General features: G+C 72.3%; 51 protein-coding genes and 5 pseudogenes (1 of these 56 only partly in view). 38 read left to right on the forward strand and 18 right to left on the reverse strand.

The annotated features are described in order from the left end of the window. Positions 1 to 142: 142 nt before the first annotated feature. The 10 genes from sufD (at position 143) to dapD (ending at position 8,680) form a co-directional block, all read left to right on the forward strand. The gene (sufD, locus tag ORI94_RS03570; protein WP_266072285.1) at positions 143 to 1,360 is read left to right on the forward strand and encodes a Fe-S cluster assembly protein SufD; all 1,218 of its coding nucleotides are present in this window, start codon (positions 143 to 145) and stop codon (positions 1,358 to 1,360) included. Beyond that, complete coding sequence (locus ORI94_RS03575) at positions 1,357 to 1,674, forward strand: non-heme iron oxygenase ferredoxin subunit (protein ID WP_042166271.1); 318 nt, start codon at positions 1,357 to 1,359, stop codon at positions 1,672 to 1,674. Before sufD ends, ORI94_RS03575 begins: the two co-directional genes overlap by 4 nt. A 7-nt stretch (positions 1,675 to 1,681) precedes the next feature. Further along, positions 1,682 to 2,446, forward strand: a complete 765-nt coding sequence (sufC, locus tag ORI94_RS03580) for a Fe-S cluster assembly ATPase SufC (RefSeq protein WP_266072288.1) — start codon at positions 1,682 to 1,684, stop codon at positions 2,444 to 2,446. Continuing rightward, positions 2,443 to 3,714 carry a cysteine desulfurase gene (locus ORI94_RS03585; RefSeq protein ID WP_266072290.1) on the forward strand — a complete coding sequence of 424 codons (1,272 nt, stop codon included), beginning with the start codon at positions 2,443 to 2,445 and terminating at the stop codon, positions 3,712 to 3,714. Before sufC ends, ORI94_RS03585 begins: the two co-directional genes overlap by 4 nt. A 10-nt stretch (positions 3,715 to 3,724) precedes the next feature. After that, the gene (gene sufU / locus ORI94_RS03590; protein WP_042166278.1) at positions 3,725 to 4,189 is read left to right on the forward strand and encodes a Fe-S cluster assembly sulfur transfer protein SufU; all 465 of its coding nucleotides are present in this window, start codon (positions 3,725 to 3,727) and stop codon (positions 4,187 to 4,189) included. Beyond that, entirely contained in the window at positions 4,186 to 4,518 is a 333-nt protein-coding gene (locus ORI94_RS03595; RefSeq protein WP_266072292.1) for a metal-sulfur cluster assembly factor, read from the forward strand. Before sufU ends, ORI94_RS03595 begins: the two co-directional genes overlap by 4 nt. 129 nt (positions 4,519 to 4,647) lie before the next feature. Next, a complete protein-coding gene (locus ORI94_RS03600; protein ID WP_266072295.1) occupies positions 4,648 to 4,968 on the forward strand; it encodes a DMT family transporter in 321 nt (106 codons plus the stop codon). Then, a complete protein-coding gene (locus ORI94_RS03605) occupies positions 4,968 to 5,510 on the forward strand; it encodes a TetR/AcrR family transcriptional regulator (protein ID WP_266072297.1) in 543 nt (180 codons plus the stop codon). Before ORI94_RS03600 ends, ORI94_RS03605 begins: the two co-directional genes overlap by 1 nt. A gap of 283 nt (positions 5,511 to 5,793) precedes the next feature. Further along, positions 5,794 to 7,605 carry an acyl-CoA dehydrogenase gene (locus ORI94_RS03610; protein WP_416237763.1) on the forward strand — a complete coding sequence of 604 codons (1,812 nt, stop codon included), beginning with the start codon at positions 5,794 to 5,796 and terminating at the stop codon, positions 7,603 to 7,605. A gap of 85 nt (positions 7,606 to 7,690) precedes the next feature. Next, on the forward strand, positions 7,691 to 8,680 hold the full coding sequence (gene dapD, locus ORI94_RS03615) for a 2,3,4,5-tetrahydropyridine-2,6-dicarboxylate N-succinyltransferase (protein WP_042166287.1): 990 nt from the start codon (positions 7,691 to 7,693) through the stop codon (positions 8,678 to 8,680). A 211-nt stretch (positions 8,681 to 8,891) separates the two neighbouring features. Here the strand turns inward: dapD and ORI94_RS03620 are convergent. Continuing rightward, positions 8,892 to 9,705 (reverse strand): annotated as a pseudogene (locus ORI94_RS03620) (CocE/NonD family hydrolase); the annotation flags it as partial. A 76-nt stretch (positions 9,706 to 9,781) separates the two neighbouring features. Further along, on the reverse strand, positions 9,782 to 10,714 hold the full coding sequence (locus tag ORI94_RS03625; RefSeq protein WP_266072300.1) for an RNA polymerase sigma-70 factor: 933 nt from the start codon (positions 10,712 to 10,714) through the stop codon (positions 9,782 to 9,784). Between the two features lie 177 nt (positions 10,715 to 10,891). On the opposite strand from ORI94_RS03625, the gene ORI94_RS03630 reads away from it, so the two are divergent. After that, positions 10,892 to 11,380: a carboxymuconolactone decarboxylase family protein gene (locus ORI94_RS03630; protein WP_266072556.1), complete on the forward strand. Its 489-nt coding sequence runs from the start codon at positions 10,892 to 10,894 to the stop codon at positions 11,378 to 11,380. A gap of 5 nt (positions 11,381 to 11,385) precedes the next feature. On the opposite strand, the pseudogene ORI94_RS03635 reads toward ORI94_RS03630, so the two are convergent. Next, positions 11,386 to 11,532 (reverse strand): annotated as a pseudogene (locus tag ORI94_RS03635) (4-hydroxy-tetrahydrodipicolinate synthase); the annotation flags it as partial. Positions 11,533 to 11,654: 122 nt separating this feature from the next. On the opposite strand from ORI94_RS03635, the gene ORI94_RS03640 reads away from it, so the two are divergent. Both ORI94_RS03640 and ORI94_RS03645 read left to right on the forward strand, forming a co-directional pair. After that, on the forward strand, positions 11,655 to 12,143 hold the full coding sequence (locus ORI94_RS03640) for a phage holin family protein (RefSeq protein ID WP_416237764.1): 489 nt from the start codon (positions 11,655 to 11,657) through the stop codon (positions 12,141 to 12,143). Next, on the forward strand, positions 12,140 to 12,523 hold the full coding sequence (locus ORI94_RS03645) for a DUF3618 domain-containing protein (RefSeq protein WP_416237765.1): 384 nt from the start codon (positions 12,140 to 12,142) through the stop codon (positions 12,521 to 12,523). The genes ORI94_RS03640 and ORI94_RS03645 overlap by 4 nt, the downstream gene beginning before the upstream one ends. A gap of 100 nt (positions 12,524 to 12,623) precedes the next feature. Here the strand turns inward: ORI94_RS03645 and ORI94_RS03650 are convergent, their stop codons facing one another. Next, a complete protein-coding gene (locus ORI94_RS03650) occupies positions 12,624 to 14,450 on the reverse strand; it encodes an endonuclease/exonuclease/phosphatase family protein (RefSeq protein ID WP_266072302.1) in 1,827 nt (608 codons plus the stop codon). A 418-nt stretch (positions 14,451 to 14,868) separates the two neighbouring features. Here ORI94_RS03650 and ORI94_RS03655 point away from each other — a divergent pair, with 418 nt between their 5' ends. From ORI94_RS03655 to ORI94_RS03665, 3 genes are all read left to right on the forward strand, one after another. After that, complete coding sequence (locus ORI94_RS03655) at positions 14,869 to 16,302, forward strand: hypothetical protein (RefSeq protein WP_266072304.1); 1,434 nt, start codon at positions 14,869 to 14,871, stop codon at positions 16,300 to 16,302. Positions 16,303 to 16,591: 289 nt separating this feature from the next. Then, positions 16,592 to 18,049: an alkaline phosphatase PhoX gene (locus tag ORI94_RS03660; protein ID WP_266072306.1), complete on the forward strand. Its 1,458-nt coding sequence runs from the start codon at positions 16,592 to 16,594 to the stop codon at positions 18,047 to 18,049. A 119-nt stretch (positions 18,050 to 18,168) separates the two neighbouring features. After that, positions 18,169 to 18,771: a TetR/AcrR family transcriptional regulator gene (locus ORI94_RS03665; protein WP_266072308.1), complete on the forward strand. Its 603-nt coding sequence runs from the start codon at positions 18,169 to 18,171 to the stop codon at positions 18,769 to 18,771. Between the two features lie 62 nt (positions 18,772 to 18,833). On the opposite strand, the gene ORI94_RS03670 is transcribed toward ORI94_RS03665, so the two are convergent. From ORI94_RS03670 to ORI94_RS03705, 8 genes are all read right to left on the reverse strand, one after another. Beyond that, on the reverse strand, positions 18,834 to 20,048 hold the full coding sequence (locus ORI94_RS03670; RefSeq protein ID WP_266072560.1) for a TerD family protein: 1,215 nt from the start codon (positions 20,046 to 20,048) through the stop codon (positions 18,834 to 18,836). A 44-nt stretch (positions 20,049 to 20,092) separates the two neighbouring features. Next, positions 20,093 to 20,368 carry a hypothetical protein gene (locus tag ORI94_RS03675; protein ID WP_266072311.1) on the reverse strand — a complete coding sequence of 92 codons (276 nt, stop codon included), beginning with the start codon at positions 20,366 to 20,368 and terminating at the stop codon, positions 20,093 to 20,095. Between the two features lie 102 nt (positions 20,369 to 20,470). Continuing rightward, entirely contained in the window at positions 20,471 to 21,460 is a 990-nt protein-coding gene (locus ORI94_RS03680; RefSeq protein WP_266072313.1) for a zinc-dependent alcohol dehydrogenase family protein, read from the reverse strand. Then, complete coding sequence (locus tag ORI94_RS03685; RefSeq protein WP_266072315.1) at positions 21,457 to 22,320, reverse strand: carbohydrate ABC transporter permease; 864 nt, start codon at positions 22,318 to 22,320, stop codon at positions 21,457 to 21,459. The genes ORI94_RS03680 and ORI94_RS03685 overlap by 4 nt, the downstream gene beginning before the upstream one ends. Then, positions 22,317 to 23,258 carry a carbohydrate ABC transporter permease gene (locus tag ORI94_RS03690; RefSeq protein WP_266072317.1) on the reverse strand — a complete coding sequence of 314 codons (942 nt, stop codon included), beginning with the start codon at positions 23,256 to 23,258 and terminating at the stop codon, positions 22,317 to 22,319. The genes ORI94_RS03685 and ORI94_RS03690 overlap by 4 nt, the downstream gene beginning before the upstream one ends. Further along, complete coding sequence (locus tag ORI94_RS03695) at positions 23,255 to 24,628, reverse strand: ABC transporter substrate-binding protein (RefSeq protein WP_266072320.1); 1,374 nt, start codon at positions 24,626 to 24,628, stop codon at positions 23,255 to 23,257. Before ORI94_RS03695 ends, ORI94_RS03690 begins: the two co-directional genes overlap by 4 nt. A 141-nt stretch (positions 24,629 to 24,769) precedes the next feature. Then, complete coding sequence (locus ORI94_RS03700; protein ID WP_266072322.1) at positions 24,770 to 25,540, reverse strand: DeoR/GlpR family DNA-binding transcription regulator; 771 nt, start codon at positions 25,538 to 25,540, stop codon at positions 24,770 to 24,772. 377 nt (positions 25,541 to 25,917) lie between these two features. After that, on the reverse strand, positions 25,918 to 26,727 hold the full coding sequence (locus ORI94_RS03705; RefSeq protein ID WP_266072324.1) for an NAD-dependent epimerase/dehydratase family protein: 810 nt from the start codon (positions 26,725 to 26,727) through the stop codon (positions 25,918 to 25,920). A 213-nt stretch (positions 26,728 to 26,940) separates the two neighbouring features. On the opposite strand from ORI94_RS03705, the gene ORI94_RS03710 reads away from it, so the two are divergent. From ORI94_RS03710 to ORI94_RS03785, 16 genes are all read left to right on the forward strand, one after another. Continuing rightward, positions 26,941 to 27,912, forward strand: a complete 972-nt coding sequence (locus tag ORI94_RS03710; protein WP_266072326.1) for a 5-dehydro-4-deoxyglucarate dehydratase — start codon at positions 26,941 to 26,943, stop codon at positions 27,910 to 27,912. Next, a complete protein-coding gene (locus ORI94_RS03715) occupies positions 27,909 to 29,117 on the forward strand; it encodes a hypothetical protein (RefSeq protein ID WP_266072328.1) in 1,209 nt (402 codons plus the stop codon). Before ORI94_RS03710 ends, ORI94_RS03715 begins: the two co-directional genes overlap by 4 nt. Before the next feature lie 115 nt (positions 29,118 to 29,232). Continuing rightward, positions 29,233 to 29,871: a TIGR03086 family metal-binding protein gene (locus ORI94_RS03720; RefSeq protein WP_266072330.1), complete on the forward strand. Its 639-nt coding sequence runs from the start codon at positions 29,233 to 29,235 to the stop codon at positions 29,869 to 29,871. A gap of 208 nt (positions 29,872 to 30,079) precedes the next feature. Further along, positions 30,080 to 30,838, forward strand: a complete 759-nt coding sequence (locus ORI94_RS03725; RefSeq protein WP_266072332.1) for a GntR family transcriptional regulator — start codon at positions 30,080 to 30,082, stop codon at positions 30,836 to 30,838. Then, positions 30,835 to 31,743 carry a dihydrodipicolinate synthase family protein gene (locus tag ORI94_RS03730; RefSeq protein WP_266072334.1) on the forward strand — a complete coding sequence of 303 codons (909 nt, stop codon included), beginning with the start codon at positions 30,835 to 30,837 and terminating at the stop codon, positions 31,741 to 31,743. The genes ORI94_RS03725 and ORI94_RS03730 overlap by 4 nt, the downstream gene beginning before the upstream one ends. After that, positions 31,740 to 33,485, forward strand: a complete 1,746-nt coding sequence (gene araD, locus ORI94_RS03735; RefSeq protein ID WP_266072335.1) for an L-arabinonate dehydratase — start codon at positions 31,740 to 31,742, stop codon at positions 33,483 to 33,485. Before ORI94_RS03730 ends, araD begins: the two co-directional genes overlap by 4 nt. A gap of 125 nt (positions 33,486 to 33,610) precedes the next feature. Next, positions 33,611 to 34,546 (forward strand): carbohydrate ABC transporter permease, encoded by a 936-nt coding sequence (locus ORI94_RS03740; RefSeq protein WP_042166330.1) that lies wholly within the window; start codon positions 33,611 to 33,613, stop codon positions 34,544 to 34,546. Beyond that, a complete protein-coding gene (locus ORI94_RS03745; RefSeq protein ID WP_266072339.1) occupies positions 34,543 to 35,445 on the forward strand; it encodes a carbohydrate ABC transporter permease in 903 nt (300 codons plus the stop codon). The genes ORI94_RS03740 and ORI94_RS03745 overlap by 4 nt, the downstream gene beginning before the upstream one ends. Further along, positions 35,442 to 36,737, forward strand: coding sequence for a Gfo/Idh/MocA family protein (locus ORI94_RS03750; RefSeq protein ID WP_266072341.1), 1,296 nt, complete (start codon positions 35,442 to 35,444; stop codon positions 36,735 to 36,737). Before ORI94_RS03745 ends, ORI94_RS03750 begins: the two co-directional genes overlap by 4 nt. Further along, positions 36,734 to 37,579, forward strand: coding sequence for a PmoA family protein (locus tag ORI94_RS03755; protein WP_266072343.1), 846 nt, complete (start codon positions 36,734 to 36,736; stop codon positions 37,577 to 37,579). The genes ORI94_RS03750 and ORI94_RS03755 overlap by 4 nt, the downstream gene beginning before the upstream one ends. Then, positions 37,576 to 39,141: a glycoside hydrolase 43 family protein gene (locus ORI94_RS03760; protein ID WP_266072345.1), complete on the forward strand. Its 1,566-nt coding sequence runs from the start codon at positions 37,576 to 37,578 to the stop codon at positions 39,139 to 39,141. Before ORI94_RS03755 ends, ORI94_RS03760 begins: the two co-directional genes overlap by 4 nt. A 102-nt stretch (positions 39,142 to 39,243) precedes the next feature. Next, positions 39,244 to 40,608, forward strand: coding sequence for an ABC transporter substrate-binding protein (locus ORI94_RS03765; protein WP_266072347.1), 1,365 nt, complete (start codon positions 39,244 to 39,246; stop codon positions 40,606 to 40,608). Between the two features lie 213 nt (positions 40,609 to 40,821). After that, positions 40,822 to 41,628 carry a rhamnogalacturonan acetylesterase gene (locus ORI94_RS03770; protein WP_266072350.1) on the forward strand — a complete coding sequence of 269 codons (807 nt, stop codon included), beginning with the start codon at positions 40,822 to 40,824 and terminating at the stop codon, positions 41,626 to 41,628. A 32-nt stretch (positions 41,629 to 41,660) separates the two neighbouring features. Then, a complete protein-coding gene (locus tag ORI94_RS03775; RefSeq protein ID WP_266072352.1) occupies positions 41,661 to 43,010 on the forward strand; it encodes a pectate lyase family protein in 1,350 nt (449 codons plus the stop codon). Positions 43,011 to 43,145: 135 nt separating this feature from the next. Next, positions 43,146 to 44,330: a pectinesterase family protein gene (locus ORI94_RS03780; protein ID WP_266072354.1), complete on the forward strand. Its 1,185-nt coding sequence runs from the start codon at positions 43,146 to 43,148 to the stop codon at positions 44,328 to 44,330. Further along, entirely contained in the window at positions 44,327 to 45,427 is a 1,101-nt protein-coding gene (locus ORI94_RS03785) for a dienelactone hydrolase family protein (RefSeq protein ID WP_266072356.1), read from the forward strand. The genes ORI94_RS03780 and ORI94_RS03785 overlap by 4 nt, the downstream gene beginning before the upstream one ends. A 22-nt stretch (positions 45,428 to 45,449) precedes the next feature. On the opposite strand, the pseudogene ORI94_RS03790 reads toward ORI94_RS03785, so the two are convergent. From ORI94_RS03790 to ORI94_RS03805, 4 genes and pseudogenes are all read right to left on the reverse strand, one after another. Beyond that, positions 45,450 to 46,541, reverse strand: a pseudogene (locus ORI94_RS03790) (glycoside hydrolase family 43 protein); the annotation flags it as partial. A gap of 198 nt (positions 46,542 to 46,739) precedes the next feature. Beyond that, entirely contained in the window at positions 46,740 to 47,570 is an 831-nt protein-coding gene (locus ORI94_RS03795) for a pectate lyase (RefSeq protein WP_266072358.1), read from the reverse strand. A gap of 140 nt (positions 47,571 to 47,710) precedes the next feature. After that, positions 47,711 to 48,568, reverse strand: a complete 858-nt coding sequence (locus ORI94_RS03800; protein WP_266072360.1) for a hypothetical protein — start codon at positions 48,566 to 48,568, stop codon at positions 47,711 to 47,713. Next, the gene (locus tag ORI94_RS03805; RefSeq protein WP_042166356.1) at positions 48,565 to 49,143 is read right to left on the reverse strand and encodes a SigE family RNA polymerase sigma factor; all 579 of its coding nucleotides are present in this window, start codon (positions 49,141 to 49,143) and stop codon (positions 48,565 to 48,567) included. Before ORI94_RS03805 ends, ORI94_RS03800 begins: the two co-directional genes overlap by 4 nt. A 197-nt stretch (positions 49,144 to 49,340) precedes the next feature. On the opposite strand from ORI94_RS03805, the pseudogene ORI94_RS03810 reads away from it, so the two are divergent. Then, positions 49,341 to 49,620, forward strand: a pseudogene (locus ORI94_RS03810) (NCS2 family permease); the annotation flags it as partial. Between the two features lie 180 nt (positions 49,621 to 49,800). Here ORI94_RS03810 and ORI94_RS03815 read toward each other — a convergent pair. Both ORI94_RS03815 and ORI94_RS03820 read right to left on the reverse strand, forming a co-directional pair. Further along, positions 49,801 to 50,296: pseudogene (locus ORI94_RS03815) on the reverse strand (GNAT family N-acetyltransferase). Then, positions 50,293 to 51,066 (reverse strand): IclR family transcriptional regulator, encoded by a 774-nt coding sequence (locus ORI94_RS03820; protein WP_266072362.1) that lies wholly within the window; start codon positions 51,064 to 51,066, stop codon positions 50,293 to 50,295. Before ORI94_RS03820 ends, ORI94_RS03815 begins: the two are co-directional and overlap by 4 nt. A 150-nt stretch (positions 51,067 to 51,216) precedes the next feature. Between ORI94_RS03820 and ORI94_RS03825 the strand changes: the two genes are divergently transcribed. From ORI94_RS03825 to ORI94_RS03845, 5 genes are all read left to right on the forward strand, one after another. Next, a complete protein-coding gene (locus ORI94_RS03825) occupies positions 51,217 to 52,746 on the forward strand; it encodes an aldehyde dehydrogenase (NADP(+)) (RefSeq protein ID WP_266072364.1) in 1,530 nt (509 codons plus the stop codon). Positions 52,747 to 53,019: 273 nt separating this feature from the next. Next, positions 53,020 to 53,628, forward strand: a complete 609-nt coding sequence (locus tag ORI94_RS03830) for a DUF1349 domain-containing protein (RefSeq protein WP_266072365.1) — start codon at positions 53,020 to 53,022, stop codon at positions 53,626 to 53,628. Positions 53,629 to 53,686: 58 nt separating this feature from the next. After that, positions 53,687 to 54,205 carry a GNAT family N-acetyltransferase gene (locus tag ORI94_RS03835; protein WP_266072367.1) on the forward strand — a complete coding sequence of 173 codons (519 nt, stop codon included), beginning with the start codon at positions 53,687 to 53,689 and terminating at the stop codon, positions 54,203 to 54,205. Between the two features lie 74 nt (positions 54,206 to 54,279). Further along, on the forward strand, positions 54,280 to 54,990 hold the full coding sequence (locus ORI94_RS03840) for a DsbA family oxidoreductase (protein ID WP_266072369.1): 711 nt from the start codon (positions 54,280 to 54,282) through the stop codon (positions 54,988 to 54,990). Positions 54,991 to 55,162: 172 nt separating this feature from the next. Then, positions 55,163 to 56,167 carry the 5' portion of an aminotransferase class V-fold PLP-dependent enzyme gene (locus tag ORI94_RS03845; RefSeq protein WP_266072371.1) on the forward strand. Its footprint extends 48 nt past the window's final position, so the window shows 1,005 of its 1,053 coding nt (coding positions 1–1,005); its start codon is at positions 55,163 to 55,165; its stop codon lies beyond the right edge, outside the window.

The following is a 56,167-nucleotide window of genomic DNA, read 5'->3' on the forward strand; positions in this document are numbered from 1 at the left end:
GCGGCGGGGGGGGGGGGGGGGCGGCCCCCCCCCCCCCCCCCCCCGGGGGGCCCCCCCCCCGGGCCCGCGGGGGGGGGGCCCGGCTCGGCCCGCCCCGTCGGACAGCACACGCCTTACTCAGAAAGAGAGCACTACGACAGCCATGGCTGAGGCTCAGAATTCCCCCACCTCCGGCTTCGCTGCGGCGGGGGGACCCCTACCGGTGGGCTCCACCACCGCCGGCTCGATCGCGGTGGCCGCGGAGTCGACCGTCGCCACCCGTATGAGCGCGCCCCCGTCCTTCGACGTGGCGTCCTTCCCGGTCCCGCACGGCCGTGAGGAGGAATGGCGCTTCACCCCGCTGGAGCGTCTGCGCGGCCTGCACGACGGCACCGCCGTCGCCACCGCGGGCGTCAAGACCGTCGTCGAGGCGCCCGAGGGCGTCCGCGTCGAGGCCGTCGGCCGTGAGGACGCGCGGCTCGGCCGGGCGGGCAAGCCGGTGGACCGCGTCGCCGCGCAGGCGTACAGCGCCTTCGAGCAGGCCTCGGTCGTGACCGTGCCGAAGGAGACCGTGCTCACCGAGCCGATCCGCATCGCGGTGCACGGCGACGGTGGCACCGCCTACGGCCACCAGGTGATCGAGCTCGGCGCCTTCGCCGAGGCGGTCGTCGTCATCGACCACACCGGTGACGCGGTGTTCGCCGCCAACGTCGAGTTCGTCCTCGGCGACGGTGCCAAGCTCACCGTCGTCTCCGTCCAGGACTGGGACGACAAGGCCGTGCACGTCGCCCAGCACAACGCCCTCGTCGGCCGCGACGCCTCCTTCAAGTCCGTCGTCGTCACCTTCGGCGGCGACCTGGTCCGGCTGCACCCGCGGGTCGCCTACGCCGGCACCGGCGGCGAGGCCGAGCTGTTCGGCCTGTACTTCACCGACGCCGGCCAGCACCAGGAGCACCGCCTCCTGGTCGACCACAACGTCCCGCACTGCAAGTCCAACGTCGTCTACAAGGGCGCGCTGCAGGGCGACGACGCGCACGCCGTGTGGATCGGCGACGTGCTCATCGAGGCCCGGGCCGAGGGCACCGACACCTACGAGATGAACCGCAACCTCGTCCTCACCGACGGCGCCCGTGTCGACTCCGTGCCCAACCTGGAGATCGAGACCGGCGAGATCGTCGGCGCCGGCCACGCCTCCGCGACCGGCCGCTTCGACGACGAGCAGCTCTTCTACCTGATGGCCCGCGGCATCGCCGAGCAGGACGCCCGCCGTCTGGTCGTCCGCGGCTTCTTCGCCGAACTCGTCCAGCAGATCGGCGTCCCGGACATCGAGGAGCGTCTGATCGCCAAGATCGAGGAGGAGCTGGAGGCGTCGGTCGCATGACCTTCCAACGTGCCTGCGGGCTGAGCGAGCTGGAGGAGGACACCCCGAAGCGGGTGGAACTCGACGGCACGCCGGTCTCCCTCGTACACACCGGGGGCGAGGTGTTCGCGATCAACGACATCTGTTCGCACGCGAACGTCTCCCTCTCGGAGGGCGAGGTCGACGACTGCCACATCGAGTGCTGGCTGCACGGCTCGCGCTTCGACCTGCGCTCGGGCAAGCCCGACAGTCTTCCGGCCACGCGCCCCGTCCCCGTATACCCCGTAAAGATCGAAGGGGACGACGTGCTCGTCTCCCTCACCCAGGAGTCCTGAGGCACCCATGGCAACGCTTGAAATCCGAGACCTGCACGTCACCGTCGAGGCCGACAACGCCACGAAGGAAATCCTCAAGGGCGTCGACCTCACCGTGAAGCAGGGCGAGACGCACGCCATCATGGGCCCCAACGGCTCCGGCAAGTCGACCCTCGCCTACGCCCTGGCCGGTCACCCCAAGTACACCGTCTCCGGCGGCAGCGTCACCCTTGACGGCGAGGACGTCCTGGAGATGTCCGTCGACGAGCGCGCCCGCGCCGGCCTGTTCCTCGCCATGCAGTACCCGGTCGAGGTCCCCGGCGTCTCCGTCTCCAACTTCCTGCGCACCTCCGCCACCGCCATCCGCGGCGAGGCCCCCAAGCTGCGCACCTGGGTGAAGGAGGTCAAGGAGACCATGGAGCGCCTCCACATGGACCCCGCCTTCGCCGAGCGCAACGTCAACGAGGGCTTCTCCGGCGGTGAGAAGAAGCGCCACGAGATCCTCCAGCTGGAGCTCCTCAAGCCGAAGATCGCGGTCCTCGACGAGACCGACTCCGGCCTGGACGTCGACGCGCTGCGCATCGTCTCCGAGGGTGTCAACCGCGTCCGCGAGTCCGGCGAGGTCGGCACCCTGCTGATCACGCACTACACGCGCATCCTGCGCTACATCAAGCCCGACCACGTCCACGTGTTCGCCGAGGGGCGGATCGCCGAGTCCGGCGGCGCCGAGCTCGCCGACAAGCTGGAGAACGAGGGCTACGAGGCATACGTGAAGGGTGGCGCATCCGAGTGACACAGCTGCCGGGCCTCCTCACCGAGCCCAGGCTCCTTGGCGAGGCGATCCGCAAGGACTTCCCCATCCTGGACCGCCAGGTCCACGACGGCCGGAAGCTCGTCTACCTGGACAACGCGGCGACCAGCCAGAAGCCGCGCCAGGTGCTGGACGCGCTCAGCGAGTACTACGAGCGCTACAACGCCAACGTCCACCGCGGTGTGCATGTGCTCGCCGAGGAGGCCACGGCGCTGTACGAGGGTGCGCGCGACAAGGTCGCGGAGTTCGTCAACGCGCCCTCGCGCGACGAGGTGATCTTCACGAAGAACGCCTCGGAGTCGCTCAACCTCGTGGCGAACATGCTCGGCTGGGCCGACGAGCCCTACCGGGTGGACCACGAGACCGAGATCGTCATCACGGAGATGGAGCACCACTCCAACATCGTGCCGTGGCAGCTGCTCGCGCAGCGCACCGGCGCCAAGCTGAAGTGGTTCGGCCTCACCGACGACGGCCGCCTCGACCTGTCCAACATCGACGAGGTCATCACCGAGAAGACGAAGATCGTCTCCTTCGTGCTGGTCTCCAACATCCTGGGCACGGTCAACCCGGTCGAGGCGATCGTGCGCCGCGCCCAGGAGGTCGGCGCCCTGGTGTGCATCGACGCCTCCCAGGCCGCCCCGCACATGCCGGTGGACGTACAGGCCCTCCAGGCCGACTTCGTGGCCTTCACCGGCCACAAGATGTGCGGCCCGACCGGCATAGGCGTCCTGTGGGGCCGCCAGGAGCTGCTCGAGGACCTGCCGCCGTTCCTCGGCGGCGGCGAGATGATCGAGACCGTGTCGATGAGCTCGTCGACCTACGCGCCGGCGCCGCACAAGTTCGAGGCGGGCACCCCGCCGATCGCCCAGGCGGTCGGTCTCGGTGCAGCGATCGACTACCTGTCGGCCATCGGCATGGACAAGATCCTCGCCCACGAGCACGCGCTCACCGAGTACGCCGTCAAGCGGCTGGCCGAGGTACCGGACCTGCGCATCATCGGCCCCGACACGGCCGAGGACCGCGGCGCCGCGATCTCGTTCGCGCTGGGTGACATCCACCCGCACGACGTGGGCCAGGTCCTCGACGAGCAGGGCATCGCGGTCCGGGTCGGCCACCACTGCGCGCGGCCGGTCTGCCTGCGGTACGGAATTCCCGCGACCACGCGAGCGTCGTTCTACCTGTACTCCACACCGGCCGAGATCGACGCACTGGTCGACGGCCTGGAGCACGTACGGAACTTCTTCGGCTGAGGGGCTGGGCGTGAAGCTTGATTCGATGTACCAGGAAGTCATCCTGGACCACTACAAGAACCCGCACGGACGGGGCCTGCGGGACGGCGACGCCGAGGTGCACCACGTCAACCCGACGTGCGGCGACGAGATCACGCTGCGGGTGAAGTACGACGGCACGACGGTCAGCGACGTCTCCTACGAGGGGCAGGGCTGCTCCATCAGCCAGGCCTCCGCCTCCGTGCTGAACGACCTGCTGGTCGGCAAGGACCTCGCCACGGCGCAGCGGATCCAGGAGACCTTCCTGGAGCTGATGCAGTCCAAGGGCAAGATCGAGCCGGACGACGCGATGGAGGAGACCCTGGAGGACGCGGTCGCGTTCGCCGGGGTGTCCAAGTACCCCGCCCGCGTCAAGTGCGCCCTCCTGAGCTGGATGGCGTGGAAGGACGCGACAGCCCAGGCCCTGGGCTCCGACGCCGAAAGGACAACGGCATGAGCGAGACCGTGGAGATGAAGCCGGCCTCGGAGGAGGAGCTCCGTGAGGCCCTGATGGACGTCGTCGACCCCGAACTGGGCATCGACGTCGTCAACCTCGGCCTGATCTACGGCGTGCACGTCGACGACTCCAATGTGGCGACCGTCGACATGACCCTGACGTCCGCGGCCTGTCCGCTGACCGACGTCATCGAGGACCAGGCCAAGTCCGCCACCGAAGGCCTGGTCAGCGAGCTGCGCATCAACTGGGTCTGGATGCCGCCGTGGGGCCCCGACAAGATCACGGACGACGGCCGCGAACAGCTGAGGGCACTCGGCTTCAACGTCTGAGACGTTTGCCCGGCACCGGTTTTCCCGCAGAACGGCGACACCCGACACGGGTGTCGCCGTTCTGTGCACGCGGGATGTCGCATACGCGTTCCGCACCCGGCCGCCGGGCCGTTGTGTACGCTCGTACACATGGGATACCTGCTGCTCGCCGGGGCGATCGCCGCGGAGGTGGGCGCCACCACCGCCATGAAGTACAGCGAGGGCTTCAGCAGGCTCTGGCCCTCGCTGCTGACCCTGCTCGGCTACGTGGTCTCCTTCACCCTGCTCGCGCAGACGCTGCGCACCCTCTCCATCGGCACCGCGTACGCCATCTGGGCGGGGGTGGGCACGGCCGCCATCGCCGCGATCGGCGTCATGTTCATGGGGGAGGGCCTCACCGTCGTCAAGGCCACCGGGATCGCGCTGATCATCGTCGGCGTGGTCGTGCTCAACCTCGGCGGCGCGCACTGATGGCCCGGCGGTACGACCCCGAGCGGCGCCGGCGGATCATCGACGCGGCGATCCGCGTCGTCGGCAGGAGCGGCATCGCGGGGCTCAGCCACCGCAGCGTCGCCGCCGAGGCCGACGTGCCGCTCGGCTCCACGACGTACCACTTCAAGACCCTCGACGAGCTGCTGGTGGCCGCGCTGCGCCAGGCGAGCGAGGGCTTCGCCCGGGCCGTCGCCTCGCGCGGCGGCCTGGGGGACCCGGGTACCGACCTGGCGGCCGAACTCGCCGGTCTGCTCGGTGAGTGGCTCGCGGGCGATCGCACCGGCGTCGAGCTGGAGTACGAGCTGTATCTGGCCGCCCTGCGGCGCCCCGCCCTGCGCCCCGTCGCCGCCGAGTGGTGCGAGGGCGTCACCGGTCTGCTGTCCCGCCGCACCGACCCGGTCACCGCCCGCGCCCTGGTCGCCCTGATGGACGGCCTCAGCCTCCAGACCCTGCTGACCGGAACGCCGTACGACGAGGAGTGCGCGCGGGAGATGTTCGGCCGGATCCTGCCCGGGGAGTGAGGGGGCGTCGGTCCGCTGCCCTGCCCGGGCCCTCTCCCCGCAGGAGGCCGGACCACCGCACGCGGGGGCCGGGCCGGCCGCGGTGTCAGTGCCATGGCCTACGGTGACACGTGGCCGGCGAGAACATCTCCTGGTGGGGGCGCGGCACTTCACCCGGCGCACGTCCGTTCCGTCTCCATGTATCGCGGTGCCGGAGGAAGGGTAGATTCCACCTCCCGCGCCCTTCCAATCGTGTCGATGATCATGATGCGACGATGTGACCACAGCAGTAACTTGTGCCCCTGTGATTGACACTCAGCTCTCTCGCCAGCAGGACGTGTCCGACGAACTCGCCACCGCACTGTTCGGTACCCGTGCCGCGAGTCTCCACCACCCCTGGAAGCGGCTGTTCAGCTCTGCACCGTTCTCCTACCAGGAGGGTCTCAGTCACGAAGAACGCATCCGGCTGTCGTACGAGCGTCTGCGTCTGGTCAACGACGCCATCGACCACCCGTCGGTCTTCGCGGCCGACCCCGCCGCGCTGAGCGCGATGCACGAGTGGGCCGGCGTCGCCGACGCCGGCATGGCGACCTGTGCCAGCATCCACTACAACCTCTTCCTCGGCAGCCTCCTCGATCACGACCACGACCAGCGGGACCTGACGGAGTATCTGCGGATGGCCCGCGTCGGAACGTTTCTGTGCACCGAACTCACGCACGGCAACGATGCCGCCCAGATGGAAACCACCTGCACCTTCGACCGGGCCACCGGCGGCTTCGTCCTCCACACCCCCCGCCCCGAGGCCTGCAAGTGGATGCCCAACACCAGCCCCGTGGGCGGGCCCAAGGACGCCGTGGTCGCCGCCCGCCTCCTCGTCGACGGCCGGGACCTGGGCGTCTTCCTGTTCCTGACCCCGCTGCACGACGCCCAGGGCACACCGATGCCCGGCATCGAAATACGCCGCCTGCCCCGGACGGCCAGCAGCCCGGTCGACCACTGCGCCACCACCTTCGACCGGGTCGACCTGCCCTACACCGCACTGCTCCAGGGCGACCACGGCCGCCTCACCCCCGACGGTCGCTTCACCAGCAGTCTCGGCAACCCCCGCAAACGCTTCCTCCGCTCCATCGGACGCGTCACCATGGGCAAACTCTGCATGAGCGGCTACAGCCTCGGCACCACCCGCCACGCCCTGACCGTCGCCACCCACCACGCCCACAACCGCCACACCTCCGGCATGACCAGCGGCCACAGGGTGCCGCTGTTCGCGCACCGCAGCCACCACGCCCCGCTGCTGGAGGCCACCGCCACCGCCTACGCCGCCACCCTCCTGCAACGCGGCGTCACCCAGCAGTGGGCACAGGCGACGGACGACGACCTGCAGGACTGCGAACGGCTCATCGCCGTCACCAAGGGATGGATCACCTGGCAGGCCCGCGCCATCATGACCGAATGCCGCGAACGCTGCGGCGCCCAGGGCCTGATCCTCGCCAACGGCATCGCCGGCCAGCTCGCCGCGAACGAGGGCACCATCACCGCCGAAGGCGACAACAAGGTCATCTGGGTCAAGGCCGCAGGCGAAATGCTCCTCGGCGGCTTCGCCCCGAAACCGGCCAGTGAGATCCCCCCGGGGCAGCGTGGGCTGGAGGACCCGCACCACCTGCAGGACCTCCTGACGGACATCGAGCGGATATGGCACGAACGGGCCCGCACCCGGCTGCGCGGCGGCCGGCCCCCCTCCCCCCTGGCCCGGTGGAACGCCACCGTCACCCCCGCCCTCCAGCTCGTCGACGCGCACGCCCACCGCCTGGCCGGCGACGCCCTCCTCGACGCGGCCACCCGGGCCGGCACCGCGGCGGCCCGGCAGGTCCTCACCGACCTGCACCGGCTGTTCACCCTGCGCCGCGTCGCCGCACACAGCGGTGACCTGCTGGCTCAGGGGCGGCTCACCACCGACCAGGTGCAGCAGCTGCCCGACGCCGTCGAGCATGTCGTCGCCGCCCTGGAGCCCCACGCGCTGACGCTGGTCGGAGGGTTCGACGTGCCGGAGGAACTGCTCCACAGCCACCCCGTGCTGCACGCCGACACCCCGGAAGTCCTCGTCCCGGCACAGTGACCGCCGGCAGGGAGGCCCCGCCCGGCACCCGAGACGGCGCGGCACCGGTTCGCATCGCCGGGGCCGCGCCGGTTAGGTTGCCCTCATGACCGACTCGACTGCTCAGAGCACCACCGGCGCGGTGGCCGCCGGCCTCGCCACCCTCACCGCCGACGGAACCGTCCTCGACACCTGGTTCCCCGCCCCCGAACTCGCCGCCGCGCCCGGCCCGTCCGGCACCGAGCGGCTCTCCGCCGAGCGCGCCGCCGAACTCCTCGGCGCCGGCGCGAGCGCGGCGATCGGACCGGACGCGCGCCGGGGCGTCGAAGTGGTCGCGGTCCGTACGGTCATCTCCTCGCTCGACGAGAAGCCGACCGACGCGCACGACGTCTACCTGCGTCTCCACCTGCTCTCGCACCGTCTGGTCAAGCCGCACGGCCAGAACCTGGAGGGCATGTTCGGCTTCCTCGCGAACGTCGCCTGGACCTCGCTCGGCCCCGTCGCCGTCGACGACGTCGAGAAGGCGCGGCTGAACGCCCGCGCCGAGGGCCTGCACCTGGCCGTCACGTCCATCGACAAGTTCCCCCGGATGACGGACTACGTCGTCCCCAAGGGCGTCCGCATCGCCGACGCGGACCGGGTCCGCCTGGGCGCCCACCTCGCCGCGGGCACCACGGTCATGCACGAGGGCTTCGTCAACTTCAACGCGGGCACCCTCGGCACCTCCATGGTCGAGGGCCGCATCTCCGCGGGCGTCGTCGTCGGCGACGGCTCGGACATCGGCGGCGGTGCCTCCACCATGGGCACGCTGTCCGGCGGCGGCAGTGTGATCATCGCCATCGGCGAGCGCTGCCTGGTCGGCGCCGAGGCGGGCGTCGGCATCGCGCTCGGCGACGAGTGCGTCGTCGAGGCCGGTCTCTACGTCACCGCCGGCACCCGCGTGACCATGCCCGACGGCGAGGTCGTCAAGGCCCGCGCGCTGTCCGGCGCCTCCCACATCCTCTTCCGCCGCAACTCGATCACCGGCACGGTCGAGGCCCGCCCGAACAACGCGGTCTGGGGCGGCCTGAACGACGTCCTGCACAGCCACAACTGATCACCGGTGTCCGCCTGCCGTGCGGCGGCCCCGGCGGCCGACGCCACTCCCGTCGAGCTGTCCACGGCTGTCGGCACCGGCCGACGTCGAGCGCCCTTCCCGCCTCCGGACCGGCCGGGGAGGGCGCTCGCGCGTGAGCACCGCATGAGGCTTTTCCGGTCCGGCAGGATCACCTCTCCGGACATCGAGCCGGACTGCCGGCTCCGGCGCGTCAGCCGTTCTCCGCAGGGCCGAGCCGGGAACCGCGGGCCTGCACCGCAAGCGTCAGCGCCGGGACCGGGTGGAGCGTGAGGTGCACCGGCGCGCAGGCGGTGGCGTCCACCGGCGACTCCCCGTTGCCGGGATTCCGGGCGTAGCGGGGGCGGGCGCCTCCGCTGATCCGCCGGCGCATGCGGTGACCGACGGCGAAGCGGTGGGCGGCAGGACCCATCGGCACGGTGATCCGCACGGTGATCCGGGACGGCTCCTGCCCGGCCGTCCCCAGCCGGGCCGGTCCGTCACAGACGTTGACGGAGCGGCCCTGCGCGTCCACGTCGCACGGACGGGTGAAGACGTCGGCATGACCGGTGTCCGTCGGGACACCCAACCGCGCTGAGACGGACCCGAGGACGTCCAAAGGCCCGGTCAGCGGCGGACCGGTGAACGTCGGTACGTCGGGCCCCGGGCCTCCGGGGCGCCGTTGTCGCGAGGACGTTCTCCAGGCGTAGCGCACCGTGCGTGTGGAACAGGGCGTAGGGATCGCGCGGCCCCACCTGCACCACCATTGCCCTCAGCTCCGGCGGCGGATCCAGGGCAAGGGCCCATTGCCCGCAGCCCGGGGCCGGCGGCCCCCGGTGTCCCGTCGAACCAGGGCTGCCCGCACAGCCAGGACACCGTGGCCCGGCCGTCGGCGGCCTCGTTGCGCCACAGGTCGAACGCGCCCCCCGGACCGCCGGTGCCGCGACAGCCCTGCAGGACCACGTGAGAGCCCTGTCCGGCGAAGAGCGGACCGTCCATGGGGACCACGGCAGCCCCCTGCCGTACGGGCCGTCGCCGTGGCCGTCGGACTGCTGTCCGTCGTCCTGCCGGGCCGGTGGCTGATGAGGACCCCGGAGCGCGGCCTCAGCGGCTCAGGGCCGTCTCCCGGCGCATGTGGGAGAGCTTCTCCGGGTTGCGTACGGCGTAGAGGCCGGTGACGAGGCCGCCCTCGACGCGGACCGTCAGGACGGTGTCGAGTTCGCCGTCGACCCGCAGGAGCAGTGCCGGGCGGCCGTTGACCTGGGCCGACAGGAACGACGCACCGTCGGGGATCCTGCCCAGGCCCGCGGCCAGCAGACGGGCCACCTTGTCGGCCCCGACGACGGGCCGCAGGACGGCCTGCCTGACACCGCCGCCGTCGCCCAGCAGGACGACGTCCGGTGCCAGGATGTCGAGCAGGTCCCGGAGGTCTCCCGTCTCGACCGCCCGGCGGAACGCGTCGAGCGCCTTCCGGGAGTCCGCCGACGACACGTGTGCGCGCGGCCGGCGGGCCGCCACGTGGGCGCGTGCGCGGTGTGCGATCTGGCGGACCGCCGCCGGTTTCCGGTCGACGGCCTCCGCGATCTCGTCGTACTCCAGGGCGAACACCTCGCGCAGCACGAACACCGCCCGCTCCGTCGGCGTGAGCGTCTCCAGCACCAGCATCATCGCCGTCGAGACGCTGTCGGCCAGTTCCACGTCCTCCGCCACGTCGGGCGTGGTGAGCAGCGGCTCGGGCAGCCACGAGCCCACGTAGGACTCCTTGCGGCGGCCGAGCGTACGCAGCCGGTTCAGCGCCTGGCGCGTGGTGATCCGGACCAGGTACGCCCGCCGGTCCCGCACCGTGCCGAGATCGACCCCCGCCCACCGCAGCCAGGTCTCCTGCAGCACGTCCTCCGCGTCGGCGGCCGAGCCCAGCATCTCGTAGGCGACCGTGAACAGGAGACTGCGGTGGCCGACGAACGCCTCGGTGGCGGCATCCGGTCCGGCGCCGCCCGCGGGGCGCCCGGCCGTGGGCTCGCTTCGTTCGCTCTTCACCAGACGCTCCTTCGCTCGCGACCACGTCGTGCGCACAGGACACCGGCCCCCGCGGTCCTGTGACACCTGCCCGTCATGGCTCGTGTCACAGCACGGTTCCGTCACACGAGGCCGGCGGCCGGCATCCCGTGTTCGTCCGGTACGACACCACGGGTGAGCACGAGTGAGGACGACACCATGGATGCCCGATTCGACCTGTCCGCCGACGAACTCGGCCTCACGTTCGCCGAGCGGTTCGCCGGCGCCGGCCTGCTGATCCAGCAGTCGCCGCTGCCCCGGTCCGCACAGGAGCTGGTGTCGCTGCGCGCCAGACAGATCAACGGCTGCGGCCACTGCGCCGACCTGTACACCGAGGAGGTCGCTGCCGCCGGTGAGAGCGCGGTCCGGCTCGACCTGGTGACCGCCTGGCGCGAGTCCACCGTGTTCACCGAGGCCGAGCAGGCCGCGCCGGCCCCCGCCGAGGAGGGCACCCGGCTCGGCGACGCCCACCACGGCGTGTCCGACGAGACCTGGGCCCGGGTGCGCAAGCACGACGACGACGACGACCGGACCGCGGCCCTGGCCGCCCTGGTCACCCTGGTCAACGCGGCCGACCGGCTCGCCGTGATCGTCCACCGGAAGGGAGGGGCGTACGGGCCGGGCATGCTCGCCCACGCTCTCGACTGAGGGGGGCGCGCGGCGCCGTCCGGGTCCGGGGCGCCGGCGGGGGTGAAGGGCGTGACCATGGCGCAGAGGGCACGGCCGAAGGGGGACGGGGACGCGGATGGGGGCGAAGAGGGGAACGGGGCGGTCGCGGGGATGGTCCCGGTGTGGTCCATGCGCAGCTCTGCTTATGTCTGCTACCTGCTTTTGGTAAGCATGGCTAATCGGTAGCGGCTCGGGATAAGAGCGGCACCGTCCGGGTACCCGGACTGTCCCGACCGAGAGGAGGCGGAACGCCGTGACCGCAACCATCGAGCAACGTCCGGCCCGCGACGCACACAGCCGTGACCGGCAGAGCCGCGAGTACAGCGGTGACGCACGCGTACGCGATGGCCACAGCCATGACGAGCACAGCGTGGGTGAACTCGTCGGACAGGCCACCGAGCAGGTCTCCCGGCTGGTACGGCAGGAAGTGGCCCTGGCCAAGGTGGAACTGGCCGAGAAGGGCCGCCGGGCCGGAATCGGCGGCGGCATGCTGGGCGGCGCGGGTGCCTTCGCCTACGCGGGCCTGCTCGCGGCGGCTTTCACCGGGGGTGCCGTTCTCTCTCTCGTCCTGCCGGTGTGGGCGGCGGCGCTGATCGTCACGGCCGTGCTGTTCGTGATCGCCGGCGTGCTGGCCCTGGTCGGTCGGGGGCAGTTGCGGAAGGCCACCCCGGCGACGCCGGAGCGGGCCCTGGACAGCGTGAAGGCCGACGTGGAGGAGATCAAGGGAAGGGCACACCGATGACGCGGGACGTGAACGGCGTGAACGCGCCTGCGAAGACGGTGGGTTCCGGTTCCGGGGCCCACATCGAGGCCGAGGTCGAGCAGGGTGCCGCCCGCGGGGCCAAGGGGCCGGACGAACTGCGGCGGGAGATCGAGCGGACGCGACACGAACTCGGTGACACGGTCGAGCAGTTGGCCGGGAAGATGGATGTCAGGGGGAACGCGATGGCCCGCGTGGAGGACCTGCGCGACAGGGCCGGGGCGATGACCGTGCAGCTGCGGAGCAACGCCTCGCAGGTCCGGCTGGCCGGGACGCGCAAGCCGTGGCCGGCGGTGGTCGCCGGCGGGACGGTGGCCGGACTGGCGGCGACGGCGGTGCTGCGGCGGCGCGGCGCGCACTGACGGCGGACCGGGTCGGGCGGGCACGGCCGGGGGCCGGCCGGGCGGGAACGCCCGGGCGGCCCCCGGCCGGTACGGGTGTACGGCGGCAGGCATGTACGCCCTACGGGCGGAAGCGCAGGATCTGCGGGTCGTGGTCGCTGATCTGGTCGTGGAACTCGCTGTTGATGTGCACGCTGTCGTACGTGAACGCCCCGCCGCGGCGGATCGACGGGCTGATCAGGATCTGGTCCAGAACCTGGCTGTTGCCCTGGTAGACGTACGAGTAACGCTCGCTCCTCGGCAGGGACCTGACCGCCGACCAGAGAGTGCCCCGGCCCTCGAGGATCCTCGTCGTCGCGGAGAACTCGAAGTCGTTGATGTCGCCGAGGACGACGACGTCCGCGTTCTTCTGGACGGCGAGGATCTCCGCGGTGAAGTCGTGGACCTCCTTCGCCTGGAGGTGGCGCTGCGTCTCCGAACCGCGCGACGGCGGCTGGTACTGCGACGTCAGGGCCTGGTCGCCGCCCTTGGAGGCGAAGTGGTTGGCGACCACGACGACGGTGCGGCCGCGGAAGGCGAACTCGCCGGCCAGGGGCTTGCGGCTGTCCTCGAACGCCTCGGACCGCGGGGCGACGCGGCCGGGGGAGACCGTCAGGGCCGCCTTGCCGCGCACCTCGGTGACGCCGGTGGCCGTCGTGGCGTCGCCGCCCGCGCGGTCGGTGAAGGAGACCCGCTCCGGGTTGAAGAGGAACACCTGGCGGATGTTGCCGCCCGGCTGGCCGCCGTCGGTCCTGTCGGCCGGGTCGATCCCGCGCCAGTCGTAGCGCGGGCCGCCCGCCGCCTCGACCGCGTCGATCAGCTTCGTCACCGTCAGGTCGGCGGCGACCGTGCCGTCGTCGGTGGCGCCGTTGTTGTCCTGGATCTCCTCCAGGGACACGATGTCGGGCGACCTCAGGTTGCCCACGATCGCCTCGGCGTGCGCGGCGAACGTGCCGTCGGACGGGTCGAGGTTCTCCACGTTGTACGTGGCGACCGCCAGTTCGCCGGGGCGCTGCGCGCGGGTCGACTCGCGCCGCAGGTTCCCGCTCTCGAGCGTGCCGAGTTCGCCGGCCACCAGCGTGTAGCCGCCGTACTGGTTGAAGTCCAGCGGCCCCGTGGTGGTGCCGGCGAGGGTGTCGCCGACGTCGGCGTCGGGGAAGTCCGCGGCCCGGCCCAGGGACTGGATCTGCAGACGCCCGGTGTTCTGGGCTCCGTAGGAGCCGTAGACCGTGCCGCCGCGGTGGTTGCGGTTCTCCCACGGCTTCACCGTGACCCAGAGCTCGGTGTACGGGTCGGTGGCACCGACCACGCGGGTGTCGGAGACCTGGACGTTCATGCCCTCGAGGGACTCGTAGAAGTCCAGGGCGTAGCGGCCCGGACGCAGCGGCAGGGCGTTGACCGAGCCGTTCGCCGCGCTGTCCCCGGCCGGGGTGTAGGCGGCGGGGACGGACCCGGCGTCGATCCTGGTGGCGGCCGGGACCGGGTTGCCGCCGGAGACGACGGTGAACGTGGCGCGGGTGATCTCCGTCAGCGCCTGGTTGCCGGAGGACGTGCCGCCGGGGACGTACTCCGTGACCGTGCCGGAGACCGTGACGGCATCGCCGACGGCGACCCCCTGGGGGGTCGAGCCCGTGTGGACGAAGACGCCCTCACTGGTGGCCGGATCGGCGTCCGGAGCCGGATCCTGGATCCAGAATCCGCGGGACGAGCCGTAGGTGCGGACGCCGGTGACGATTCCGGCCACATCGGTGACCTGCTGTCCGACGTAAGGAGACATCCGGGTGGTGCCCTGGATGTCGTGGATGCGTACGGACTCCGCGTGCGCGGGCGAGGTGAGGACGATCGTGGACGCCGCGCACACGGCGGCGACGGTGAGCGCGGCGAGACGCGCGGACGACTTGCTCGGCAACGGATTCCCTCCGGGAACGTGATGAGTGCCGGGACGAGGGTGGAAGAACGTGCGACGTGCTGGGACGGCGGGAGCGGTTCGGACCGGTGGGACTGGTGGGACCGAGGGGACGTGTGGGGCGGGCCGGACAGGTGTGACGCGCGTAGAGGGCGCGGCCCCGTGAGCCCCGCGGCTACCCCCAGGATGCCTCCGCGAAAGGCGTCCGTGGGTGGATTCCGCTCCGGCGAACAACTGTCCGCCGACTTCTACGCGCGTCAATCTCCAGCCTGGCCGGGCCACTTGTCAAGGTTTCGGCCATGTGCAGAGGCGGGGGCAGAGGTGAAGCGGGCGGACCGGGTGGAAATCCGTCTAGGCTGAGCGGCTGAGTCGTAGAAGGCGCCGAGGTCAGGACCTGGGTCTTTCCGGAGGAGAACAGCCGATGTCAGACAGCTCCATGCCGCCGGCGCGGCTGCACCCCGAAGCGGAGCTGGCGCGCGAAGCACTGTCCACGCCGTTGCTGTCCCGGGCCGCCCGGCTCGCCCGCTGGGCCGGGCCCGGAACGCGGGTCGACGCCGGCGCCGGACTCGTCGACGAGCAGCTGCCCGCGGCGGCCGAGGCGCTCGGGCTGAGCGGCGAGGACGCCACCGCCGACGCCAGTGCCGCATGGCGCGTCGCCGTGGACGCCGGGCTCGTCGACGTCGTCGACGAGGAGGAGGGCACCGTCACCGCGGGCGCCGACCTGGCGCTGCTCACCGGCGGCTCGCCGCAGGACGTCCTCGCCGTGTGGCTCGCCGCTCTGGAGACGGTGCTCGCCGACGCGAGCGTGCCCGACCTGGACGGGCTCGTCGACGCCCTCGCCGCCGGGGACGGCTCCGGCGAACTCGACCTCTCCTCGGTCGACTGGGATCCGGACGCCGAGGCGGAGTTCCTCGACGAGGTCCTCGGCAACCTGTATCTCCTGACCGCCGGCGAGGCGGAGCCCGTCGGCCCGCCGGTGCCGCTGCCCGCGCTGGCCGCCTCCGTGATCGTCCCCGACGACATGCCGGAGCCCACCAACGCCATGCTCCAGCAGGTCTCCGACGCGATGATGCGGCTGGACGACCAGTTCCGCCTGCTGGAACCGGCCGGACTCGTGGAGTACCAGCCGGTCGACGAGGCGCTGCTGGCCGAGGGCGACGAGGAGCCCGCGCCGCCCCAGGACGACACCGACGTCACCCGCTACGGCGTGGTGCGGCTGACCCCGCTCGGCCTGTACGGGCTGCGCGCCCGCCTGCTGGAGGCCGGGTTCGACGCCCCGGCGGTCGGGGACCTCACGGACAAGGGCGCCGACGCGCTGCTCGACGGCACCTCCGTGTTCCCGGCGGCGGCGGCCCACGCGGAGACCGAGCAGTGGCTCGCCCGCCGCGAACCCCTCGCCGCGGCCCGGGAACTGCTGGCCGCCGCGCGCGGCACCGACGGGAACGCGCCGCTGCGGCGGCTGCAGTGCCAGCAGGCGCTGTCGCTGGTCGGCCCCTCGGCGGAGCCCGCCCTGCGCGAGGTGCTCGACGACGCGGAACTCGGCGGGCTGGCCCGGGTGTGGCTGACCGAGCACGGGGCGACGGACGTACCGCCGCCCTCCGAGGCCATGGTCTTCTGGCTGACCGTCGACACGGTGGCCGCACAGCTCTCGGCCGAGGGCAACTCCGAGGAACTGCAGGCCCTGGTGGAGGGCCTGGCCCGCCAGCACAGCGGCTTCTTCGACACTGCCTGGCGGGTGGAGCACCCGGCCACGGCGGACGTGCTGGAGGCGATGGGACGGCTGCACCCGGACAAGGCGATCGCCAAGGCCGCACGCAAGGCCGCCTTCAAGGCGCGCTCGCAGCAGGGGAGCTGACGCGCGACAGGGGAGCCGACGCGCGGCACGGGGAGCCGATCGGACGGGCGGGTGCCGCACACCGGTCGGCGGGCAGGGCGGGCAGCCGTGCGCGGCCACCGAAGTGACCGCGTGCGGCCCACCGGCGTGTTCGCGCGAGTGCACCGACGTGGCCGCGCGCGGTTCACCGAAGCGGCCGCCGGGGAGCCCCGCGGAGTTCAACCGGCGTTCAGGCACGGGCGGAAGCGTGACGGTGAACGAGGCCCGACCCGTCACCCCCTCACGGCATTCCACCGTCACAGGAGGCTTCATGTCGCTCACCCGCAGGGACTTCGCCAGGACATCCGCGGTCGCCGGTGCCGGTGTCGCACTGGTGGGCAGCGTAGGCGCCCTCGCCTCCGCCCCGGGCGCCCTCGCGTCCCACGACGCCGAGAGCGCGGGTGAGGAGCGGGAGGCGGCCCGGCCGCCCCACCCCACGGTCGGCTACGGCCCCCTGGTCCCGGACCCGGCCGGCATCCTCGCCCTGCCGGCCGGCTTCACCTACCGCACCCTCACGCACACCGGGAAGACCCGGCTGGAGTCCGGCGAGTACACCCCCTCCGACCACGACGGCACCGCCGCCTTCGACGGCCCCCGCGGCACCACCCTGCTGGTCAACAACCACGAGATCGACGGCCCGCGCGACGAGGCGGAGCACCCGGTCCCCCTCGCCGAGGGCCTCGTCTACGACCCGGGCGCGCCCGGCGGCTGCACGGTCGTCGAGGTGCGCCCCGACGGCAGCGTCGCCGAGTGGGTCGGCATCGCCGGCACCGCCAACAACTGCGCGGGCGGCAGCACTCCCTGGGGCACCTGGCTCACCTGCGAGGAGAACTCCGACCGGGCCGGCGAGAACGGCATGACCAAGGACCACGGCTACGTCTTCGAGGTCGACCCCGCCGACCGGCGCGCCAACCGCGACCCCAAGCCCCTGAAGTTCTTCGGCCGGTACGACCACGAGGCCGTCGTCATCGACCCCAGGCGCGGCCACGCCTACCTCACCGAGGACGCCGACGAGCCCAACGGCCTGTTCTTCCGCTGGACCCCGCCGAAGGACTTCCGCCACGGCCCCGGCAGGTTCCGCACCCTCGCGGACGACGCGGGCGTCCTCCAGGCGCCCAAGTGCTACGACTCCGGCGGCCGGTTCGTCGACGACCTCTCCCGCGCCACCCGGACCGGCACGGTGTACGGCGTCGACTGGGTGGACGTGCCCGACCGCGACGCGCGGACCCTCTCCGTGCGCGAGCAGTTCGGGGCCGGCGAGGTCACCCGCGGCCGCAAGCTGGAGGGCATGTGGTGGGGCGACGGCGGGGCGTACTTCGTCTCCTCGTACGCCCGTGAGGAGAGCCCCGGCCGCCACGACGGGCAGGTCTGGTTCTACGACCCGCGCCGCCGCACCATGACCCTCAAGGTCCTGCTCGGCGTGAACCCGGACCCTTCCCGGGACGGTGCCTTCGACGGCCCCGACAACATCACCGTCTCCCCGTACGGCGGCCTGGTCATCGCCGAGGACGGTGACGGCGTGCAGCACCTGTTCGGCGCCACCGACAGCGGACGCACCTACCCCATCGCCCGCAACGAGCTGAACATCGGAACCGAACAGGAGCCGGAGTTCAGCGAGTTCACCGGCGTCACCTTCTCGCCCGACGGGAAGACCCTGTACGCCAACATCCAGGAACCGGGCATCATGCTCGCCATCACGGGCCCCTGGAAGCGCCAGAGGCGCGGCTGAGGACCGCGGTCGGCGAGTAGGGGCGTACGCGGCTCGGACAGCGCTCTGTTCTGGCCGCCCCGAGCCCTCGGTAGGGTACCGGAGAGGGTTGCCGGGGTCGGGGGAAGGGCTGAGGGCTGATGGTACGGGCCAGGGCCATGCGGGCGGACGCCAGGCGCAATCACGCGCGGCTGCTGGAAGTGGCCGTCGAGGCGTTCGCCACGTACGGCGAGGGTGCCTCGCTCGACGACATAGCCAAGCGGGCAGGGGTCGGCTCCGGCACGCTCTACCGGCACTTCCCCACCCGCCGGGCCCTGCTGGAGGCCGCCTACGTCGACCGCATCGACGCGATCGCCGGGCGCGCCGGCGAACTCGCCGAACGGCTGCCGCCCGGCGAGGCGCTGACCGAGTGGCTGTACGAACTCGGCACCGGGATGATCCGGATCCGAGGTCTGCGGGCCCTGCTGGGACCCGCCGTCGGCGGCGACGGAGACGGGGGCGGCGACGACGGCGGTCCGGCCGGCGACACCACCGACTGCTGCGAGCCCTTGAAGGGCGCGGTGGCGCGGCTGGTCGGCGCGGCCCAGGCGGCGGGGACCCTGCGCCGGGACATCGAGCCGGTCGACGTGCTGCGCCTGGCACACGGGGTCGCCACGGCCTCCGAACTGGCCGACGGGGAGGGGAAGCACATCCGCCGGTACCTGGGGCTGCTGACGGAGGGCTTGCTGCCGCGGCAGCCGTAGCGGTCACGGCAGGCGGGTCCGGGTGCGCCCTTGCCCTCGGGCGCACCCGGACCGGGAACGCCTTACAGCGCCTGGGCGGCCGGCTTGACCATGCCCCTGACCGTGCGGGACTTCACGAAGTCGCCCATCGCGGTCATCTCCCACTCGCCGGAGAACTGGCGGATCAGCTTCGCCATCATGACGCCCGTCTGCGGCTCGGCGGCGGTGAGGTCGAAGCGCACCAGTTCCTCGCCGGTGGCGGCGTCCAGGAGGCGGCAGTACGCCTTGGCGACCTCGGTGAACTTCTGACCGGAGAACGAGTTGACCGTGAAGACCAGCCCGGAGACGTCCTGCGGGAGCCGGCCGAGGTCGACCGTGATCGTCTCGTCGTCCCCGCCGCCCTCGCCCGTGAGGTTGTCGCCGGAGTGCCGGATCGCGCCGTTCACGATCTGCAGCTTGCCGAAGTAGCAGCTGTCGATGTGGTTGCGCTGAGGGCCGTACGCGATGACCGAGGCGTCGAGGTCGATGTCCTTGCCCCGGTAGGCGGGCTCCCAGCCGAGGCCCATCCGGACCTGCGAGAGCAGCGGCCGGCCGCCCTTCATCAGGGAGACGGTCTGGTTCTTCTGGAGGCTGACCCGGCCCTTGTCCAGGTTGATCTTCCCGGTGCCCGGCGCGGGGGCGGGGGGCGCCGGGGGCGCGGCGGGGGCGGGCGGAGCCTGCGGGGCGGCCGTCGGCGGGGCCGGGGGCACCGGCGCCGGAGGGGCGGCCGGCTGGGCCGGAGCGGCGGGCCGGGCGGGCGCGGCCGGTTCCTCGACCGTGACGCCGAAGTCGGTCGCGATGCCGGCCAGGCCGTTGGAGTAGCCCTGGCCGACCGCACGGGCCTTCCAGACGCCGTTGCGCAGATAGACCTCGACGATCACCAGGGCGGTCTCGTCGCCGAGGCGCGGGGGAGTGAAGGTGGCCAGGACCGCGTTGTCGTCCGCGCTCCGGAGGGTGGCCGTCGGTTCGATGCCCCGGAACGTCTGGCCCTGGGCGTCGGGGCTCGCGGTGACGACGATCTTCTCGATGCCGGGCGGAACGGCCGCGGTGTCGATCGTGATGGCGTCCGGAGCGCCGCCGCCACCGGAGCGGTAGGACACGCCGGGGCCCGCGGGCTGGTTGTAGAAGATGAAGTCGTCGTCGGAGCGCACCTTGCCGTCGGCGGTGAGCAGCAGGCCCGATACGTCGAGCCGCACCGGGGCGGCGACGTCCACCGTCACGCGGGCGGTGGGGAGAGGGATGTTCGAGCCGGGGGTCATAGCTGTCATGCCGGGTGAACGAGCGAGGGGGTTTTACCGTTCCCTTACCTGTGCCCCGTTCGGCGCAGTCGGTTTCCGGCCGTGCGGCGGCCCGGTCGGCGCCGGTTGCGGGGGTGGTCGCGGGCGGTGCGTTCGTGGCCGTGCTTGTAGGCGCCGGTCCAGCGGGCCATGACGAGCTGGGGGTCGCCGCCGGCGGTGACCTCTCCGGGGAAACGGGCGGCCCGGTCGCCGTTCAGGGCGGTCGCGGGACGGTTGTGGCGGGCGATGCGCACGCTGCCGTTGGTGTGCGCCCGGTAGGCGAAGCCGTGGGTTCGGGGCATGCGGGGACGGTACGGCGGTGAGGGCGGGGCGTCCCAGGGGTTTTCGCCCTCCCCGCCCCTGCCCTCCGCCGGGCCCGGGGCGGAGCCCCGGACCCGTTCTCCCTACGGAACCACCACGATCTTCCTGCCGACCCCCGCCGCGAACTGCTCCAGCGCCTGCGGGTACTGGTCCAGCGGCAGGCGGTCGCTGATGAAGACGTCCGGGTCCAGGACGCCCGTCGCGAAGAGTTCCGCGGCCCGCTCGTAGCTGTGCAGCACCGCCATCGACCCCGTGATCGTGATCTCCTGGTTGTAGATGCGGTACGGGTCGATCGTCACGCGGGTCGCGTAGTCCGCGACGCCGAACTGCAGGAAGGTGCCCGCCTTGGACACGCGGTCCAGGCCGTCCTGGATCGCCGCCGCGTTGCCCGTGGCGTCGATGACGAGGTCCCAGCCCTGGGGGCGGTCCAGTTCGTCCGGGTTCGCCGCCGAGGCGGAGACGCCCAGCCGCCGGGCGGTCTCCAGACGGGCCGGGTTCAGGTCCACCATGTCCACGCTCGCCGCGCCGGTCCGCTTGGCCAGCTCCAGCATCATCAGGCCCATGGTCCCGGAGCCGTAGATGAGGACGTGCGCGCCGAGACGGGACTGCAGGACGTCGTAGCCGCGCACCGCGCAGGAGAGCGGCTCGATCAGGGCCGCGTCCTGGGTGCGGACGTGCTCGGGCAGCTTGACGCAGTTGGCCACCGGGGCCACCGCGTACTGGGCCGCCCCGCCCGCCGTGGTGACACCGATCGCCGCCCAGCGCTCGCACAGGTTGTTGTGGCCGGTACGGCAGTAGCGGCACTCGTAGCAGTACAGGGAGGGGTCCACGGCGACCTGGTCGCCGAGCGACACCTCGGTGACCTGGGAGCCGACGCCGACCACCTCGCCGGCGAACTCGTGTCCCGGCACGATCGGCAGTGTGGGAGCGAACTCGCCCTGCAGGATGTGCAGGTCCGTGCCGCACAGCCCGCAGGCCGCGACCTCGACGACCACTTCGCGGGGCCCTGGCGTCGGGTCCGGGACCTCGGCGACGACGGCCTTGCCCACGGACTCGATGACGGCGGCCTTCATTTCACGGCTCCCAACGACAGGCCCTGGACGAGTTTGTCCTGGGCGGCGAACCCCGCGGCGAGCACCGGCAGGGAGATGACGAGCGACGCGGCGCACACCTTGGCCAGGAACAGACCCTGGCTGGTGATGAAACCGGTCAGGAAGACGGGGGCGGTCTCGGCGACCACGCCCGTCAGGACCCGGGCGAAAAGCAGTTCGTTCCAGCTGAAGATGAAGCAGATCAGTGCCGTCGCCGCGATGCCGGGCAGCGCCATCGGGGCGATGATGCGGGTCAGCACCGTCGGCAGCCGGGCGCCGTCGATCTGGGCGGCCTCGATCACCGCGACCGGTATCTCCGAGAGGAACGAGTGCATCATCCACACGGCGATCGGCAGGTTCATGGAGGTGTAGAGCAGGACGAGCAGCCAGATGTTGTCGAGCATCCCGGCGTTCTTGGCGAACAGGTAGATCGGCAGGAGGCCCGCCACGACCGGCAGCATCTTGGTGGAGAGGAAGAAGAACAGGACGTCCGTCCACCGCTTCACCGGCCGGATGGACAGGGCGTACGCCGCCGGGAGCGCGAGCAGCAGGACCAGGATCATCGAGGCCACGGACGCCACCATCGAGTTGATCAGCGACGGCCAGGGGCTCGCGCCGCCGCCCGCGCCGAAGAACTCCCGGTAGCCGTCCAGGGTGAGGGCGGCGGTGAACGACGGCGGGTTGGTGGCCGCGTCCTCCTCGGAGTGGAAGGACGTCAGCGCCATCCAGGCGATCGGCAGGAAGAAGACGATGCCGGTCAGCCAGGCCAGCAGGCCGAGCCCCGCTCCCTTGCGGAGCCGGGTCCGCGGCCGGCCGCGTTCGGGTGCAGCGATGGTGCTCATGCGCGGGACGCCTCCTCGCGGAACAGGGACGACACGACGCGCAGGGCGAAGGTCGCGATGATGATCGAGCCGATGACCACCAGGACACCGGCGGCCGAGGCCAGACCGTTCTCGTGGGCCTGGTAGAAGGTCTGGTACACGGTGTACGGGAGGTTGGCGGTGCCCAGGCCGCCGGACGTGATCGTGAAGACCGCGTCGAAGTTCTGCACGATGTAGATCGATCCGAGCAGGGCGCCCAGTTCGAGGTAGCGGCGCAGGTGGGGCAGGGTCAGATGGCGGAAGATCTGCCAGTCGCCGGCTCCGTCCACCCGGGCCGCCTCGATCTGTTCCTGGTCCCGGCTCTGCAGGCCCGCGAGCAGGATCAGCATCATGAACGGCGTCCACTGCCACACCAGCGCGGCCTCCACCGCGAGCAGCGGCATGTCGGAGATCCAGTCGGGCTGCGGGCCGCCGACGTAGTGCAGCAGGCCGTTGAACAGGCCGTACTCGGGGTTGTAGAGGACGTGTTTCCACAGCAGGGCCGCCGCCACCGGCACCACCAGGAACGGGGCGATGAGCAGGGTGCGGACGATGCCCCGGCCGCGGAACTTCCGGTCGAGCAGCAGGGCGAGGAGCAGTCCGAGGACCAGGCTGGCGAGGACGACCGCCACCGTCAGCAGGATCGTCGTCCACACCGACTGGCGCAGGTCGGAATCGCCGAGGACCTCCCCGTAGTTCGCGAAGCCGGCGAACTCCCGGGCGTCGGGGTAGAGGGAGTTCCAGTCGAAGAAGGAGATCACCAGCGTCGCCACGAAGGGCAGCTGGGTCACCGCGATCATGAAGATCAGGGCGGGCAGCAGCGGGGCCCTGGTGGCCCAGCCGCGCAGTCGGTCGGAGCGCCGTCCGCCGCTGGGGCGGAGGTCGGGGGCGGCCACGGGGGCCGTCGTCGTGGCGGTCATCGGCCCTCGTACTCCTCTGAGATCTCTTCGGCGAGCTGCTGGGACTTCTTCAGGGCCGACTCGACGGACTGGCGTCCGGCGATGGCCGCGCTGATCTCCTGGGAGACCTGGGTGCCGAGGTCCGTGAACTCGGGGATGCCGACGAACTGGATGCCGGGCGCCGGCCGCGGCTGCACCCCCGGGTCGTCCGGACGGGCCTGTTCGATGGCCTTCCTGGTCATCTCCTGGAAGGCGCCGGCCTCCGCGCGGTAGTCCGGGTTCTCGTAGGTGGAGGCGCGCTTGCCGGCCGGGATGTTGGACCAGCCGATCTCGTCGCCCACCAGCTGCTCGTACTCCTTGCTGGAGGCCCACGAGACGAACTTCCAGGCGTTGTCCGGGTTCCGGGAGGCGTTCTGGATGCCCCAGGCCCAGGTGTAGAGCCAGCCGGCCGACTCCGTCTTCTCCACGGGGGCGGGGGCGTAGCCCATCTTGCCCTTGACGGGGGAGTTGGCGGACTCCAGGGAACCCGCCGCGGAGGTGGCGTCGTACCACATCGCGGTCTTGCCCTGGGTGGTGTTGTTCAGGCACTCGGCGAAGCCGGACTGGGCGGCGCCGGCCTGGCCGTGCTCGCGCACCAGGTCGACGTAGAACTTCACCGCCTTCTGCCACTCCGGGGAGTCCAGGCGGGCGTTCCAGTCCTCGTCGAACCAGGTGCCGCCGAAGGTGTTCACCACGGTCGTCAGCGGTGCCATGACCTCGCCCCAGCCGGGCAGGCCGCGCAGGCAGATGCCCTTCATGCCGGGCTCGGCCCCGTCGAGCTTCGCCGCGATCTCGCCCACCTCCTGCCAGGTGGGGTTGGCGGGCATCGTCAGGCCCTCCTGCTCGAGGAGGTCCTTGCGGTACATCAGGAACGAGGACTCGCCGTAGAAGGGCTGGCCGTAGAGCTTGTCGTCGTCCCCGGTGAGGGACTGGCGCATCGGCTCGAGGACGTCCTGCTGGTCGTAGTCGGGGTCCTCGTCGACGTAGGAGTCCATCTCCTTGAGCCAGCCGTTGCGGGCGTAGATCGGGATCTCGTAGTTGGACAGGGTGGCGACGTCGTACTGGCCGGCCTGGTTGGCGAAGTCCTGGCTGATCTTGTCGCGGACGTCGTTCTCCGGCAGCACCGTGAAGTTCACCTTGATGCCGGTGTCCTTGGTGAAGTGCGCGGCGGTGAGCTTCTGCAGCTCCACCATCTGGGGGTTGTTGACCATCAGGACGTTGATGGCATCACCGCCTGATCCGGCCCCGCCTGCTCCGACCCAGCAGCCGGAGAGCAGCGGGGCGAGTAGCGTCCCTGCGGCGACCGCGGCGAGTGTGGCTCGCGGCGGCCTCCGTCGGCTCTGGGTTCGCATGGATCGCTCCTGGACGTAGAGGGAGGTACCGGGCGTCGCCTGGGGCGGCTCTGCCCGCGGGGAGGTAAAACCTTCTGCTGTGAACTGCTGAATCGATGAACTGGTGAATCGGTGCGGTGGGAGCCGTCGGGTCGTCGTCGGTCAGACGCGGACGACCTGGGGGCCCAGCAGGGAGTAGCGGTGGGCCTCGGCCGCCGGGAGCAGCGTGCTCGTGACGATCGTCTCCAGCGCGCCGACGTCGGCGAACCGGCAGAAGCTGACCGCCCCGAACTTGCTGTGGACGCCCGCGAACACCACCCGGCGCGAGGCCTGCAGCGCCTGCGCCTTGACCTCGCTGACCGCCGGGTCGGGCGTGGTCAGGCCGTGTTCGCGCGAGATGCCGTTGGCGCCGATGAACGCCAGGTCGATGACGAAACCGGAGAGCATCCTCGTCGTCCAGTGGTCGACGGTGGCGAGGGTGCCGGAGCGGACCCGGCCACCGAGCAGCAGGACGGACACGGTGCCGGTCTCGGCGAGCGCGCCCGCGACCGGCAGGGAGGCGGTGACCACGGTCAGTGCCCGGTCCCGGGGCAGTGCCTCGGCGATGAGCTGCGGGGTGAACCCCTCGTCGATGAACACCGTCTCCGCGTCGCCGAGCAGCTCGGCCGCCGCGTTCGCGACCCGCCGCTTCTCGGCCACATGGCTGGTGGCACGGAAGGCGAGCGTGGTCTCGAAGGCGGCACTCTCCACGGGGTAGGCGCCGCCGTGGGTGCGGCGCACCAGGCCGTGCTCCTCCAGGGCGCGCAGATCCCGCCGTACGGTCTCCTTGGCCACGCCCAGATCGGCGGCGAGCGTCGTCACGTCGACCGAGCCGGTGGCGCGTGCCACCCGCACGATCTCGCGCTGGCGCTCCTCGGCCGTTCTGTCGCTCATGGCCGCACACCTGCTTCCTGCGTCGGTTGCCCGTTCGGGCTCCTTGAGGGCCTGCAGGAAGTTCTACAGCGGGTGCGCGGAGCTGACCAGGCCTGTTGAGTGACCGGTCCTGCCCGTTTGTGCCCGTTCGGCTCGGGAGGGGGCGGCCCCGGACCTGGGCGGGGGGCGGACGGGGACGGGGAAGCGGGCATCGCGGATGCCCGAATGCGGCGGGGGGGGGGGGGGGGGGGGGGGGGGGGCGGCGGGGCGGGGGGGGGGGGGGGGGGGGGGGGGGCCCGCCCGGGGGGGGGGGGGGGGGGGGCGGGTGGGGCCCCCCCCCGCCGCTGTGGACGTCGATTTTCCGCCGCCGTACCCCCGGCGCCGTGCCGCAGATGTCGTCAGTACGGCCAGATCGGCGGGTCGGTGACGAAGTGTCCGCCGAGGCGTGCCTGTGCCGGGTCGGCCGGGTCCAGTTCGCCCTGCTCGGCGACGAGCTTCGCGGCGAACGGCTCGGAGTCGTCCTGCGGGTCGTAGCCGAGGGCGCGCGCGGAGGTGAGGTCCCACCACAGCCGGGTGTTGGCGGACGAGCCGTGGACGACCGTGTGGCCGACGTCCTCGGCGGTCAGGGCCGCGTGGAAGAGGCGGGCGCCGTCGGCGGGGCTCATCCACACCGAGAGCATCCGCACGCTGGTCGGCTCGGGGAAGCAGGAGCCGATGCGTACGGAGACGGTCTCCAGGCCGTGCTTGTCCCAGTACAGCTGGGCGAGGTCCTCGCCGAAGCACTTGGACAGCCCGTAGAAGGTGTCCGGGCGGTGCGGGGTGTCGACGGGGATCAGGGGGTCGTCGCCCCGGGGGCGCGGGGTGTATCCGACGGCGTGGTTGGAGGAGGCGAAGACGATGCGCCCCACGCCCTCCTCGCGCGCGGCCTCGTACAGGTGGTAGGTGCCCTCGATGTTCGCCGCGAGGATCTTCCCGAACGGGGCTTCCAGGGAGATGCCCGCGAGATGGATGATCGCGTCGACCCCGCGGACCGCCTCACGCACGGCCTCCCGGTCGGCCAGGTCCGCGACGACCGCGTCCGGCTCGCCCTCGACCGGCCGCAGGTCGAGCAGGCGCAGTTCGTAGCCGTAGTCCGGGAGCAGGCCCCGCATCAGGGTGCCGAGGCCGCCGGCGGCGCCGGTGAGCAGGACGGTGCGGGGAGGGGGCATCGGGATCTCCTTGCGTCACCGGCCGTGCATGTGCGCGCACGGCATTCATATGCGTGGACACGGTAAGGAGGTGTTCCGTCGCCCGTCAAGTATCCCCCATCCTTTCGTGGACTGGGGAAATCGGTCGGCGCGTGACGGGTCGGCGCGCTTGACCGGTGTCCCGGGGGCGCCCTAGCGTGACATTGTTCAGAAATATAGACATCAGTCAAGAATATGGACCTGGGAGAGCTTGTGACGCCAGCCCCTCTCGCCGCCCCCCTCGCCGCCCGACTCGGCATCCCCAGCGGACCGCTGTTCTTCCCGGTCACCGCCTACGGACCCGACGGCTCCGTCGACCTCGAGACCTACCGGCTCCATGTGCGCGGCGGGGTCGAGGCCGGGGCCGCCGCCGTCTTCGCCTGCTGTGGCACCGGGGAGTTCCACGCCCTGACACCCGAGGAGTTCGAAGCGTGCGTGCGGGTCGCCGTCGAGACGGCCGACGGACGCGTCCCGGTCGTCGCGGGCGCCGGGTACGGCACCGGCCTCGCGGTGCGCTGGGCCGGGCTCGCCGAGCGGGCCGGGGCGGACGGGCTGCTCGCCATGCCGCCCTACCTGGTGCGGGCCGGCCAGGCGGGACTGGTCCGGCACTACCGCGCACTCGCCGCGGCAACCGCCCTCCCGGTGATCGTCTACCAGCGCGACAACGCCCTGTTCACGCCCGAGGGCGTCGTCGACCTGGCCCGCACCGAGGGGATCATCGGCCTCAAGGACGGCCACGGCGACCTCGACCACATGCAGCGGATCGTCAGCGCCGTGCGCACCGAGGTCCCGGGCGAATTCCTGTACTTCAACGGCCTGCCCACCGCCGAACAGACCCAGCTCGCCTACCGCGCCCTCGGCGTCGCCCTCTACTCGTCCGCGGTGTTCTGCTTCGTCCCCGAGATCGCCCTCGCCTGCCACCGGGCCCTGCACACCGGCGACCGGGCCACGGTGGACCGCCTGCTCGACGGCTTCTACCGGCCCTTCGTCGAACTACGGGACCAGGGCCACGGCTACGCCGTCTCCCTGGTCAAGGCAGGGGTGCGGCTGCGCGGCCTGGACGTGGGCGAGGTCCGGCCGCCACTCGACGAGCCGACCGGGGATCATGTCAGGCGACTCGCTCGGCTGATCGAGCGGGGACTCGCACTGATCGAGGAGGCCAAGTGAGGGCATCGGCGTTCGTCTACCCCTGGGACGTCAACGGGGATCCGGAGGCCCCCGCACGGATCGCCGGGCTCGGCGTGGCGCAGGTGACGCTCGCCTCCGCCTACCACTCCACGCGCGCGCTGACTCCCCGTCACCCGCGCCACCGCATCGTCACCGCCGAGCACGCGGCCGTGCTCTACCCGCCCGGCGCCCGCTGGGCCGGCCGCACCCCGCGCCCGTACCCGTCCGGCGACTGGGCGCCCGGCGACGCCTTCGGCGAGGCCGCCGACGCGCTCGCGGCCGCCGGCCTCCAGGTGAACACCTGGGTCGTGCTCGCGCACAACTCCCGCCTCGGCGCCGACCATCCGGACACCTCGGTCGTCAACGCCTACGGCGACCGCTATCCCTGGGCCCCCTGCGTCGCGCAGCCCGCCACGCGCGCCTACCTCACCGCCCTGGCCGCGGAGGCCGCGGTACGGCCCGGGGCGAGCGGCACCGAACTGGAGTCCCTCGGCTGGTACGGCCTCGCCCACCTGCACGCCCACGACAAGACCGCCGGCGTCGGCCTGGGCGACGCCGGGCAGTACCTGATGTCCCTGTGCTTCTGTCCGTCCTGCCGCGAGGGCTACGGGGCCCAGGGCCTGGACGCCGGTGAACTGGCCGCGACCGTACGGGCCGCCCTGGAGCCGGTGTGGCGGGGGGCACCCTCCGGCGGAGGCTGGGCGGGAGTGGGCGAACTCCTCGGCGAGGACGCGGCGGCCGCCACGCGCGTGTGGCGCGACGCGACGGCCCGCACGCTCCAGGAGGCGGCGGTCCGTGCGGTACGCGACGCGGCCCCCGAGGGCTTCCAGGTCCTGCTGCACGCGGACCCGGTCTCCTACCACTGCGGCGCCAACGCCGGTGTCGACCCCGCGCACATCCTCTCCGTCGCCGACGGCGTGGTCGTCCCCTGCACGGGAAGCCCCGCCTCGCTGACCCCGTTCGCGCGGGAGGTACGGGAGGTGCGGGAGGCACGGGGGACAGGACAGGCGCAGGCGAACCGTCCGGGCACGGTCCTCGCCGCCAACCTCACCGTCGTCTCCGGCATGGGCGGCAGCCCCGCCACCCTCGCCGCGGACGCGACCGAGGCCCGCCGCCTCGGCGCGACGGAACTGCGGCTGTATCACGCGGGACTGGCCTCGGACGGTGATCTGGAGCAGGTGCGGGAGGCCCTCGCCACCCTCTGAGGCGATGAGTTCCGGGGCCGGGGCCGGTCCACCCTCCAGGAACCGAACCGCCGACGGCGCCGTGCCCGGATCCGGGCACGGCGCCGCGAGGGGAAACGCCAGGAGTGAGCACCCCATGACCGACCCGACCCCGACCCCGACCCCGCCTGCGCCTGCGCCTGCGCCTGCGATCCTCGACCTCGGACCGCAGGTGCGGATCGTGGCGCGTCTCGCCCGGGACGTCACCGACGAGCAGCTGACGGACGGGACACCTTGTCCGGAGTACGAGGTGCGCCACCTGCTGGGCCACCTCGCCGGACTGTGCGTCGCCTTCCGTGACGCAGGGCGCAGGAATTTCGGCGCCACCACCGACACCAGCCCCGACGCCGCCCTGCCGGACCTCGACCCCGGCTGGCGCGAGGACCTGCCCGTGGTGCTCGGCGAACTCGCCGAGGCGTGGCGGGACCCCGGGGCCTGGACCGGTACGACCAGGGCCGGGGGTGTCGACCTGCCCGGCGAGGTGGCCGGGGCCGTGGCGGCCGACGAACTGGTGATCCACGGCTGGGACCTGGCCCGCGCCACCGGCCGGGACTACGCCCCCGACCTCGCCGCACTGGAGGCCGTGCACGCCTTTCTCCTCGCCGCGGCGGCGGAACCCGGCCGGGACGGCGAGGGCGTCTTCGGCCCCGTCGTGCCCGTACCGTCCGACGCCCCGCTGCTGGACCGGGCGGTGGGGCTGAGCGGCCGCGATCCGGGGTGGACGCCCCGGGGCTGACCCGGGGAGGCCTCCCGAGCGGTCGGGTACCCGGGCGGGACGGGTGCCCGGCCGCCGCGTGCGCCCGGCCACCGCGTGTGCGCCGCGACGAAACCCGAACTTCCTTTGTCGGAAGCATTGACGAAACTCCGGGCCGCTCTTAGTTTCATCGCGTCGTACTTCGTACGTCATATATGAGACGCGATATGCGAGATCCCGAGAGGCGCGCATGACCTCTGTGCCCATGCCGATCCCCTCCCGCACGCAGTACGTGCTGGAAGAGATCAAACGACGCATCCTCACCGGCCGGCTCACGCCGGGCCAGGCTCTGGTCGAGACCGAACTCGCCGCGCAGTTCGGGGTGTCCAAGACCCCGGTGCGGGAGGCGCTCAAGACCCTGGCCGGCACCGGACTGGTCGTGATGAGCCAGTACAAGGGCGTCACGGTGCGCATGGTCGACGCGGACATGGCACGCGAGGTCTACGACGTGCGGCTGCTCCTCGAACCCGAGGCGCTGCGGCGCGCCGTCCGCCGGGGCGCCTCCCTGGACGCCGCCCGCGACGCGCTGGCGCGGGCCGACGAGGCCACCGACACCGCCGAACGCTCCCTGACCAACCGCGAGTTCCACCGCGCCCTGTACCTGCCGTGCGGCAACCCGCTGCTCAGCCGGATGCTCGACGAGGTCCGCGACCAGGCCGCACTCGTCTCCGCCGTCGCCTGGGCCGCCGACCCCTCCTGGGAGCGGGAGGCGAGCGAGCACCGCGAGATCCTGCGGCTCGCCCTGGCCGGCGACGCGGGCGGCGCGGCGCGCGCCCTGCACGCGCACATCGCCTCCTTCGTACTACGGGCCTTCCCCGGTGCGGAACTCGGAGCCGAGGAAGGCCTGGGAGGCCTGGGAGTCCGGGAAGCCCAGGAGATCCTCGAAGCCACGGACACCCCCGAAGCCACGGCCGCCCCGGCAGCCCAGAAAGAGGACGGTCAGGCATGACGACGACGTTCGAGACCCAGCGGGCGGCCCTGGCCGACGTGGTGGCGATCCCGGTGACCCCGTTCGCCGAGGACGGCTCCGTCGACCCGGCCGGCTACCGGGCCCTGCTGCGCCGCCTCCTCGACGCCGGCATCACCACCCTGACGCCCAACGGCAACACCGGCGAGTTCTACGCCCTCACCCCCGAGGAGCGGCGCACGGTCACCGGGCTGACCCTCGAGGAGACCGGCGACGGCTCGTCCGTCCTGGTCGGCGTGGGACACGACGTGCCGACCGCCGTCGCCTCCGCACGGCACGCCCGTGACCTCGGCGCGCGGATGGTGATGGTGCACCAGCCCGTCCACCCCTACGTCTCCCAGAGGGGCTGGGTCGACTACCACCGCGCCATCGCCGAGGCCGTGCCCGACCTGGGCGTCGTCCCCTACATCCGCAACCCCCAGCTCACCGGCGCCCGCCTCGCCGAACTCGCCGACTCCTGCCCCAACGTCATCGGCGTGAAGTACGCCGTGCCGGACGCGGCGAAGTTCGCCGCCTTCGCGCGGGACGCCGGCATCGAGCGGTTCGTGTGGGTCGCCGGGCTCGCCGAGCCGTACGCCCCCTCCTACTTCTCCGCGGGCGCCACCGGCTTCACCTCCGGTCTGGTCAACGTCGCCCCGTCGGTGTCGCTCGACATGATCGGGGCGCTCAGATCGGGTGACTACGCGACCGCGATGAAGGTCTGGGAGCAGATCCGCCGCTTCGAGGAACTGCGCGCCGCCAACGGTTCCGCCAACAACGTCACCGTCGTCAAGGAGGCCCTCGCCTCGCTCGGCCTGTGCCGCCGCGAGGTCCGCCCGCCGAGCAGGCCGCTGCCCGAGGACGAGCGGGCCGAGGTCGCCGCGATAGCCGCGGGGTGGTCCGTGTGAACACACCGGCGAGCACACCGAGGAAGCGGCCCGAGGAACTGCGCAGCCACCAGTGGTACGGCACGGACGGGCTGCGCTCCTTCAGCCACCGCGCCCGCACCCGCCAGCTCGGCTACCTGCCCGAGGAGCACCTGGGCAAGCCCGTCGTCGCGATCCTCAACACCTGGTCCGACATCAACCCCTGCCACGTCCACCTGCGCGACCGCGCGCAGGCCGTGAAGCGCGGGGTGTGGCAGGCGGGCGGCTTCCCGCTCGAGTTCCCGGTCTCCACGCTCAGCGAGACCTTCCAGAAGCCGACCCCGATGCTCTACCGCAACCTCCTCGCCATGGAGACCGAGGAACTGCTGCGCTCCTACCCGGTCGACGGAGCCGTGCTGATGGGCGGCTGCGACAAGTCCACGCCCGCCCTGCTCATGGGTGCGGCCAGCGTCGACCTGCCGACGGTGTTCGTGCCGGCCGGCCCCATGCTGCCGGGGCACTGGCGGGGCGAGGTGCTCGGCTCGGGCACCGACATGTGGAAGTACTGGGACGACAAGCGGGCCGGCGTCATCGGCGACTGCGAGATGCAGGAGCTGGAGAGCGGCCTGGCCCGCTCGCCCGGCCACTGCATGACCATGGGCACGGCGTCCACACTGACCGCCGCCGCCGAGGTCCTCGGCGTCACGATTCCGGGCGCCTCCAGCATCCCGGCCGTCGACTCCGGGCACGACCGGATGGCCGCCGCGGCCGGGCTGCGCATCGTCGAACTGGTCCACCGGGACCGGAAGCTGAGCGACATCCTCACCGCGGACGCCTTCGAGGACGCGGTGACGACCGTCCTGGGCCTCGGCGGCTCCACGAACGCCGTGATCCACCTGATCGCCATGGCCGGCCGGGCGGGTGTCTCCCTGACCCTCGACGACTTCGACCGCATCGCCCGCACCGTCCCGGTGCTCGCCAACGTACGGCCCGGCGGACAGACCTACCTGATGGAGGACTTCCACTTCGCGGGAGGCCTGCCCGGGTTCCTCTCCCGGATCGAGGACCTGCTCCACCTGGAGAGGCCCACCGTCTCCCACGACACCCTGCGCGAGCAGATCGCCGGCGCGCAGGTGCACCACGACGACGTCATCCGGCCCCGGGACAGGCCCGTCGCCGACGAGGGCGGGGTCGCCGTCCTGCGCGGCAACCTCTGCCCCGACGGCGCCGTCATCAAGCACATCGCGGCCGAACCGCACCTGCTCAGGCACACCGGCCCGGCCGTCGTCTTCGACGACTACCGGACCATGCAGCGCACCATCAACGACCCGGACCTGGGCATCACCGCCGACCACGTGCTGGTGCTGCGCAACTCCGGCCCCAAGGGGGGACCCGGAATGCCCGAGTACGGCATGCTGCCGCTCCCCGACCACCTGCTCAGGCAGGGGGTACGGGACATGGTGCGGATCTCCGACGCCCGGATGAGCGGCACGAGCTACGGCGCCTGCGTGCTGCACATCGCCCCCGAGTCGTACGTCGGCGGACCGCTGGCCCTCGTACGCACCGGGGACCTGATCACCCTCGACGTCGAACGCCGGCTGCTCCGGCTCGAGATCGACGACGAGGAGCTGGACCGGCGCAGGGCCGCGTGGACGCCCCCGCCCGCACGGTACGAGCGCGGATACGGCGCGCTCTACAACGAGCAGATCACCCAGGCCGACACCGGCTGCGACTTCGAGTTCCTCGCCCGGCCGGGCACGGTGCAGGACCCCTACGCGGGCTGACCGCGAGCACCACCCCCGCACAGCGGGCTCCGGCCCCGGACCGCGTGGACACCCGCACATCCGAGGAGAAAGCGCTTCACCTCCGCACCGCACGCACGACGTACACCGAGAAACGGAGAACAGTCATGGCCCAAGCCGCAGCCGTGGCGAAACCGCCCACGCCACCGAGGCGGCGCCGTGCCTCCGCCACGCCGCGCAGACTTCCCTACCTGCTGATCGCCCCGGCAGGCCTGCTCATGCTGGGCTTCATCGCCTACCCGGTCATCAGCGTCTTCTACTACAGCCTGCAGGAGTACAACCCCACCAAGCCGTGGCGGAACGGCTTCGCGGGCTTCGACAACTTCGTCCACCTCTTCACCGAGGACCCGCTGTTCTGGGACACCCTGGTCTTCAGCGCCAAGTGGGTCGTCGTCGAGGTCGGCCTCCAGCTGATGTTCGGGCTCGCACTGGCGCTCATCGTCAACCAGACCTTCATCGGCCGGGGCATCGGCCGCGCGCTGGTCTTCTCCCCGTGGGCCGTCTCCGGCGTGCTGACCTCGGCGATCTGGGTGCTCCTCTACAACTCCCAGACCGGCATCACCCGCTACCTCGCCGACATGGGCATCGGCGACTACGGCACCAGCTGGCTCTCGGACACCTCCACCGTCTTCTCGGCGGTGGTCGTCGCCGACCTGTGGCGCGGCGTCCCCTTCTTCGCCATCCTCATCCTCGCCGACCTCCAGTCCGTCTCCAAGGACCTGTACGAGGCCGCCGAGGTCGACGGGGCCAGCCGCTTCCAGCAGTTCACGCACATCACGCTGCCCCACCTCAAGGACGCCATCATCCTGTCCACGCTGCTGCGCGCGGTGTGGGAGTTCAACAACGTCGACCTGCTCTACACCCTCACCGGCGGCGGACCGGCCGGCGTGACCACGACGCTTCCGCTGTACATCGCCAACACCAGCGTCGACGCCCACGACTTCGGCTACGCGTCGGCCCTCACCACGGTCGCGTTCGTGATTCTGCTCTTCTGCTCGATCGTCTACCTGCGGCTGAGCAAGTTCGGAGGCGAAAGCAAGTGATCACCAAAGAGGCCGCCCCGGCCGCCCCCGCCCCCGCGCGCTCCGCCGCCGAGCCGCCGAGCCGCCCCGCGAGGAAGAAGCACCGGGCCTGGGACGAGGTGCCCCGCTGGCACATCTACCTCCCCCTGGGCGTCTACCTCCTGTTCACCCTCGTCCCCTTCTACTGGATCCTGCTCTTCGCCCTGCGCCCGGCCGGCTCGACCTCGCTGGTGCCCTGGCCGATGACCACCGCCCACTTCGAGAAGGTGTGGACGGACCGGGCCTTCGGCACCTTCTTCCAGAACAGCGTGCTCGTGGGCGTCGCCACCCTGGTCACGACGACGCTGGTCGCCCTGGCCGGCGGCTACGCGCTCGCCCGGTTCGACTTCCGCGTCAAGCGGGTCTTCATGCTCGCCCTGCTGTGCTCCCAGTTCGTGCCCGGCGCGCTGCTCCTGGTCCCGCTGTTCGAGATCTTCGCCGGACTGCAGATGATCAACTCGCTCGGCAGCGTCATCATCGCCGAGACGGTCTTCCAGCTCCCGCTGTCGATGATCCTGATCAGCAACTTCATCAAGAACGTGCCGTACTCCCTGGAGGAGGCCGCCTGGGTCGACGGGTGCAGCAGGATGCGGGCGTTCCGGGTGGTCGTCCTGCCGCTGCTGCGGCCCGGACTGATCGCCGTCGGCTCCTTCGCCTTCGTCCACTCCTGGAACCACTTCCTGTTCGCCCTGATGTTCCTCAACAACCAGGAGAAGCAGACCATCCCCGTGGGTCTGAACACCCTGATGAGCGCGGACAGCGTCGACCTCGGCGCCCTCGCCGCGGGCGGCATCATCGCGGCCGTGCCCGTCGTGATCGTGTTCGCCTTCATCCAGAAGTGGCTGATCACCGGCTTCAGCGCGGGGGCGGTGAAGGGATGACCGCACCCGACGCCGCAGCTCGGGCCGCCCTGGGGGCTCCATCCGGCGCCGCCTCCCGGCCCGAGCCCCCGGCAGAACCGCTGCCCGTCGTGCTCGCCGGTGCCCGCGGCCACGGCCGCTGGCACCTGGCGAACATCCGCAGGCTCCAGGAGGACGGGCTCGTCCGGCTGGCCGGCATCTGCGAGCTCACCCCGCTCACCGAGGACGAGTTCGAGGGCGGCCGGCCCGGAGGCCGACCGCCCGAGCAGTCGGCCGACTTCGGCGCCCTGCTGGAGTCCACCGGGGCCCGCATCGCGGTCGTCTGCACCCCGATCCACACCCACACCGACCTCGCTCTCGCCGCGGCCGGACGGGGCGTGCACCTCCTGCTGGAGAAGCCGCCGGCACCGTCCTACGCCGAGTACCGGCGGATGGCCGACGGGGTCGCCGCCGCGGGGGTCGCCTGCCAGATCGGCTTCCAGTCGCTGGGCTCGCACGCCGTGCCCGCCATCCGCGCCCTGGTCGCCGACGGCGCCATTGGCCGGCCGACCGGGATCGGCGCCGCCGGGGCCTGGGTACGCCCGGAGGACTACTTCCGGCGGGCGCCCTGGGCGGGCCGGCGCCGGCTGGACGGCGTCGACGTGATCGACGGGGCGCTGACCAACCCCCTCGCCCACGCCGTCGCCACCGCCCTGGCGCTGGCCGGCAGCACCCGCGCCGAGGACGCCACCGGCATCGAGACCGAACTGCTGCGCGCCAACGACATCGAGTCCGACGACACCTCCTGTGTCCGCGTCACCACCGCACAGGGCCCGCCGGTCACCGTCGCCGCGACCCTGTGCGCCGAGCGGGCCGACGAGCCGTACGTCCTCGTGCACGGCACCAGCGGCCGGATCACCTTCTGGTACAAGCAGGACCGCGTCCTGGTCCAGCGGGCCGGCCGCGGTCCCGAGGAACTCCGCTTCGGCCGGACCGACCTGCTGGAGAACCTCGTCGACCACCTCGTCACCGGCGCCCCGCTGCTCGTCACGCCGGACGGGACGGGTGCCTTCATGAAGGTCGTCGAGGCGATCCGGCGCGCCCCCGACCCCGCCCCGCTGCCCGCCGGCGCCTGGCACCACGTCCCCGGCGAGAACCGCCGGGTCGTCCCCGGCATCGACGGCCTCGTCGCGGCCGCCGCCGACACCCTGTCCCTCTACTCCGAACTCGGCGCCTCCTGGGCCCTGCCCGCACCACAGGACGTACCCGGGTCCGTACGGCAGTCCGAGGAACCGTCCGCAGCGCATCCGCCGAAAGAGGTGAGCACCCGATGACCAGCGACGACTTCGCGATCCTGCGTGTCGCGGGCCGGCCGGTCGGCCGGTACGTCACCCGGCCCGAGCTGCCCCCGAGGCTCTCCCCGCGCCCGTACCTGCACCCCGTCACCACCCTGGCGGGCACGACGGTCACCGAACTGTCGCCCGCGGACCACACCCACCACCTCGGCGTCGGTGTCGCCGTTCCCGACGTCGAGGGGCACAACTTCTGGGGCGGGCGCACCTACGTCCGTGACCGGGGCCCGACCGAGCTGGACAACCACGGCTCCCAGCGGCACCGCGGCTTCCAGCTCCAAGACCCCGACGGCTTCGTGGAGGAGCTGCGCTGGACCGCCGCCCCGGGCGAGCTGCTGCGGGAGCGCCGCACCGTCGCCGCCACCGAACTCACCGACACCGCCTGGGCGCTGGACTTCACCTTCTCCCTCACCAACGTCACCACGGACCCGCTCTCCGTGGGCAGCCCGGCCACCAACGGCCGCCCCGGCGCCGCCTACGGAGGCTTCTTCTGGCGGGCCCGCAAGGAGGAGACGGAGCCGGACGTCTTCACCGCCTCCGCCCAGGGAGCGGAAACGGTGCACGGACGCCCGGCCGACTGGCTGGCCCTGGCCGGCGCCGACTGGACGCTGGTGTTCGCCGGAGCCACCGCGGCGACCCGCCGCGACCCCTGGTTCGTGCGCACCGCCGAGTACCCCGGCGTCGGCTCCTCCCTCGCCCACGACGCACGGCTGCCCGTCCCGCCCGGGGAGACGGTGGTCCGCCGCGTCGTCACCGTCGTCGCCGACGGCCGCCTCGGCAGGGACGCCGCCGCCGCCCTGGTCCGCAAGGCGGTGAGCCCGTGAGCGCCCCGCCGACGGACCTCACCTACCGCAACCCGGTGCTCGACGCCGACTGGTCCGACCCGGACGTGATCCGCGTCGGCGACGACTTCTACCTGACCGCCTCCAGCTTCGGCCGCACCCCGGGGCTGCCGCTGCTGCACTCCCGCGACCTGGTCAACTGGACGCTCGTCGGCCACGCGCTGCAACGCCTGGAACCCGAGGGCGAGTTCGCGGTGCCCCGGCACGACCGCGGGGTCTGGGCGCCCTCCCTGCGCCACCACGACGACCGCTTCTGGATCTTCTGGGGCGACCCCGACCAGGGCGTCTTCCAGGTCAACGCCCCCGAGATCCGCGGCCCCTGGACCCGCCCCCACCTGGTGAAGGCGGGCAAGGGCCTGATCGACCCGTGCCCGCTGTGGGACGAGGAGACCGGCGAGGCGTACCTCGTGCACGCCTGGGCGAGGTCCCGCTCCGGCATCAAGAACCGTCTCACCGGCCACCGCATGCACCCCCACGGCACCGAACTCCTCGACGAGGGCAAGGTGATCGTCGACGCCGACCGCATCCCCGGCTGGTTCACCCTGGAGGGGCCCAAGCTCTACCGGCACGACGGCTGGTTCTGGATCCTGGCGCCCGCCGGGGGAGTGGAGACCGGCTGGCAGGGCGCCTTCCGGTCGCGCGACTTCTTCGGTCCGTACGAGGAGAGGGTCGTCCTGGAACAGCGGGACACCGACGTCAACGGACCCCACCAGGGCGGCTGGGTGCGCACCGCGTCAGGTGAGGACTGGTTCCTGCACTTCCAGCAGCGCGGGGCGTACGGCAGGGTCGTGCACCTCCAGCCGATGCGCTGGGAGCCGGCCGCGGACACCTCCGGGCCGGGCGAAGGCGGGAGGGGGAGCGCCGGCGGCTGGCCGGTGATCGGGGACGACGGCGCCCCGGTCGCGGAGCACCGCCGCCCGGACCTGCCCGCCCAGCCCGCCGCCGCGCCCGCCACCGACGACGACTTCCCGGGCGGCCGGCCCGGCCGTCAGTGGCAGTGGACGGCCAACCCCCGGGACGGCTGGGCCACCCAGCACTCCGCCGACGGTCTGCGGCTGACCTGCGTCCGCACCGCCGACGCGCACGACCTGCGCACACTGCCGAACGTCCTCACCCAGCGGCTGCCCGGCACCCCGTGCACCGTCGAGGTGGAACTGCGGCTCGACAGCGAGGAGCCCGGAGCACGGGCGGGCCTCGCCGTCCTCGGGGACGCCTACGCCTGGATCGGACTCCAGCGCGGCGCGGACGGCACGGCACACCTCGTGCACCGGTTCGCCGAGACGGTCGCCGAGAGCGAACGCGACGCCGGCCACCCCCGGCTCGCCCCCGAGGGCCGGGCCAGGCTGCGGATCGAGGCCGGCCCCGGAGCCCGCTGCCGCTTCTCGTACGACACCGGGGACGGCTTTCGTCCCTCCGGGCAGGTCTTCGCCGCCACCCCGTGGCGCTGGGTCGGCGCCCTGCTCGGCCTGACCGCCCTCGCCCCGACGGGCCAGGGGCACGCCGGGACGGCGACCTTCACGCGGTTCAGGATCAGCCCCACGTAACCACCGGCCTCCGTACGCCCCCCACACGCAGTCCAGCAAGTCCAGCAAGTTCAGAAAGTCCCGTTGGAACCAGAAGAACCAGAAGCAGAAGAGAGCCGACCAATGAAGATCAGCAATCGCAGAAGCAGCAGCACTGGCAGGCGCCGGACGTCGGCCGCCGTCGCCCTGGGCGCCGTGCTCGCGCTGACCGTCACCGCCTGCGGCGACAGCGGCAGCGGCGCGGGCGGCGACCAGGGTGCCGAGGGCAGCGGCACGGGCAAGATCACCTTCTGGGACAACAACGGCGGTATCCGCACCGACATCTGGAAGGAGATCATCGCCGACTTCGAGAAGGCCAACCCGGACATCGAGGTCGATTACGTCGGGATCGCGTCCACCGAGTACCAGTCCAAGGTCGACACCGCCATCCAGGGCGGCGGCCTGCCGGACGTCGGCGGTGTCGGCGCGGCGATGCTCGCGGGCTTCGCCGCCCAGCAGGCGCTCGCCCCGCTGGACGACCGGCTGGGGGAGTCGTCCCTCGACGGGAAGCTCAACAAGGACATGGTCGAGTCGCTGCGGGCCGCCGGCGGCGGTGACGACAAGCTGTACTCGATCCCGACCTCCGCGAACAACGGAGTCCTCTACTACCGCACCGACCTGTTCGAGGCGGCGGGTCTCGAGGAGCCGACCACCTGGGACCGCTTCTTCGAGGCCGCGGGCAAGCTCACCGACAAGGATGAGAACGAGTTCGGCTACACCATCCGCGGCGGCGCCGGCTCCGTCGCGCAGGCCCTGGACGCGATGTACGGGCAGTCCGGCATCACCACGTTCTGGGACTCCACCGGTGAGAAGACCACGGTCAACGACCCGAAGAACGTCGAGGCCCTGGAGAAGTACGCGGACCTGTTCAAGAAGGTCACTCCCGCCGCCGACCTGAACAACGACTTCACCAAGATGGTCGCGCAGTGGGACTCGGGCACCATCGGCATGCTCAACCACAACCTCGGCTCCTACCAGGACCACGTGAAGGCGCTCGGTGCCGACAAGTTCCGGGGCATCCCGCAGCCGACCGGACCCGACGGGGCCCGCGTCCAGGTCTCCAACCCGGTCGACGGGCTCGGCGTCTTCCAGAGCTCCAAGAACAAGGACGCCGCCTGGAAGTTCATCGAGTACGCCACCTCGGCCGAGGCCAACTCGAAGTTCAACGAGTCCGCGGGACAGGTGCCGGCCCACCTCGACGCCGCCAAGGACGACTGGATCCAGAAGGCGGAGCCGACGAAGCTGGCCGCGGACGCGCTGAGCGACGGGTCGACGACGATCGTCCAGCTGCCGTACTACCTGCCCGACTGGAACACCATCTCCAAGGCCGACAACGAGCCCAGCTTCCAGAAGGTGCTGCTCGGGGACATGAGCGCCAAGGACTTCCTCGACAACCTGGCCGAGCAGCTGAACGAGGCCCAGGCCGAGTGGCAGGAGCAGATGGCCTGAGCGGCGTTCGGCAGCCGGCAGCACCACGGGATCCGGTATCCCGTACCGGATATCCGGTGTCCGGTGTCCGGTAGCGCCGCGGGGGCGGCCCGTCCCTTCCGGGCCACGGGCCGCCCCCGCGACCAGCCGCACCCGCCCGGCGCGGCTCCGCACACAGGTACAGTCCCGCGCCCGCACGGCGCCTCCCGGACCCTTGCTGAAAGGCACAGGCTTGTGTCGCTCACTCGCAGACAGGTTTCCGCCGCCGGTCTCGGCCTTCCCCTCGCCCTCGCCGTGACCGGCACCGCCCGGGCCGCCCCCGGGCGCCCCCGCCCCCGCGCGCTGTACATCGCCGGGGACTCCACCGCGGCCCAGAAATACGCCGACGCCGCCCCCGAGACCGGATGGGGCACGGCGCTCCCCTTTCTGCTCCGCCCCGGCCTGGATGTCGTCAACCATGCAGTGAACGGGCGGAGTTCGAAGAGCTTCGTCGACGAGGGACGGCTGGACGCGATCCTCGCCGCCGTCCGGCCCGGCGACCTCCTGCTGATCCAGTTCGCGCACAACGACGAGAAGGCCACCGACCCGGCCCGCCACACCGAGCCCTGGACGACGTACCAGGACTACCTGCGGCTGTACGTCGACGGGGCCAGGGCCCGCGGGGCGCGGCCCGTGCTGGCCACCGCCGTGGAACGCCGGAGGTTCGACGCGGGCGGTGCCGCCGTGCCGAGCCACGGCGACTACCCGGCGGCGATGCGGGCGCTGGCCGGCGAGGAGCGGGTCGCGCTGCTCGACACCCAGGCGCTGTCGTTGGCGCTGTGGCAGGAGCTCGGCGTCGAGGAGACCAAGAAGTACTTCAACTGGACCGCGACCGAGCAGGACAACACGCACTTCAACCCGCCCGGCGCGATCGCCGTGGCGCGGCTGGTCGCCCGGGAGCTGCTGCGCACCCGGGTGCTCGCGCCGCGGGAGGTGCGCCGGCTGAACGACGTGATCCCCGAATCGTGGATCACCTGGCCGGACGCCGGCGCCACCGCCTGACCGACCGAACGAGAAAAAGGGAGAGCCGCACCATGAACAGACCGACATGGCATGCGCATGCCAGGATGAAGGCCGCCACGCTGGCCGGCTGCACCGCCCTCGTACTGGCCCTGACCGGCACCGGCGCCCAGGCCCACGGCCCTCACCACGGCGATCACCCCGGCAAGCACCGCGACCCCGCCCGGCAGACCCTCGGCGCGAACGACGGCTGGGCGTCCCACGGCACCGGCACCACCGGAGGCGCCGACGCCGCCCCCGAGCACGTCTACACCGTCAGCGACTGGGCCGGGTTCAAGGCGGCCCTGGCGGACGGCGGCAGCGCACCGAAGATCATCAAGGTGCGGGGGACCATCGACGCGGTCTCCGCGGGCTGCGACTCGCTCGCCGCCCCCGGCTACGACTTCGACGCCTACCTGGAGAAGTACGCGCCCGAGACCTGGGGTCTGGAACAGGACCTGAGCGACGAGAGCGACGACAGCCCCGAGGGCCTGCGCAGGGCCTCGGCGGCGAACCAGAACACCGAGATCAAGGCGAGCGTCCCCGCCAACACCACGATCATCGGCATCGGGAGGAACGCCGGGTTCAAGGGCGCCAGCCTGCAGATCAAGGACGTCGACAACGTCATCGTCCGCAACCTCACCCTCGAGAGCCCCCTCGACTGCTTCCCGCAGTGGGACCCGACCGACGGCGACCGGGGCAACTGGAACTCCGAGTACGACACCGCCGTCGTGTACAACTCCACCCACGTCTGGCTGGACCACAACACCTTCACCGACGGCGAGCACCCTGACAGCGCCGCCCCCACCCACTTCGGGATGCTGTACCAGCAGCACGACGGCGAGCTGGACATCGTCCGCGGCGCCAACTACGTCACCGCCTCCTGGAACGTCTTCACCGAGCACGACAAGACGATCCTGATCGGCAACAGCGACAGCGAGTCCACGGCCGCCGGCGACCGGGGCAGGCTGAAGACGACCTTCCACCACAACCTGTTCTCGAAGCTGGTCGAGCGCGCGCCGCGGGTCCGCTTCGGACAGGTCGACGTCTACAACAACCACTTCGTGGCGGAACAGGGCTTCTCCTACAGCTTCGGCATCGGCAAGGAGTCCCAGCTCGTCGCCGAGCACAACGCGTTCACCCTGGCGAGGGGCCTCACTCCGGGGAAGATCCTCAAGCGGTGGAACGACTCGCCGCTCACGGCCCGGAACAACCTCGTCAACGGCAAGCGGGTCGACCTGATCGCCGTGCACAACGCGGAGATCCCCGAGGAGACCCTCCGGTCCGGTGCCGGCTGGACACCCACCCTGCGCGCCGACGTCGACCGGGTGCGGGCGGTTCCGGCGCTGGTCAAGCACGGCGCGGGAGCGGGCCGTCTGCGCTGACCTCCCCTGCCCCGCGCACCCGTGACGCCGGGGCGGGCGCGTGCCGCCCCCACTGTGGCGCGTGCCCGCCCCGGTCCGTTCCTCCCGCTCCCCTCCGCCCCGGTCCGCCCGGTCCCGTACCGAAGGAGCATCCGCATGTCCTCGCCCCACGGCCGTCCGCTGCCGTCGTCCCCGCACACGTCGGTGCCCGTCTCCCGGCGGGGCCTCCTGCTCGCGGGCGCCTCGGCCGCCACCGCCACCGCCACCGCGCTCGCCCTGGCCGCCGCCCCCGCGCAGGCCGCCCGGGCCACCGGCCACCCGCGCCGCCCGTTCGGCCGGTACGGCTCGCCCGTCGACCGCCTGACCCCAAAGACCCTGTACGTCCACCCCGGCGGTGCCGGCGACTTCACCTCCGTCCAGGCGGCCGTGACCGCCGCGACCGGCACCGGACGCGTCCTCGTCCTGGCCCCCGGCACCTACCGTGAGACGGTCTCCGTCGGGGCCGACCGCACCGGCATGACCTGGATCGGCGCCTCGCACGACCCGCGCGACGTGGTCATCGTGTACGACAACGCGGCCGGCACCCCGAAGCCGGACGGCTCCGGTACCCACGGCACCTCCGGCTCCGCGACCACCACCGTGCGCCCCGACGGCTTCACCGCCCGGTGGATCACCTTCGCCAACGACTGGCTGCGCACCGACCTCCCCGGCACCAGCGGCACCCAGGCCGTCGCCCTCAAGGTGCAGGGCGACCGCAGTGCCTTCACCCACTGCCGGTTCCTCGGCCACCAGGACACCCTGTACGCCGACTCCCTCTCCCGGGACACCATCGCCCGCCAGTACTTCTCCCACTGCTATGCCGAGGGCGACGTCGACTTCGTCTTCGGCCGGGCGACCGCCGTCTTCGCGCACTGCCACTTCCGCACCCTGACCCGCCCGGACCTGACCGGCGCCCCGTACGGCTTCGTCTTCGCACCCTCCACGGCCGGCGCCAACCCGCGTGGCTACCTCGTCACGCGGAGCAGGATCAGCAGCGAGGCGCCCGACGGCTACTACAAGCTGGCCCGCCCCTGGGTGCCCAGCTCCGACCCCACCGCCCGCCCGATGCTCACCGTCCGCGACAGCCACCTCGGCCCCGGCATCGACGCGGTCGCGCCCTACACCGACATGGCAGCCGGCCATCCCTGGCAGGACCAGCGCTTCGCCGAGTACCGCAACAGCGGTCCCGGCGCCGTGGTCACCGTCCCGGAGAACCGGCCCCGGCTCACCCGGGACCAGGCCGCCGCCCACACTCCCGGGACCCACCTCGGCGACTGGCGCCCCCGGCCGGCCGCGAAGTGAGCTCCGCCCCCGCCCGCATCCCCGTCCCGGGCCCGCCCGGCCTCCACCAGGCGCTCAAGGACGATCTGACGTTCCCCCTCGCCTGGGGCACCTCACCCGTCCGGGACTTCGACGCGTGGCGGCGGGCGGCCCGGGACAAGGTCGAGGAGCTGCTCCTCGTGGACGACCAGACGGACACCCCGTACGCACCCGAGTTCACCGCGGGCCCCGCCGGAAGCGAGCAGGAGGACGGTTGCACGCGCGAGGTGGTGACCCTCTCCCTCACCCGCTACGGCAGGGTCCGCGGCGCGCTGCTCACCCCGCGCGGTACCGGCCCCTTCCCCGCCGTGCTGCTCCTGCACGACCACGGCTCCCGCTTCGACATCGGCAAGGAGAAGTGCGTCCGCCCCTGGTACGACGACGCCGGCACCCGTCTCGCCTCCGCCGAGCAGTGGGCCGCGCGGCACTTCGGCGGACGCTTCGTCGGCGACGAACTCGCCCGGCGCGGCTACGTCGTGCTCTGTCTGGACGCCCTGGGCTGGGGCGAGCGGGGGCCGTTGGCCTACGAGCGGCAGCAGGAACTGGCGAGCAACCTCTTCCACCTCGGCTCCTCGCTCGCCGGGCTCCACGCCCGCGAGGACCAGCGCGCCGCCGCCTTCCTGGCCGGCCTCGAGAGGGTGGACGCCCGCCGGGTGGCCGCCCTGGGTTTCTCCATGGGCGGCTACCGGGCCTGGCAGGTGGCCGCGCTCAGCGACCACGTCGCGGCCGCGGCGAGCGCGTGCTGGATGACCGGGCTGAAGGACATGATGGTGCCCGGCAACAACACGCTGCGCGGGCAGTCGGCCTTCCACATGCTTCACCCCGGCCTCACCCGGCACCTGGACATCCCCGACGTGGCGAGCATCGCCGCACCCCGGCCGATGCTGTTCTTCCACGGCGGGCTCGACCCGCTGTTCCCCGCCGACGGCGTGCACACCGCGTACAGCCGACTGCGTGCCGTGTGGCGTTCGCAGGACGCCGGCCACCGACTGCGCCTGAAGACGTGGCCGGACCGCGGCCACGTCTTCGACGGCGCGATGCAGGACGAGGTCCACGCCTGGCTCGCCTCCGTCCTGTGACGGCGGCCGGCCCGGCTCCCTACGGGTACGCGGCCAGCAGCCGGTCGTACTCCGCCCGAGTCACCGGGATCACCGTGCCGTGCCGGGGACTGGCGGGCAGCCGGTAGGCGGTGGACGGGGTCCAGCGGCCCGAGGCGAGGTCGGTCGTCTCGAAGGGGAGGTAGCCCCGGCCGCCGTACTCGTCGATGAACAGGTACCACTTCTCCTCGGTGTTGGACTTGAACACCGTCGGCCCCTCGCCCCGGCTCATCGCCCCGCTGCCGATGCAGTCGGCGACGAAGGCGTACGACGTCGAGGCCAGGTCCGCCGACTTCTCGCCGGTGATGAACTTCGAGCACGGGGAGCCGGAGGACGGGTCGCGCTCGTCCTTGGTGTACCGGTAGTAGGTGCCGCGGTGCTCGACCACCGTGGAGTCGATCACCGAATAGCCGGGATCGTTCCAGATCTTCGGCTCGCTGAAGGTGCGGAAGTCCCGCGTGGTCGCGTACAGCATCCTGTTGTACGTCGATCCCGTGTGGCCGGGGTCGTCCGCCGCGTACAGCTTCGACGCCCAGAAGACGACGTACGCGTTCCGTGACGCGTCCCAGTAGGCCTCGGGCGCCCAGGTGTTGCCGGCGGTGCCGGGGGAGACCCGCACCAGGCGCTGGTCGGTCCAGTTCACCAGGTCGGTGGACTCCCACACCATGATCGACTTACTGCCGTGCCGCTGGACCTCGTCCCAACTGCCGCTGCTTCCTCGGTACATCCGCAGGTCGGTGGCGATCAGGTAGAACCTGTCGCCCTCGGGGGAGCGGATCACGAACGGATCGCGCAGCCCCTTCTCCCCGATCGTGGAGGTCAGCACCGGCCGGCCGCCGTTCAGCTCACGCCAGCTCAGCGCGTTGTTGCCGCGGCTGAGGGCGTAGCGGATCTGCTCGCCGTCGGCGGTTCCCTCACCGGTGAAGTAGGCGAAGAGGTATCCGGCGTAGGAGGCCTTGGACACGGGTGGGGTTCCGGGTTCCGCGGCGCCGGGCCCGGCGGTGAGGAGGGAGACCAGCAGGGCGAGCAGGAGCGCCGGGAGGGCGGCGACGGACAGGGGGCGGGGCAGGAGCGTGCGGGCGAGCCGGGGACGCATGGCCCCTCCTGTGGGAGTGTGGGGGATTCTGTCGGAGTCGGCCCTCGGAGTGTCACCGGCTGGTGGGACCCCGTCAACCGGCGTGGACGGGGTGGCGGGGCCGAAAGGTTTCGCCGGTTTTCGCCGGCGCCCCGCGGGCAACGCGGACGCCCCGGCGGGAGTTCACCCGCCGGGGCCCCGGTCGTCTGCTCGGCAGGGTCACTTGTAGGTGATGTCCGAGTCCGAGAACTTGCAGTACTTCCCGTCGGCGCCGGAGCCGAGGTCCTTCGGCTCCTTGCCCGTGTTGTTGCCCTGGTAGCGGGTGCAGGTCTTCATCTTCTTCTTGCTGTCCCCGTGGATGCGGATCTGCGACAGCGTGGCGGTGTCCCCGTAGTTGGTGTTGATGCCGACGACCGACTTGCCGGGGGCCGTCAGGTCGATGTCCTTCAGCACGATCGTGCGCTTGTACTGCGTCTTGCAGTTGCCGCAGGAGCGCACCAGCTTGCCGAAGTCCTCGACCTGGAAGCCGCTCACCGTCAGCGTCCCGGCGCCGTTGAACTGCAGCACCTTGTCGTCGGCCTTCCTCGCGCCGCCGCCGATCACCCTGTACTGCGCCGAGGACGACTTGCCCTTGAAGCTGGCGGCGTCCTCGCCGACGTCCAGCCACCACACGTTCTGCAGCGTGCAGCTGCCCTTGCAGTGCACGCCGTCGGCGGCCGGGGTGCCGATGACGACGTTCTTGAGCGTGGCACCGTCGGCCAGCTCGAAGACCGGGTCCTGGCCCTCGTCCTGGCCGTCGCCGCCCAGGTCGCCGGTGCCGTAGTACTTCTTCATGCCGCCGTCGAGCACCCCGGAGACCGGGACGGTCTTCGACACCGGCCTGCTGCCGGTGTCCGAGGGCCACGAGGAGGCGGCGCTCGCGGTGGACAGCATCGTCGAGGTGAAGATCGCCGCACCTGTGACGCCGAGCGCGGAGACCCCGGCGATCACCGCCCGCCTCCTGCCGGTGCGGCGGCGGTGGGAGGCGGGCTGTTCGGCTCCTGCAGTCATGCTTGTTCCTTGCGTGAGGAGAATCGTTTCGCCTCTTGGTTGCCGCACGGTGGGGAGGGGTTGCCGCGACCGGGGAACTTTTTTTCCGGCCCCCCTCGGCCGCCGTCGCCCCGCTGGCGAACGGCGTGGGGCCCCGGACGTCAGTCGTCCCGGGCCGCGAAGCCACCGCCCACCAGAAGCTGTCCGGAGCCGGTGGCAGCCGTCGCGGTGTAGGTGTCGGCCCCGGCGTCCCGCCCGCCGCGTGCGTGGTCGTACTGCCCCGCGAAGACCCACTCGCCCGGCGCGATCGTGCGGCCCTTCCTGAGGGTCCAGGTGTAGACGACGAAACCGTCCCGCTCGCCGGTGGTCAGGCTGAAGTCCTTCTCGGGCAGGGAACGCCAGGCCCCCGTGGAAGAGACGCCTCCGGTCTGCGCGATCCGCAGTTCCACGGTGAGCGCGGTGAGCCGCTCGGTGGTCTTCAGGGTGACGTTGCTCTGCGCCCAGAACTCGTTGCTGTGCCGGTCCACCGAGCCGTCCGACCACAACGGCCCGTCCTCGACGCCCCGGGGCTGTCGAGCGGGCCCCGGGGCCTCCGCGGCGGGCGTTCCCGTCCCCGGCGTCCGGGCCGGTGGCGAATCCGGCCCGCCGGTCCCCTCCGGGGTGTCCGCCGACGGCTCCGCCGGCGGCAGGGGCGCCCGGCTCGTCGCGTCCGGTGACGGTGTGGGCTCGGGCGTCGGCGAGACCGCCACCTGCCGCTGCGCGGGCGGTTCCTCCTCCGTCACCACGGAGGCGACCGCGAAGCCGCCCACCGCGAGCACTCCGGCCACCGCGGCCGTCGTGCCCGCCACCCGGATCCATCCGAGCGCCGGCGGGCGGGTCGCCCGGCGGTCGGGCCGGGCCGGTCGGGCCATGCCGCGCTCGACCCGGGCCAGGATGCGCTCCCGGTCGGGCTCGTGCTCCCCGGCCACCTCGTGCAGCCGGGCACGCAGCTCGTCGTGCACGTCCCGCCGCATCGTCATCGGTCCCTTTCCGTGTCCTCGCCGGCGGGCCTTCCCGGGCGCCCCGCCGCGGCGTGCACCCTTCGTGGCACCTCCGCCGTGCCCAGCAGCCGCTGCAGTTCGGCCATTCCCTTCGAGGTCTGGCTCTTCACCGTACCCACCGAGACGCCCAGGGCGAGCGCGGTGTCCTTCTCCGACAGGTCGAAGGCGTGCCGCAGCACCACACACGCACGCTTGCGGAACGGCAGCCGACGCAACGCCTCCCGCACATCCACGACCCCCGCGACGTCCGGGTTCTCGACCCGTTCCTCGCGCTGCGACCAGAACAGGGCGATCCGGCGCCGCTCACGCACCGCGCTGCGTATGCGGGTGCGTGCCAGATTGGCGACCACACCCCGTGCGTACGCCGCCGGATGGTCGGCGGCGCGCACCCGGTCCCAGCGGTGCCACAACGCCAGCAGGGCGTCCGCGGCCAGATCATCGGCGGTGTCCGCCTCGCCCGTCAGCAGGACGGCCAGCCGCGAGAGTTCGGCGTAGTGACGCTCGAAGAAGGCGTGAAACTCCACGGAGGCGGCGTCGTCGATGAGCGTGCCCACGGGCCACCTCCCCTTACTGCGGGTTCGGGGCCCAGGAGCCCCGGCATATGACGGTGTGTGTCATGTAGATGACATGTGAACGTCCGGAGCGGGCCGGGCGCGAGATCCGGAGCGTAGCAGTGATCATCCACGCGTCCGTCTGGAGGGTCGAACGGTGAACAGCGGGCCGTCACCCGAAACCGTGACACGCGGCACACCTGAACGCGGCCCGCCCCGGGCACGGTTTCCTGATGACGACCCAGGTCGGGCACATCCCGTGGGACCGGTACGGCATCGCCGTCCCGGCCTTCCTCACCCTCGCCGTCATGCCGTTCACCCACTCGATCACCGACGGCATCGGAGCCGGCTCCGTCGCCCACGTGCTGATCCCGTCGGTGCTGGGCAGGGCGAAGGGGGATCCACTGGTGGCTGTGGGGGACCTCGGCACTGTTCCTGGCGTACTTCGCGATCGACCCGACCGAGCAGATCCTGGGCGTGGGACAGGCCGTGGGGCGGGACCGGCTTGTGCGGAAGGCGACGGGCCGCCCCCGGGGGGGGGGGGGGAGGGGGGCGGCCCGTCACCGGTACAGACGGTTGCCCGGCCGGAAAGGTTCAGTGCCTTGACGAATGCGTCGCCCGGAACCCGCCGCTCGCCGACCGGGCGCGGGGGAGAGCCGTTCAGCCGGCCGGCACGACGGCGAGGACGAGGTCGTCGCTCTCGGCGCCCCGGGCCGGCGCGTGCCCCGTCTCCTGCGCGAGGACCCGGACACCGCACTTCTCCAGGACCCGCAGCGGCCCCGCGTCGCCGGCGGCCACGCGCGCGTGCGGCGGACGCTCGGTCACCCCGGCGCGCAGGGCGCGCAGGGCGGCGGTGGCGATGCCCCCGCCCCAGTACGCCCGGTCGGCCCGGTACGCCACCTCGCGCTCGCCCGCCGTTCCGTACACCGCCGCGTGGCCCACCACGTCACCGTCGTGCGGCACCGTGCGCACGACGGCGTCCGGCGCGGTGCGAGGGCCGCGCCCAGTGGGTCCCGAAGGCCTCCCGGCCGGCCGGGCCCCCGGCGGTGAAGGCCGCCGTCCACAGCGCCTCCGGGTCGTTCGACTGCCGGTGGAGGACCGGCAGATCGCTGTCGCGCACCGTGCGCAGGGCGACCTGCGGGCCGGTCGCGGTCAGAGCCTCCGGGTGGCCAGCGTCAGCCGGTCGCGCGCGTCGAACAGCGCGTCCTTGACCATCTGCTCGTGCGCGGGGGTGAGCCGGGCGACCGGCACCGAGCAGCTGATCGCGTCCCGCGCGGGGGTGCGGTACGGGATCGCCACACCGAAGCAGCGCAGCCCCAGCGTGTTCTCCTCGCGGTCCACCGCGATGCCCTGCTCCCGTACCTGGTACAGCTCCTCGATGAGCTTCTCCCGGTCGGTGACCGTGTGCTCGGTGAGGGCGGGCAGCGTCTGGGGGAGCATCTTGCGCACCTGTTCGTCCGTGTACGTGCTCAGCAGCGCCTTGCCGAGCGACGTCGAGTGCGCGGGCAGCCGGCGGCCGACCCGGGTGAACGGGCGCAGGTAGTGCTGCGACTGCCGGGTGGCCAGGTACACCACGTTGGTGCCGTCGAGCCGGGCGAGGTGGATCGTCTCCGTGGTGTCGTCCGACAGCCGGTCCAGCGTGGGCCGGGCCGCCGCCACGACCTCGTCCCCGTCGATGTACGACGTGCCCACGAGCAGCGCCCTCACGCCGATGCCGTACCGCGTGCCCGTCGAGTCCGTCTCCACCCAGCCGAGGTCGACGAGGGTGCGCAGCAGCATGTAGAGGCTCGACTTGGGGTACCCGACGGCTTCCTGGACCGCCGCCAGGGAGTGCATGCCGGGCCGCCCGGCGAAGTACTCGAGCAGTTCAACGGTCCGCACCGCGGACTTGACCTGCGCGCCGCCGCCCGTCTCGCCAGCCGACATGCCCTTGACCCTTCGTTCGACGAGAAGCTGAAGTTATAGTCTCCAACAGCCCATTCATCATCAGAGACAGCGTTCAGTATATCGAACACTCCTGGTGGACGACGTACATACTGCGGCATTGCAAGCGGCAGTCAAGCGGAAGGACTCGCGGTGGCAGCAGCACCAGTCTGGAGTGTCGACCCCCGAACCGGGAAGCAGCGGGAACAGGTCGCGATGGAGGCCACGGCCCAGGAGGTGGACGCCGCGGTCCGGGCCGCCCACGAGGCGCGGGGCGCGCTGGCCGACCGGACCGTCCGCTCGTCCTTCCTGCGCTCGGCCGCCGACGAACTCGAGGCGGCCAAGGACACGCTCGTCGAGGTCGCCGACGCCGAGACCGCTCTCGGCCCGGTCCGCCTCACCGGCGAACTGGCCCGCACCTGCTACCAGTTGCGGGCCTTCGCCGACATCGTCGACGAGGGCGCCTTCCTCGACGTCGTCATCAACCACCCCGACGACACCGCGACCCCGCCCGTCCCGGACCTGCGCCGCTACAAGGTCCCGCTGGGCGTCGTCGCCGTCTACTCGGCCTCCAACTTCCCCTTCGCCTTCTCCGTCCCCGGCGGCGACACCGCGAGCGCCCTCGCGGCCGGCTGCCCCGTGGTCGTCAAGGCCCACCCCGACCACCCCGGTCTCTCCGAGCTGGTCGCCAGGGTGCTGCGCCGGGCGGCGGCCCCGCACGGCATCCCCGAGGGCGTGCTCGGCCTGGTGCACGGCTTCGAGGCCGGCGTCGAGCTGGTCCGGCACCCGCTGGTCTCGGCGGCCGGCTTCACCGGCTCGGTACGCGGCGGCCGGGCCCTCTTCGACGCGGCGGCCGCCCGCCCGGTCCCCATCCCGTTCCACGGCGAGCTGGGCTCCCTGAACCCGGTCCTCGTCACGGAGGCCGCCGCCGCCGAGCGCGCCGAGACGATCGGTGCCGGGCTCGCCGGGTCGATGACGCTCGGCGTCGGCCAGTTCTGCGTGAAGCCGGGGCTCGTCCTCGCCCCGGCGGGCGCGGCCGGCGACCGCCTGGTCAAGTCCCTGACCGACGCCGTCAGCGACACCGACGCCGGTGTCCTGCTCGACCACCGCATGCGCGACAACTTCGTCGCCGGGGTCGCCGAGCGGGCCCAGCTGCCCGACGTGGAGTCCCCGGTGACGCCCGGCGCGGGCGGCGAGCACACCGTCAGTGCCGGATTCCTCACCGTCCCGGCGAGCAGGCTCGCCACGGAGGGCGAGCACGACCTGCTCCTGGAGGAGTGCTTCGGTCCGGTCACCGTCCTGGTCCGCTACGAGGACGACGCCGAGGTCCACTCCGTCCTCTCCCGCCTCCCCGGCAACCTCACCGCCACCGTCCACCTCTCCGAGGAGGAGGGCGCGGGCCGGGGGCGGGGCGCGGAGATCCTCGGCGAGCTGACCCCGCTCGCCGGCCGGGTGCTGGTCAACGCCTGGCCGACCGGTGTCGCGGTCGCCCCGGCCCAGCACCACGGCGGCCCCTACCCGGCGACGACCTCCACCTCCACCTCGGTCGGCGGCACCGCCATCGAGCGCTGGCTGCGTCCCGTCGCCTACCAGAACAGCCCGCAGGCCCTCCTGCCGCCGGAACTGCGCGACGACAACCCGCAGGGGCTGCCGCGCCGGTTCAACGGCCGGCTGGAGCGCTGACCGCGCACGGCAGGCAGCCGCAGGGGCCCGTCCGGCACGACCCGCCGGACGGGCCCCTCACGGTCCGCCCGGCGGACCGTGCCGGAGGCGCGGGGCCGGCACGCACTTTCCCCAGCTCTTCGAGCAGGGGCCCCATCGCGTCGCCTCCCTCCTCGGCCTTGCAGCCGCACGCACCGGACCCCGCTCACCCCGGCCGGACGGATGCGGCCGGTCGCCTCCGGCCTGGTCCGCCGGGCGGTCCCCGGCACGCGGTGAACCTGCGAGACTTCCTCCATGGACGTAAAGATTCCCGAACTGCCGTTCCCCCTGCGCACCTACGGTCCCGACGGGCACTGGTCCCACGAGAACGGCGTCCTCACCGGCTGGGCCGGACCGCGCCAGGACCGCTTCGTGCCGCCCACCGGGGAGAACCTGGATCCGGCCACCGACGCGCCCCGGCTGCTGGGCGCCCCCGAGGGCGACTTCCAGCTGATAGCACGGGTCACCGTCGGCTTCGCCGCCGCGTTCGACGCCGGGGTCCTCTACGTCCACACCGGTGAGCGGAACTGGGCCAAGCTGTGCCTGGAGTACTCCCCGGACGTGCCCACCGTCTGCACGGTCGTCACCCGGGGCCACTCCGACGACGCCAACTCCTTGACCGTGGAGGGCAGTTCCGCCTGGCTGCGGGTCAGCCGCACCGGCCGCGCCTTCGCCTTCCACGCCTCCCGCGACGGCGAGCACTGGACCTTCGTCCGTCTCTTCACCCTCGATGCGGAGGAGGAGACGGGAGCCGCCCTCGTCGGCTTCATGACCCAGTCCCCGATGGGCGAGGGCTGCGTGGTCACCTACGACCACATCGAGTTCCGGCCGAACTGGCCGCAGGACCTGCGCGACGGCAGCTGAGGGCCGGGCACCCGCTGCGGGCGGGGACCGCCACCCGCCTCCGTACGCCGTGAACCGTATGACCACACCCCACCGGACCGCGGACCCCCCGGTGATCAGGACCGCCCTGGCGGCCGAGGCCGGGGACGTCGCCGCGCTGCACCTGCGGGCCCGCTCCACGTACTACCCGGACGGCGTCCCCGACGACGGCACCGACTGGCCTGCCGTCCGGCGGGAGGCGATCGCGCGCCCCGACGGGCGGGTGCTGTGCGCGTTGCGGGACGGACGCCTGGCCGGCCTCGCCTCCTTCCGTACCCCGCCGGACGCTCCCGCCGGCACGGTCAAGCTGTTCCAGTTCCACGTGGACCCCGACCACCGGCGGACCGGGATCGGCACGGCCCTGCACGCCGTCTGCGCCCGGGAACGGCGGGCGAACGGTCTGCACACCGCCGTACTCGACGTGCACGTCGACAACCGGCGCGCCCGGAGCTTCTACGCCCGCCTGGGCTGGACCCCCGACCCGGCACAACCGCCCGCCCCCGACGACCACCACCTGTACCTGCGCTTCACCGTGCCCGGGGACCACCCCGGGGAATGAACCGCACCGGTTGAAGGTTCACGCATCCGGCGGAGGGAGACTCCGTGCCCTACGACGGGGAGAGTGCCTCAACGATGCGTGTCGAGATCTGGTCGGACATCGCGTGCCCCTGGTGCTACGTGGGCAAGGCCCGCTTCGAGAAGGCCCTCGGCGCCTTTCCGCACCGCGACGGCGTCGAGGTGGTGCACCGCTCCTTCGAGCTGGATCCGGGCCGGGCCAAGGACGACATCCAGCCCGTGCTCTCGATGCTCACCGGGAAGTACGGCATGAGCCGGGCGCAGGCCGAGGCCGGCGAGGACAACCTGGGCGCCCAGGCCGCCGCCGAGGGGTTGCCCTACCGCACGCGGGGCCGTGACCACGGCGGCACCTTCGACATGCACCGCCTGCTCCACTTCGCCCGCGAGAAGGGACGTCAGGCGGAGCTTCTCGACCTGCTCCACACGGCGAACTTCGCCGAGGAGCGGTCCGTGTTCGGCGACGACGACCGCCTCCTCGAACTCGCCACCGCCGCCGGCCTCGACACCGGCGCCGCCCGCGCGGTCCTCGCCGACCCGCAGGCGTACGCCGCCGAGGTGCGCGAGGACCAGCGGGAGGCCGCGGAACTCGGCGCGCGGGGCGTGCCCTTCTTCGTCTTCGACCGCACGTACGGAGTCTTTGGCGCCCAGCCCGCCGAGGTGTTCACCCGGGCGCTGACCCGGGCCTGGGGCGAGCGGACGCCGCTGAAGACCGTCGGGGGCGACGCGGCGGCCTGCGGTCCCGACGGCTGCGCGGTCCCGCAGACCTGAACCGGCCACGCCCACGGCCTGAACCGGCCGTGCCCCCACCGCCGATCCGCGCCCACCGCGCTGCTGCCTTCGTCCGTCCTCGCAGGTCAGGGCGTACTCATAAGGGTTCCTTCGCGGTTCCACGCAGAACAGGCCAATGGACGGGGAGAGCCCGGGACCGCAGAGTGATCCCATGGAGACCTTCGAGCATCTCGTCCGTGCCGAGTTCACCCCGAGGAACACCTTCCTGAACACCGCCGCCAACGCCCTCCTGCCCGCCCGCACCGTGACCGCCCTCGAGGGTGCCGTGCGACTGAGGGCCGAGGGGGGTCCGCTGGATCCGCTGTACGACGACGTCGAGGCGAGCCGGGCCGCGTACGCCCGGCTGGCCGGCGTCCCCGTCGAGCGGGTGGCGGTCGGGGCGACCGTCGCCCTGTACACCGGGCTGATCGCGGCCTCACTGCGGCCGGGGGCCGAGGTGATCACCGTCGAGAACGACTTCGCGTCGGTGCTCAACCCGTTCCACCTCCGCGGCGACCTCAAGGTGCGGGCCGTGCCGCTGGAGCGGCTCGCCGGGTCCGTCGGCCCCGAGACCGCTCTCGTCGCCTTCAGCGCCGTGCAGTCCGCCGACGGCCGGATCGCCGATCTGCCCGCGCTGCGCGAGGCGGCCCGGGAGCACGGAGCACGCACCTACGTCGACTTCTCCCAGGCGATCGGCTGGCTGCCGGTCGAGGCCGGTGCCTTCGACTACTCCGTCACCATCGTCTACAAGTGGCTGCTGGGCCCGCACGGCGGAGCCTTCCTGACCGTACCGGAGGACTTCGGGGACCTGGTCCCCGTACAGGCGGGGTGGGCCGCGGCGGAGGAGCCCTGGAACAGCTGCTACGGGCCCGTCGCCGAACTCGCCCGCTCCGCCCGCCGGTTCGACGTGAGCCCCGCCCTCCTCACCTACGCGGGACTGCGGACCTCACTCGAACTCGTCGAGGAGATCGGGGTGGACGCCGTGCACGCCCACGACGTGGCCCTCGCCGACCGCTTCCGCGCGGGGCTCGTCGCGCGGGGCCACGAGCCCGTGGACTCGCCCGGTTCGGCGATCGTGTCCGTGCCGGGCCTGGGCCGTCTCCAGCCGGAGTTGAGCAGGGCGGGCCTGGCCCTGTCCGACCGGGCGGGCCATCTGCGGGCGTCCTTCCACCTCTAC

Source organism: Streptomyces sp. NEAU-W12, from assembly GCF_026242095.1.
Lineage (GTDB): Bacteria > Actinomycetota > Actinomycetes > Streptomycetales > Streptomycetaceae > Streptomyces.

What these genes read in the sequence shown, in the direction of transcription:
- sufD (WP_266072285.1), top strand. Translation starts at nt 143, where the DNA reads ATGGCTGAGGCTCAGAATTCCCCCACCTCCGGCTTCGCTGCGGCGGGG.
- ORI94_RS03575 (WP_042166271.1), top strand. Translation starts at nt 1,357, where the DNA reads ATGACCTTCCAACGTGCCTGCGGGCTGAGCGAGCTGGAGGAGGACACC.
- sufC (WP_266072288.1), top strand. Translation starts at nt 1,682, where the DNA reads ATGGCAACGCTTGAAATCCGAGACCTGCACGTCACCGTCGAGGCCGAC.
- ORI94_RS03595 (WP_266072292.1), top strand. Translation starts at nt 4,186, where the DNA reads ATGAGCGAGACCGTGGAGATGAAGCCGGCCTCGGAGGAGGAGCTCCGT.
- ORI94_RS03600 (WP_266072295.1), top strand. Translation starts at nt 4,648, where the DNA reads ATGGGATACCTGCTGCTCGCCGGGGCGATCGCCGCGGAGGTGGGCGCC.
- ORI94_RS03605 (WP_266072297.1), top strand. Translation starts at nt 4,968, where the DNA reads ATGGCCCGGCGGTACGACCCCGAGCGGCGCCGGCGGATCATCGACGCG.
- dapD (WP_042166287.1), top strand. Translation starts at nt 7,691, where the DNA reads ATGACCGACTCGACTGCTCAGAGCACCACCGGCGCGGTGGCCGCCGGC.
- ORI94_RS03630 (WP_266072556.1), top strand. Translation starts at nt 10,892, where the DNA reads ATGGATGCCCGATTCGACCTGTCCGCCGACGAACTCGGCCTCACGTTC.
- ORI94_RS03645 (WP_416237765.1), top strand. Translation starts at nt 12,140, where the DNA reads ATGACGCGGGACGTGAACGGCGTGAACGCGCCTGCGAAGACGGTGGGT.
- ORI94_RS03655 (WP_266072304.1), top strand. Translation starts at nt 14,869, where the DNA reads ATGTCAGACAGCTCCATGCCGCCGGCGCGGCTGCACCCCGAAGCGGAG.
- ORI94_RS03660 (WP_266072306.1), top strand. Translation starts at nt 16,592, where the DNA reads ATGTCGCTCACCCGCAGGGACTTCGCCAGGACATCCGCGGTCGCCGGT.
- ORI94_RS03665 (WP_266072308.1), top strand. Translation starts at nt 18,169, where the DNA reads ATGGTACGGGCCAGGGCCATGCGGGCGGACGCCAGGCGCAATCACGCG.
- ORI94_RS03670 (WP_266072560.1), bottom strand. Translation starts at nt 20,048, where the DNA reads ATGACCCCCGGCTCGAACATCCCTCTCCCCACCGCCCGCGTGACGGTG.
- ORI94_RS03675 (WP_266072311.1), bottom strand. Translation starts at nt 20,368, where the DNA reads ATGCCCCGAACCCACGGCTTCGCCTACCGGGCGCACACCAACGGCAGC.
- ORI94_RS03680 (WP_266072313.1), bottom strand. Translation starts at nt 21,460, where the DNA reads ATGAAGGCCGCCGTCATCGAGTCCGTGGGCAAGGCCGTCGTCGCCGAG.
- ORI94_RS03685 (WP_266072315.1), bottom strand. Translation starts at nt 22,320, where the DNA reads ATGAGCACCATCGCTGCACCCGAACGCGGCCGGCCGCGGACCCGGCTC.
- ORI94_RS03690 (WP_266072317.1), bottom strand. Translation starts at nt 23,258, where the DNA reads ATGACCGCCACGACGACGGCCCCCGTGGCCGCCCCCGACCTCCGCCCC.
- ORI94_RS03695 (WP_266072320.1), bottom strand. Translation starts at nt 24,628, where the DNA reads ATGCGAACCCAGAGCCGACGGAGGCCGCCGCGAGCCACACTCGCCGCG.
- ORI94_RS03700 (WP_266072322.1), bottom strand. Translation starts at nt 25,540, where the DNA reads ATGAGCGACAGAACGGCCGAGGAGCGCCAGCGCGAGATCGTGCGGGTG.
- ORI94_RS03705 (WP_266072324.1), bottom strand. Translation starts at nt 26,727, where the DNA reads ATGCCCCCTCCCCGCACCGTCCTGCTCACCGGCGCCGCCGGCGGCCTC.
- ORI94_RS03710 (WP_266072326.1), top strand. Translation starts at nt 26,941, where the DNA reads ATGGACCTGGGAGAGCTTGTGACGCCAGCCCCTCTCGCCGCCCCCCTC.
- ORI94_RS03720 (WP_266072330.1), top strand. Translation starts at nt 29,233, where the DNA reads ATGACCGACCCGACCCCGACCCCGACCCCGCCTGCGCCTGCGCCTGCG.
- ORI94_RS03725 (WP_266072332.1), top strand. Translation starts at nt 30,080, where the DNA reads ATGACCTCTGTGCCCATGCCGATCCCCTCCCGCACGCAGTACGTGCTG.
- ORI94_RS03730 (WP_266072334.1), top strand. Translation starts at nt 30,835, where the DNA reads ATGACGACGACGTTCGAGACCCAGCGGGCGGCCCTGGCCGACGTGGTG.
- ORI94_RS03740 (WP_042166330.1), top strand. Translation starts at nt 33,611, where the DNA reads ATGGCCCAAGCCGCAGCCGTGGCGAAACCGCCCACGCCACCGAGGCGG.
- ORI94_RS03750 (WP_266072341.1), top strand. Translation starts at nt 35,442, where the DNA reads ATGACCGCACCCGACGCCGCAGCTCGGGCCGCCCTGGGGGCTCCATCC.
- ORI94_RS03755 (WP_266072343.1), top strand. Translation starts at nt 36,734, where the DNA reads ATGACCAGCGACGACTTCGCGATCCTGCGTGTCGCGGGCCGGCCGGTC.
- ORI94_RS03765 (WP_266072347.1), top strand. Translation starts at nt 39,244, where the DNA reads ATGAAGATCAGCAATCGCAGAAGCAGCAGCACTGGCAGGCGCCGGACG.
- ORI94_RS03775 (WP_266072352.1), top strand. Translation starts at nt 41,661, where the DNA reads ATGAACAGACCGACATGGCATGCGCATGCCAGGATGAAGGCCGCCACG.
- ORI94_RS03780 (WP_266072354.1), top strand. Translation starts at nt 43,146, where the DNA reads ATGTCCTCGCCCCACGGCCGTCCGCTGCCGTCGTCCCCGCACACGTCG.
- ORI94_RS03795 (WP_266072358.1), bottom strand. Translation starts at nt 47,570, where the DNA reads ATGACTGCAGGAGCCGAACAGCCCGCCTCCCACCGCCGCCGCACCGGC.
- ORI94_RS03800 (WP_266072360.1), bottom strand. Translation starts at nt 48,568, where the DNA reads ATGACGATGCGGCGGGACGTGCACGACGAGCTGCGTGCCCGGCTGCAC.
- ORI94_RS03820 (WP_266072362.1), bottom strand. Translation starts at nt 51,066, where the DNA reads ATGTCGGCTGGCGAGACGGGCGGCGGCGCGCAGGTCAAGTCCGCGGTG.
- ORI94_RS03830 (WP_266072365.1), top strand. Translation starts at nt 53,020, where the DNA reads ATGGACGTAAAGATTCCCGAACTGCCGTTCCCCCTGCGCACCTACGGT.
- ORI94_RS03835 (WP_266072367.1), top strand. Translation starts at nt 53,687, where the DNA reads ATGACCACACCCCACCGGACCGCGGACCCCCCGGTGATCAGGACCGCC.
- ORI94_RS03840 (WP_266072369.1), top strand. Translation starts at nt 54,280, where the DNA reads ATGCGTGTCGAGATCTGGTCGGACATCGCGTGCCCCTGGTGCTACGTG.